Genomic DNA, 54,742 nt, shown 5'->3' with positions numbered 1-54,742 from the left:
GACCAGCGCAGCGTGGAGCGCGACGCGCTCATGCAGCGTGCGATGCGCGCCGCCCGCGGCCTCCATGAGATGGGCGTGCGCGAAGGCGACGCCGTGGCACTGCTGCTGCGCAACGACTTCGCCTTCTTCGAGGCGCAGCAGGCCGCCGCCGCGCTCGGCGCGTATGCCGTGCCGATCAACTGGCACGGCAAGCCCGAGGAAGTGCTCTACATCGTGAACGACGTGCAGCCGAAGGTGATGGTCGCGCATGCGGATCTGATGGCACCGGTTCTGGCGCAGGTTCCGCCGGCGACGCAGGTCGTCGCCGTACCCACGCCGCCGGAGGCGATGCGCAGTTTCGGGCTGAGCGACGAGGCGGCTGCCCCGCCGCCCGGCGCCACGGAATGGAACGCGTGGCTCGAGGCCTTCGCCCCATGGGACGGCCCGCCGCTGCGCAGCCGCGCAACCATGATCTACACCTCCGGCACGACCGGCCGGGCCAAGGGCGTGAAGCGCGATGCCGCCACGCCCGAGCAGGCCGCGGCCTATGTCGAACTGCTGCGCAGCGTGTACGGCCTGCACCCCGGCGTGCGCGCGCTGATCGGCGGGCCGCTGTACCACTCGTCGCCCAATGCCTTCGCGCGTCAGGCGCTCCAGGTGGCCGAACTGCTGGTGATGCAGACCCGCTTCGACGCCGAGGCTGCGCTCGCGGCCATCGAGCGCCACCGCATCACCCACATGGTGGCGGTGCCCACGATGTTCGTGCGCATGCTCAAGCTGCCCGAGGCGGTGCGCCGCCGCTACGACCTGCGCTCGCTGCAATGGGTGACGCACACCGGCGCGCCCTGCTCGCCCGAGACCAAGCGCGCCCTCATGGACTGGTGGGGCCCGGTGGTCTACGAGACCTATGGCGGCACCGAGGTCGGCACCGCCACGCTCAGCACGCCCGAGGACTGGCTTGCGTTCCCCGGCAGCGTGGGCCGCCTCACGCCCGGCGCACGCATGGCGCTGTACGGCGAGGACGGCCAACCCGTGGCACCGGGTGCGGTCGGCGAGATCTTCGTGCGCGTGCCCGCCTATGCCGACTTCACGTACCACAACCATCCCGCCAGGCGCGCGGAGGTGGAACGCGACGGCCTCATCAGCTGCGGCGACGTCGGCTACGTGAAGGACGATCACCTCTACCTGTGCGACCGCCGCGCCGACATGGTGATCTCCGCCGGCGTGAACATCTACCCGGCCGAGATCGAGGCCGTGCTGCTGCAGTGCCCCGACGTGCGCGACTGCGCGGTGTTCGGCATTCCCGACGACGAGATGGGCGAATCGCTGGCCGCGGCCGTCGAGCCGATGCCGGGCACCGCGCCCGATGCGACGCAGCTGCGCGCCTTCCTCGAAGCACGCATCGCCCGCTACAAGGTCCCGCGCCGCATCGACTTCCATGAAGCGCTGCCGCGCGAGGACAGCGGCAAGATCTTCAAGCGCCGGCTGCGCGATCCGTTCTGGCAGGCCGCGGGACGGAAGATCTGACGTGACGGCTGCACACGACATCGGCCTGCGTCTTGCCGGCGCGCTGCAGCGGCATGCGGGACTGCATGGCCGGGTGGAAGACCTGCGGCGGCTCACCGGCGGTGCGACCAAGACGACATGGTCGTTCGACCTGCGGACAGCCGAGCGCGTGCACCCGCTGATCCTGCAGCAGGCACCCGCGAGGACCGACGCCGGGGGGCCGGCGGTGCCGAGGCTCGACGCCGCCGAGGACGCACGCACGATGATCGCGGCCCGCGCGCACGGCGTGCCCGCGCCCAGGGTGCTCGCCATCCTCGACGGTCACGACGGCCTCGGCAGCGGCTACATCACCGAGCTCGTCGAGGGCGAGACGCTGGGACGCAAGCTGGTGACCGACCCGGCGCTCGCGGCCGCACGCAGCGCCATGGCCGCGCAGGCCGGCGCCATCCTCGCGGCGATCCACGACACGCCTACGCACGGGCTTTCGTTTCTGCAGCGGCTGTCGCCCGGGCAGGAACTCGCGGCGTATGGCGAGCTGCTCGAACGCACCGGCTTTCGTCACGCCGCGCTCGAATTCGCGCTGCAATGGACGCGCCAGCACCTGCCCGCCGCGTGGCGCGACACCCTCGTGCACTCGGACTTCCGCACCGGCAACCTGATCGTCGATGCCGAGGGCATCCGCTGCGTGCTCGACTGGGAGATCGCGCGCATCGGCGATCCGATGCAGGACCTCGGCGTGCTGTGCATGAAGACCTGGCGCTTCGGCGCGGCGCCGGAGGTGGGCGGCTTCGGCGAGCGCGACGCGCTGTACGAGGCCTACGAGCGCGCGAGTGGAACGCCGGTCGACCGGGAGCGCGTGCGCTTCTGGGAGGCGTTCTCCAATCTCAAGTGGGCCATCGGCTGCGTGCGACGCGGACTGTCGGTGCGTGCCGACGGCAGCCCCGCCAGCGTGGAACTGTGCGCTGTCGGGCGGCGGATGGAAGAGCCGCTGTGGGACTTCTTCCAGCTGATCGAAGGCTGATGCCCATGTCCCATTCCATACCGCCATCGCAAACGCTGCTGCAGGCCGCGGCCCGCTACCTCGAAGACGAACTGCTGCCCACGCTCGAGGGCTACCACCGCTTCCAGGTGCGCGTGACGCTGAACGTGCTGCGCATCGTCGAACGCGAGCAGCGGTCGGCGCCATCCGGTTCCGATGCCACCGCATCGAACCTCGCCCTGGCCGAGGCCATCCGGTCCGGCCAGTTGCCCATCGACAGCCCCGGCCTCGCCGCGCAACTGCGCGCGGACCTGGGCGAAGCGCTGGCCATCAACAACCCCAAGTGGACGAAGCCTTCCCCATGAACTTCACCGAAGAACAGATTGCCTTTCGCGACAGCGTGCGCCGCATGGTCGAGCGCCACGTGGCGCCCATTGCCGCCGAGATCGACGAGAACGACCGCTTTCCGGAAGAACTCATTCCCGTCTACGGCGACATGGGCCTGCTGCAGCTGTGGGTGCCCGAGGCGTACGGCGGCCCGGGCGCGAACCTGACGATGGTGTGCATCGCGCGCGAAGAGATTTCGCGCGTGTCGGAATCGTGCGCGCTGATGGCCGGCATGAACACCATGTTCGCGCTGCCGATCATGCATTTCGGCACCGACGACCAGAAGCAGCGCTTCCTGCCGCTGCTGGCCGAAGGCCGCACCGTGACCGCCATCGCGTTGTCGGAACCCGACTGCGGCAGCGACGTGGGCGGCATGCGCACGCGCGCCGTGCGCGACGGCGACAGCTACCTGCTCAGCGGACAGAAGCAGTGGTGCACCTTCGGCAGCCGCGCCGACTACATCCTGGTGTTCGCCAAGACCGGCGAGCGCGGCGGCGCCGACGACATCAGCCCCTTCATCGTCGACGTGAAGGCCTCAAGTGGCCTCACCTTCGGGCGCAATGAACGCAAGATGGGCATGAAGGGCACCATCAACGTGCCGATCTACCTCGACAACGTGCGCGTGCCCGCCGAGAACCGCCTCGGCGAGGAAGGCAAGGGCTTCCGGTCGGCGATGCGCGCGCTCGACCTGAACCGTCCTGCCATCGCGGCAGCGTCGGTGGGCCTGGCGCAGGGCGCGCTCGATGCGGCGCTGGCCTATGCGAAGCAGCGCAGGCAGTTCAAGCGCGCGATCATCGAGTTCCAGGGCATCCAGTTCATGCTGGCCGACATGGCCATGCAGATCGAGGCCGCGCGCTGCCTCGTGTACGAAACGGCGCGCCTGGCCGACACCGGCGACTGGCACCAGTTGCCCAGGTTCGCGAGCATGGCCAAGTGCTTCGCCAGCGACGTGGCCATGAAGGTGACGACCGATGCGGTGCAGGTGTTCGGCGGCTACGGTTACGTGCGCGACTACCCGGTGGAGAAGATGATGCGCGACGCCAAGCTCAACCAGATCTTCGAGGGCACCAACCAGATCCAGCGCGTGGTGATCGCGCGCGAACTCATGCGCTGAGCCCGCGCCGCAGCGCGGCCCGCTTCAGCCGAAGAAGGCCGCCAGCCGCGCATTCACCTCGTCGGCGCGCTCGTATTGCGCCCAATGGCCGGCACCGTCGACCACCACGCCTTCGCGCATCGGCCCGGCACCCGCCAGCCTTGCCACCAGCGGGCGCGGGTCGGCGGTCACGTCGTACTCGCCCCACAACAGGAGCGTGGGCACGCCGAGCGCGTCGATCGCCTGCTCGAGGCCACCCGCCTGCGACACCTCCTTGCTGCGAAAGCGCGTCCCGTGGCAGGAGATGTCGTGGATCTCGAACGCCAGCGCGTCGATGGCCGCCGGGTCGTGGAGCATCAACGCGGCCAGGTTGTTCAGCAGCGCGGCGCGTTCGGCCTCGCGGTCGGGCGCGGCGCGCCAGTTGATCATCTGCGCCGTCATGCGCCGCAGCGTGCCGTGGCCGCCGCTGCCCACCAGTGCCAGCCGGCGAATGGCGCGTCGCCGTGCCGCGAAGCGCGCTGCCGTCAGCCCTCCGAAGGAGAAGCCGCCCAGGTCGATCGGCGTGCCCGCGCCGATGAGCTGGTCGAGCGTGCCGCCCAGCGCATCGAGCAGCGGCGGCAGCGTGTCTTGGCCCGGTGCGACGCGCGGCGGCGCGTCGGATTCGTTGAAGCCTGGCATGTCGGGCAGCCAGAGCGTGCGGCCGGCCGACAGCGCCTCGGCATTGCGCAGCCAGTGCATCCAGCTGCCGTGCCCGCCGTGCAGCAACACCAGCGGGGGCTTCGCGGTGTCGGTGCCGAAGCGGCGCCAGCGCACGCGCACGCCCTCATGCACCGGGTCGTGGTGGGTCGACAGCGCGTCGATGCGGGCAATGGTCTCGCGGGCCGCGGTTTCGGTGCCGGTCATGGCCACATCCGTTGCAGCTCGCGCTCACCGTCGAGGAACTGGTGCTTCAGCGCGCCGAGCACGTGAAGCGCGAAGATCACGTAGAGCACATAGCCGGCCCAGGTGTGCACACCGCCCAGCACGGTGTGCCAGGTTTCCTTGACCGTGGGCTCGATGGCCATGATCCAGCCGATGCGTGGCCATTCGAACAGGCCGAACAGGAACATCGGATGGGTGCCGGCGTCCTTCCAGGCCGAGTCGTGCATCCAGCCCGACAGCGGCAGCAGGATCATGAGGATGTAGAGCGCGCCATGGGCCGCATGGGCGCCGAAGCGTTCCAGCGCGCCGAAGGTGCCCGGCATGGCCGGCGGCTTGTGGGTGAGGCGCCAGAGGATCCGCAGGATCACCAGCCCGAGCACCGTGATGCCGATCGACTTGTGGGTATCGACGGCCGGGCGCACCCACTCGTCGGGATAGCGCTCGACCAGCAGGATCAGCGCGATGTTGACGGCCATGAGGACCGCGATCAGCCAGTGCAGCGCGATCGCGGTTCGGGTGTAACGGGTTTGTGCGAGCATGCGGGGAATTTTCGGGCGTGGAGCGACTCAGTCTGTGGCGCGAGCGATTGTCCAGGGTTTGCCCCGGGATTTTCGAAACCGCAGGCCGAGTTTTTGCGTATCAACGACCAGTTCGCCCGGGCACCTTCTCTTGAACGATCCTCTTCATCGCGCCTTCGCGGCCGCCTCGCCGCGCCTGTCTCCCCCCAGCACGCCGCTGCGCAGCTGGCTGATCCACGGCAGCGTGCTCGTGCTGTGGGCCCTGCTCTTCGCCATGGCCTTCAAGATCGGCAACGTGCGCGCCTGGTCGGTAGGCGTGGCCTACGTGCTCTACGACACCGTGCTGCTGCTGTTCGTCGCCTGGATGACGCTGCCGATCCTGCGGCCCCGACCCGCGCCGTCGCCCGCGGCCGTGGTGCGACGCAACACGCTGGGCGTGATCGTCGCCTCGCACAACGAGGCCGCCGTGCTGCCCGTCACGCTGGCAGCCCTGCTCGGCCAGGGCGACGCACCCGACCGCATCGTGATCGCGGACGACGGCTCCACCGACGGCACGGCCGAACTGCTGGCCACGCGCTACGGCCTGGTCGCACCGCCGTTGGGCGAACTCAGCGCCGCCAGCGCCACCCATCCGTCGCTCTACTGGCTGCGCCTCCCGCACGGCGGCAAGGCCGGGGCGCTCAACGCGGCCATCCTGTGCATCGACACGGACACCGTGCTCACCGTCGACGGCGACACCCTGCTCGACAGCCAGGCCATCGGCGCCGTGCGCCGCGCCTTCACCGAAGAGCCGAACCTCGTGGCCGCCACCGGTGTCATCACCCCGGTGTGCAGCCGCACGCTGGCGGGGCGCTGCTTCCAGTGGTTCCAGACCTACGAGTACATCCGCAACTTCCTCTCGCGCTATGCATGGATGCGGGTCAACGGCCTGTTGCTCATCTCGGGCGCCTTCGCCGGCTTCCGTACCGAAGCGGTGCGCGCCGTGGGCGGATTCGACACCGACTGCCTGGTGGAAGACTACGAACTCATCCACCGCCTGCACCGCCATGCCCAGGCCCACGGCCTGCCGTGGACCGTGCGCGTGCTCGGCGATGCCCAGGCTCACACCGACGCGCCCAGCAGCACCGGCGCCTTCCTGCGCCAGCGCCGCCGCTGGTTCGGCGGCTTCCTGCAGACCCAGTACTGGTACCGCGCCATGGTCGGCGACCGGCGCTACGGCTGGCTCGGCATCGCGATGCTGCCTGTAAAGGCCATCGACACGCTGCAGCCGCTGTACGGCCTGGCCGCCTTCGCCTTGCTGCTGGTCTACCTGGTGCGCGGCGACCTCGGCGTGCTGGCGCCGGTCGCCGGCGTGATCGGCGCGAAGATCGTGCTCGACCTGGCTTTCCACCTGTGGTCGGTGTACCTCTACCGCCGCTGGATCGGCCACAGCAGCGAGGCCAACTTCCTCCAGGCCTTCGCCGCCGCGCTGGTCGAGCCCTTCACCTTCCAGATCTTGCGCCACACCGGCGCCGCCTGGGGCTGGTGGACCTTCCTGACGGGGCGCGGCACGTGGGGAAGGCAGACGCGCGTCGGGCTGGTCGACGCCGACGGGGTTCAGCGCAACCAGCGCTGACGGCCCCGGTCGAAGCCCCGGGGCCGGCGTCGACGTGCGCGCCGGGCACATTGCGCGGCCCGTCCGCGCATCGGCATGAGCCCCGGCGCCGGACGCCGAGGCACGCTCAGATACCGAACCCGCTGCGCCGGCGCAGCGCCGCCGTCCCTTCGCCGGCCAGCAATTCGACGAACTTCATGGCCAGCGCGGGCGCCTGGGCGCGGGTGCACACGGCCGCGGTGTAGACCGTGTTCAGCGCGTGCGCCGCTGGCAGTTCGCCCACGAGCCGCACGCCGGGCGTGTACATGATCTCGGTCACCTGCGTGCAGCCCAGCATGCCTTCGCCCTCGCTGCGCGCGAGCTCGCGCATGGCCGTCGCGCCGTTGGGAAACTCGTGGATGCGCCCGGCCAGCGCTTCGGCCAGCCCGAGCGCCTTCAGCATGCCGGCGATGTGGATGCCGGCGCTCGACTTGGTCATGTCGGGCACGTAGAGGCCGCGCGCCGCGGCGAGCGTGGCCTTCAGCGCCTCGGGCGTGCCCACCGCGGCCTCGGGGGTGCCTTCGCGCACCGCGATGCCGGTGGCCACGGGGCCGAGCGCCCGCGCGCTGCCGGGCACGACATGGCCCTGCGCGGCGAGCTGGTCGATCAGCGCGGCGGACAGCACGAGCAGGTCGCAGGGCTCGCCGGCCAGCAGCTTGTCGCGCATGGTGCCGACGGCGCCGAAGGTCGGCGCGAGGGTGCAGCCGTTGGCGCTCTCGAAGTCCTGTTGCAGGCCGGTCACCACCGCCTGTGCGGCGCCGCCGCTGAAAAGGGTCAGATTCATGGTTGTTCCATCGATGTCGAGAAAATCGGAAGGCCGTGCGTCAACGGCGCGCGGCTCATGCGTGCGCGCCTTCCATGGCCTCCATGGCCTGCACGATGCGCTCGGGCTGCATCGGCAGGTCGCGCACGCGCACGCCGAGCGCGTCGAACACCGCGTTCGCGATGGCCGCGGCCGTGGGGCCCAGCGAGGCCTCGCCCGCGCCGAGCGAGGCGAAGCCGTCGGCCGGCAGCACCTGCACGTCGATCTGCGGCACGTCGGGGAAACGCAGGATCGGGTAGTCCTCCCAGCCCAGGTCGCACATGCGCATGCGGTCGAAGTGCGCGGCTTCCATCAGCGCCCAGCTGGTGGCCTGCAACGCGCCGCCTTCGATCTGCTGGCGCACGCCGTCCGGATTGACGGCGAGGCCGACGTCCACCGAGATGTGAAGCCGCCGCACGCGCACGCGCTCCTCGACTTCCACCTCGGCGACCACCGCGCAGTAGGCGCCGGTGTTCTTGTAGCGCGCGAAGCCGATGCCCCGGCCGCGGCCTTCGCCGGCCGGCGTCTCGCGAGGCTGCCAGCCGGCCTGCGCGGCCACGGCCTGCAGCACCGCGACGGCCCGCGCATCGCCGAGCTGGGCGACGCGGTAGGCGAGCGGATCGGTGCCGCCGCACAGCGCGAGCTCGTCCATGAAGGACTCGATGGCGAACACGTTCGCGAAGGCGCCGAGCGCTCGCAGCGCCGAGGTGCGCATCGGCACATCGAGCACGCGCCGGCAGACGACGTCGAACGAGGGAAAGGCATAGAGCGGATCGGCGTTGCGGTCGCCTCCGCCGCCGGCCGCGCGCGGCGCATCGGTCGAGGCCACGCGTTCGAAAGGCCGCGCCAGGTACCAGCTGCCGAGCAGCGTGGGCGTGGCCCCTCGGCCGGGCCGAAGGCCATGGCCCGGGCTCCACGACCGGTGCCGCCAGGCGACCACGCGGCCCGACGCGTCGAGGTCGGCCTCGAGGTCGATCGCCATCGCCGGGCCGACCGGCGACCAGCACAGCTCGTCCGCGCGCGACCACTGCACGCGCACCGGCCGGCCGGCACAGCCGCGCGCGAGCCAGGCGGCGTCGAAGGCGACGTCGTCCGCACCGTTGTGGCCGTAGCAGCCGGCGCCCTGCACGTACTGCACGCGGACGCACTCGGGCGGCAGGCCGAAGGCCACGCAGAGATCCTTGTGCAGGTTGTAGATGCCCTGGCTGTGGCTCCAGACCTGCATCGCACCAGGGTCGCCGGGGTCGTGCAGCGCGAGCGCGCACGAAGGCCCGATGGACGCGTGCCGGATGAACGGCCTCGAATACGAAGCACGCACCGTCTTCGCAGCCGGCGCCGCCTCCACCCCGGAATGCGCGCCGAGTTCCACGGCCGTGAACGGCAGCGACTGCAGCCAGGGCCGCAGCGCCGACGCGTCGGGCAGGCGCTCGGCCTCGCGCCATGCCGCGAGGCTGGCGAGGCGCGCCGCGGCCCGCTCGGCCAGGGATTCGGTCTCGGCCACCACGCCGAGCTGCGAGCCATCGCGCAGCACGGCAAGCACGCCCGGCCAGGCGCTCACCTGTTCGCTGCGGCACTCCACGAGTTGCGCGTGCGGCGATGGCGGCCGCACCATGCGCCCGTGTGCCATGCGCGACAGCACCATGTCGTGGATGAACATGAACTCGCCGAAGACCTTCTCGGCGATGTCGTCGCGCGGCTGCGAACGGCCGACGATCCGGTAGTCGGCCGCCCGCTTGGGCGTGGCGCCGGGCGCGGCGTCCACGTCGAACAGGGCCCGGCCGTCCGCCGCCTCGATGTCCCAGTAGCTGGAGATGCGCTCGCTGCCGTGGAGGATCTCGCCGCCGGCCACGCGCAATGCCGAGGGCCGCAAGCCGTGCAGCGCCGCCGCACGCTCCAGCAGGATGGCACGGGCCTGCGCACACGCATGGCGCAGCGCGGCGCCCGAATGCTGCACCGACAGGCTGCCCGAGGTCATCGCCTCGTCGGGGCTGGTGCCGGTGACGGCGGGCACCATGCGCACCTGTGCAATGTCGAGGTCGAGCTCTTCCGCCACGACCTGCGCCAGCGCGCCGAGGATGCCCTGGCCCAGCTCGACCTTGCCCGAATGCACGGCCACATGCCCGGCAGGATCGATGCGCAGCCAGGTCGACAGCCGCGGGTTGGCCTGCAGGCTCGCCGGCAATGCGGGTGCTGCGGGCATTGCCGGCGCGCTGCCGCTCATGCAGCAGCTCCGGTCGTTGCCGCGCGGGCGATCGCGCGCATCACGCGCGGATGCGTGCCGCAGCGGCACAGGTTGCGCGCCATGCCTTCGCGGATCTGCGCTTCGTCCGGACGCGGATGGCGCTGCAGCAGCGCCACCGCCGACACCAGCATGCCCGAGGTGCAGTAGCCGCACTGCGCGGCCTGCTCGGCGATGAAGGCGCTCTGCACCGGATGCGGCGCCGCGCGGGTGCCCAGGCCTTCCACGGTCTGCACGCGCTTGTGCTCCAGCGACCACATCGGCATATCACAGCTCGGCACAGCCCGGTCGTCGACCAGCACCATGCAGGCGCCGCACTCGCCGGCGCCGCAGCCGAAATGGCTGGCGCGCAGGCCGAGGTCGTTGCGCAGGACGTCGAGCAGCGTGCGCTGCGGGTCCACCTGCAGCGTGCGCGGCACGCCATTCACGGTGAGCGCGATCGCAACCGCGCCGGGCTCGGCCACGTCGCCCGCCATCAATCCACCGTGATGTGGGCCGACTCGACGATCTTGCGCCACTTCGCGATGTCCTGGTTCAGGTACTGCGTGAAGGCGGCGGGCGACATCGTCATGCCGTCGATGCCGCTCCTGGCCCACAGCGCGCGCGTGGCCGGGTCCTGCACGACCTTGGCGATCTTCTGGTTGAGCGAATCGACGATCGGCTGCGGCGTGCCCTTGGGCGCGAGGATGCCGAGCCACAGCGTGGCGGTGTAGTCGGGCAGGCCCAGCTCGGCCATGGTCGGCACGTCGGGCATCACGCCCGAGCGCGCCTTGCCGGTGGTGGCCAGCGCGCGCACCTTCCCGGTGGCGATCAGGTCGGTCATGGTGCTGACCGCGTCGAACATCATGTCGACCTGGCCGCCGAGCACGTCGGTGCGCGCGCCGCCGCTGCTCTTGTAGGGAATGTGCACGACGTCGATGCCCGCCATGCTCTTGAAGAGCTCGCCGGCCATGTGGTACGGCGTGCCCGTGCCCGAGGACGCGTAGTTGAGCTTGCCGGGCGCGGCCTTGGCCTGCCGCACGAGTTCGGGCAGCGTCTTCGGCGCCAGGCCCGAGCGCACCACCAGCACCAGCGGCGCCTCGTTCACCGGCGCCACGGCAACGAAGTCGCGCATGAGCTCGTAGGGCTTCTGGCGCAGCAGCGATTCGTTCACGGTCTGCGTGTTCGACATCATCAGGAGCGTGTAGCCGTCGGGCGGTGCCTTGGCCACGAACTGCGTGCCGATCACCGCGCCCGCGCCGGGCCGGTTCTCAACAATGAACGACTTGCCGGTCTCGCGGCCCAGCTTCTCGGCCAGCACGCGCGCGTACACGTCGGCCGAGCCGCCCGGCCCGAAGGGCACGACGATGGTCACCGGACGCGAAGGGTACCCCGACGCGTCCTCCGCGCGGGCGGCTGCGCCCTGCCCCAGCGACAAGGCGGCGAGCGCCACCGCGGCGAACCCGCGCACCGATTCTTTTTTCCACATGGCTTGTCTCCTTTTTTTTCCTGGCGTCGCTGTCAGCCGACCGTGTTTTCCAGCACGCCGAGGTGCTCGATCTCGATGCGCACCGTGTCGCCCGAGCGCAGAAACTTCGGCGGCGTGAAGCCGATGCCCACGCCGGCCGGCGTGCCGGTCGCGATCAGGTCGCCCGGCATGAGCGTGATGCCGGCGGAGATGGTCTCGATCAATGTCGGGATGTCGAAGATCAGCTGCGCGGTGTTGGCGTTCTGGCGCAGTTCGCCGTTGACCCAGCACTTCACGTCGAGGTCGGCGGCGTCGAACTCGTCGGCCGTCACCAGGTACGGGCCCATGGGGCAGAAGCCGTCGAGCGCCTTGCCGAGGAACCATTGGCGGTGCAGCTTCTGCAGGTCGCGCGCGGTCACGTCGTTGACGATGGTGTAGCCGAACACATGGTCGAGCGCGTCGGCCTTCCTGATGCCGCGGCCGCCCTTGCCGATGACGATGGTGAGCTCGGCCTCGTAGTCGAGCTGTTTCACCACGTCCGCATGCGGCGGGATGACGTCGCCGGGACCGATCACCGATGTGAAGGGCTTGGTGAACACCACGGGCGCCTCGGGGGCGTGCTCCCCGTCCTTGGCGCTGCTGTCGAAGCCCGACTTGCTGAACTCGGCGGCGTGTTCGGCGTAGTTCTTGCCCACGCAGAAGATGTTGCGCCGGGGATGCGCGACGGGCGCCAGCACCTTGGCGCCGGCCAGTGGCTGGCCTTCGCCCTTGGCGACCAATTGGTTCTTCAGGTCGGCAAAGCCGGAGATCAGGTCGACAAGGTCGCCGCCGAAGCCGGGCACCAGCTCGGCGATCGGCCAGAAGCGCTCGGCCTGCGTATCGACCAGCACGGGAACGGCGCGATCGGCAATGGAAACGGATGCGAATTTCATGGGAATGGAAGGCGTCGTCGCGACGGCAGAATAGGACGGTTGCGGGAAACGCAATGTAGAACCAAAATGAACCATCATCAATACCAATTGCGCAAATATCCAGACCAATTGGTACTGCTAACAACATCCCACGGGGGCGGTGAATGAGCGAAGCATCAGCGGACGCGACCGCATCGACAGCCCTGCAGCCGAAGGCCGAGGGCGCGAAGGCGCTGTCGCGCTACCTGCGCGAGGGCATCGCCAGCGGTGCGCTGCAGGCGGGCGTGAAGCTGCCCGCCGAACGCGAGCTGAGCGAGCGCTTCGGTGCGTCGCGCGGCGCGGTGCGGCGCGTGCTGTCAGGGTTTCGCGAGCGTGGGCTGATCACGCAGACGGTGGGCAGCGGCACCTTCGTGGCCGCAGGCGCGGCTGCACCGGCGCCAGCCGAAGCCGTGCCGGCGCTGCCCTCGCTTCACGTCAACGTGAGTCCGGCCGAACTGATGGTCGCGCGCCGGCTGATCGAGCCGCTGATGCCGTCGCTGATCGTTCGCAACGCCACGGGCGCCGACTTTGCGGTGATGCAGAACTGCATCGAGCAGTCGGAGGCGGCCGAGACCATCGAGGGCTTCGAACACTGGGACGGCGAGCTGCACAAGGCGCTGGCGGTCGCCACGCACAATGGCTTCTTCGTGCACATCCTGGAGCTGACGCAGCGTGTGCGCGACCAGGGGGAATGGGGGCGGCTCAAGGCCAAGTCGCTCACCGGCGAGCGGCGCGCGCAGTACGAGCGGCAGCACCGCGCGCTGGTCGATGCGCTGCGCGACCGCGACGAAGCCGGTGCGCAGCGCATGCTGGTCCAGCACCTGGACCAGATCCAGCGCAACCTGTTCGAAGACTGAACCGGTCGCGCCTTTTCGTTTTTTTGGCGTCCGTTGCGCCCGATCAGGCGGCCGCTTCGCCGAAGCGGAAGCTCGACACCACGAGCCCGCCCATGAAGGCTTCCTCGTGATAGACGCGCTCGCCGGCGTCGGCCTCCGCGGCGCCGACGGCCACCATCAGAGGAATCAGATGCTCTTCGCGCGGGTGCGCCATGCGGGCCGAGGGTGCCGACGCCCAGTCGAGCAACTGCGCGCTGCGCTCGCTCGACGAGCCCCGGGTCACGGTCGCGTCGAGCCATTCGTCGAATGCCTTCGACACGCCGTGCGCCTGCGGTCCGAAGTTGCGCAGGTTGTGATAGCTCAGGCCGCTGCCGACGATCAGCACGTTCTCGTCGCGCAACGGCGCAATGGCACGGCCCAGCGCGAGATGCTCGGCAGGGTCGAGCCCGCGGCGCAGCGACAGCTGTACCACCGGCACGTCGGCCTTCGGATAGATGGCGGCCATCGGCGAGAACATGCCGTGGTCGTAGCCGCGCTCGGGATCGACCTGCACCGGCAGGCCCGCCGCGGCGATCAGCGACTGCACGCGCTGCGCCAGCTCAGGTGAGCCAGGCGCGTCGTAGTGCACCTCATAGGTGTGGGCCGGGAAGCCGCCGTAGTCGTAGATCATGGGCGGCCTGGGGTTGCCCTGCACGGCGAAGACCGGCGCCTCCCAGTGGGCCGACACCATGAGGATGGCGCTGGGCGTGCGGCCGATCTGGCGCGGCATGTCGGCCAGCGAGGCGGCGAGCTGGTCGTAGGTCGGGCCCATTTCCTTCTTCATCCAGGGCCAGGGGCCGCCGCCGTGCGAAATGAAGTAGGTGGGCAGGCGCGATTGCGCTGTGCGGGTGTCGTCGTGGGTCAAGTCGATGCTCCTTGAAGGCTTTGCATCGACTGTAGACATTTCCTATAAAGAAATCGACAGGCTACGATGCATCGAATCAGTTCCTCACAGGAAATCTTGAAAGGTGTTTGCATGGACCGGATGACCAGCCTGCGGGTGTTTCGCGAAGTGGTGGAGGCCGGCAGCTTCGTGGCTGCGGCAGAGCGGCTGGGCCTGTCGGCGCCGATGGCCAGCAAACACGTGGCGCAGCTGGAGAAATCGCTCGGCGCGCGGCTGCTGCACCGCTCGAGCCGGCATCTGAGCCTGACCGAGGCCGGCACCGCCTGGTACGAGCAGAGCCGCCGCGCGCTCGACCTGCTCGATGCGGCCGAGGCCGCCATCGGGCAGACGCGAGACACGCCGCGCGGCCAGCTCAAGGTAAGCGCGCCCGTGTGGTGCGCGACGCCGCGCTTCGCGCGCGTGCTGGCCGACTACCGCGAGAAGTATCCCGAGGTGCTCGTCGACATGCACCTGGAAAACCGCAAGGTCGACCTCGCCGCCGACGGCTACGACCTGGCACTGCGCGCCACGCAGGAGCCTTCGCCCGCGCTCATCGCCCGGCCGCTGTGCCGCGTGCCCTTCTTCCTTGCGGGCACGCCCGCCTACCTGGCGCGCCGGGGCGGCCCGCCCGCCCTGCCTGCCGACCTGGCCCGGCTGGGCGCCATCGTGCCGAGCTACGTCAACCTGGAGAACCTCGCGCTGAAGGGGCCGGGCGGGCGCATGTTCGCGCTGCGGCTCGCGCCGTCCATGCGCTCCGACGACACCACGCTCACGCTGCACGCGGTGCATGCGGACATGGGCATCGCCTTCATGCCGCTGTGGCTGATCGACGACGATTTGGCGCAGGGCCGGCTGGTGCGGGTGCTGCCGGAGTTCGAGGCGACACCGGTCACGCTGTTCGCGGTGTACACGAGCCGTCAATACATGTCGCCCAAGCTGCGCACGTTCATCGACTTCCTGAGCGAGCGGCTGGGCACCGGGGAGCCGGCCAAGGCTTTCGCGAAAGCGCCGCGGAACGCACCTTTTCGGGGCAAGGTCATGCCGGCACGGCTAAAGTCCTGAGCTCTCTGGGAGACCGTGTCCTTGTTCCGTTTCTTCGAAAAACTGCTCCAGCCCTACCCCGCCGCCGAGCCGGCGCTGCCGCCTCAGGGCTTCCTCGCCTTCCTCTGGGCCTGCACGCATGGCGTGCGCGGCAAGATCGCGGTGATGGCGCTGCTGACCGCGCTGATGTCGACCTTCGAGGCGGCGCTGTTCGCGATCCTCGGGCGGGTCGTCGACTGGCTCGGCGGGCAGGTGCCGTCGCGGCTGTGGGCCGAGCGCGGCGACACGCTGCTGTGGCTGGCCGCATTCCTCGTGATCAGCATCGGCGTGGTGGCGCTGCAGACGATCGTCAAGCACCAGACGCTGGCGGTGAACCTGCCGATGCGCCTGCGCTGGAACTTCCACCGGCTGATGCTGGGCCAGAGCATGGCCTTCTACCAGGACGAATTCGCCGGCCGCATCACGGCCAAGGTGATGCAGACCGCGCTGGCGGTGCGCGACACCGTGTTCGTGCTGGCCGACGTGCTGGTCGCGATGGGCGTGTACGTGGCCACGATGATCATCCTGGTGGGCGTGCTCGACGCGCAGCTGGTGTGGCCTTTCGTGATCTGGCTGGTGCTGTACATCGCGTCGCTCGCGTACTTCGTGCCGCGCCTGGGCAAGGTCGGCAAGGCGCAGGCCGACGCCCGCGCGCTCATGACCGGCCGCGTGACCGACGCCTACACCAACATCGCGACGGTCAAGCTGTTCTCGCACACGCAGCGCGAGGCCGGCTTCGCACGCGACGCGATGCGCGACTTCATGAAGACCGGCTACGGGCAGATGCGCCTGGTGAGCGCCTTCGAGATCGTCAACCACACGCTGAGCATGGGCCTCACGGCCGGGATGGCGGGCATGGCGCTCTGGCTGTGGTCGCACGGCGCGGTCGGCGTGGGCACCGTGGCCGCAGCCACGGCGATGGCGCTGCGGCTGCAGGGCATGTCGCACTGGATCATGTGGGAAATGACCAGCCTGTTCGAGAACATCGGCACGGTGCAGGACGGCATGAAGACGCTGTCGCGTCCGCGCACCGTGCTCGACGCGGCCGACGCCACGGTGCTGGCGGTGCCGCGCGGCGAAGTCCGCTTCGAGCACGCGAGCTTCCGCTACGGCCTGGGCGATGACGAAGGGGGCCGGCGCGTGATCGACGACCTGAACCTCACGGTGAAGCCCGGCGAGAAGATCGGCCTGGTCGGCCGCTCGGGCGCGGGAAAGTCGACGCTGGTGAACCTGCTGCTGCGCTTCCACGACCTGGAAAGCGGGCGGATCGTGATCGACGGGCAAGACATCGCGCACGTCACGCAGGATTCGCTGCGCAGCCACATCGGCATGGTCACGCAGGACACCTCGCTGATGCACCGCTCGGTGGCCGACAACATCGCCTATGGCCGGCCCGACGCGACGCATCCGCAGATCGAGGCCGCCGCCAGGCGCGCCGAGGCCCACGACTTCATCCAGACGCTGGGCGACGCGAGCGGCCGGCGCGGCTACGAGGCGCACGTGGGTGAGCGCGGCGTGAAGCTGTCGGGCGGACAGCGCCAGCGCGTGGCCATTGCGCGCGTGATGCTGAAGGACGCGCCGATCCTGTTGCTCGACGAGGCCACCAGCGCGCTCGACTCCGAGGTCGAGGCGGCCATCCAGCAGAGCCTGTACACGCTGATGGAAGGCAAGACGGTGATCGCCATTGCGCACCGGCTGTCGACCATCGCGGCGATGGACCGGCTCATCGTGCTCGACGAAGGCCGCGTGGTCGAAGAAGGCGACCACCGCACGCTGATGGCCAAGGGCGGTCTCTACGCCCGGCTGTGGGCGCACCAGAGCGGCGGCTTCCTGGGCGACAGCCTGGACGAGGACGAGGCCCTGCGCGCCTGAGCGGCCTCAGGCCGGCAGCGCGCCGGGTTCGTACTGCTGCGCGAACTCGGCCGACGGCGGGATCGGCTTGATGATGTCGATCAGCACCCCGTTCGGATCGCGGGTGATGAAATGCCGCTGTCCGAAGGCCTCGTCGCGCAGCGGCAGCAGGATCGGCAGGCCCGCCGCCTGCAGCCGCTCGTGCACGGCGTCCGGGTCGTCCACCTCGAAATTCAGCAGCAGCCCGCCCGCCACCTGACCGCGGGCCGCCTCCGGAATGGTCTCGTGGCTGCCGTCGAGCACGGCGAGGTTCACCGAGGGGTTGTCTTCCAGCTGCAGGTGCACATACCAGTCGCTGGTGAAGAGCGGCACGAAGCCGAAGTGCGACTGGTAAAAGGCGGCGGTGCCGGCGACGTTGCCGGTCATGACGATGGGGTAGTAGCTCGTGACTTTCATGGTCTCGTCCTTTCGAAAAACATACAGACTGCCTGCATGTTGAATGCTAACTGCAGACAGCCTGCATGTAAATTACCCGTCATGGCCACGAACCGAGAACGAACCGAAACCACCCGGCTTGCGCTGCTGGAGGCCGCGCGCGGCCTGTTCGTCGACAAGGGCTACAGCGCCACGTCCACGCCAGAGATCGTGCTTGCCGCAGGGATCACGCGGGGCGCGCTCTACCACCACTTCGCCGACAAGCGCGACCTGTTCCGCCAGGTGCTGGCGCGCGAAGCGATGGCGGTGGCCGCGGACATCGAGGCCGCCACGCCCGAACGGCTGGGCCCGCGCGAGGCCCTGCTCGAAGGCAGCGAGGCTTATCTGAAGGCGATGACCGTGCCGGGCCGCACGCGGCTGCTGCTGATCGACGGCCCCGCCGTGCTGGGCATGGCCGAGGCCATGGCGATCGACGACGCCAATGCGGCGCACTCGCTGCGCGAAGGCCTGAAGCGCGCCGGCATGGGACGCGGCGAAGTCTCGGTCGATGCACTGTCGCAACTGCTGTCTGCCGCCTTCGACCGGGCCGCGCTGGAAATCGAAGGGGGCGCCGATGCGAAGGAGGTCCGCGCGGCGATGCGATGGCTGGTCGAGCAGGCGCTGGGGCCTGTCAGGAAGGCACCGAAGCGCTGAAGCACGCCGTCAGACGATGCCGCGCCCGCCCATCCGCACGGGCCACCTGGCCACGGTGCCGCGCTGCATCGACTCCAGCACCGTCTGAGTGAACACGTTGATGCTCACGTGCCGCGCGAGATAGTGCTCCAGCACCAGGCCCAGCAGGTAGGGGCTGGTGCCCGAGAAGCCCTCCTCGTCGACGCTCAAGGTGCATTGCACGCCGCGCCCGTAGATCAGCGGCCCTGCGCCCGGCAGGCGACGCGTCACCGGTTCGATGCGCGAGCCCACGATGCTGTCGATCTGCCGGCCGAGCACGCCGTTGTCCGAAGTGACGAACAACCGCAGCATGTCGCGCAGCGCCTGCGCGCCCTCCCGGTGCGGCAGGCCGGCCAGCGGCAGGTGGTTGAAGCCCAGCTGGCGGATCAGCCGCCACGCGATCTCGCGCTGCGCGAAGGGCGCCTTCGGCGTGCTCGGCGGCCGAATGAGCCCCACCGCCGACACCGGCACCGAATCGGACACCGCCAGGTCGGCATGCCCGTTGCGCGGCACCAGGCACGGCAGGTCGCGGTTGGTGAGCAACGCCTTCACCGAGAGATAGCGCAGGCTCTCCGGATACGGCGCTTCGTGCTGGTCGACCAGCGAAAGGAACACCTCGGTGCCGATGTAGGGCGTGCGCGTGCCGTATTTGCGCGCAGTGTTCGACACCAGCCGCTGCTCGCGGCGTACCGAGAAATAGCGGCCATGGTTGCCCTCGTCCTCGTTGAGCGTCTGGTAGAGCGGGCGGAATTCGAGCGCCGCGGTGGTCTGCATCTGGTGGCCCGAGATGCGCTGCACCGTGTAGACCTCGAAGTCGAGCGGCCGCGAGCGGTCGGGCACCAGGTGGAACTCGGGCTGCGCCTCGTCGAGCTCGATGCGGTCGGTGCGGCGCTCGAAGAGGTTGACCACCGGCGTGCTGAACAGGGCGAACTGCCCTGCGTCGACCAGCGGACCCAGCGCGCCCGGCGGCTTGCCCAGCAGGACGACGATCTCGGCCTCCTTGCCGCGCACGCGCGCGAGCCCTGGCGCCAGTTGGGTGAGCGTGAAGAAATAGAAGCGCTCCGGGCATGCGAAGTATTCGTGCAGCAGGTTGTGGCCGTGGAAGGTGTTCCACTCCAGCGGCAGCAGGCCTTCGCCCGGCCCGAGGCCCTCGTGCACCAGTGCGCCTTCGGTCACCACATGCGGCCGGTCCACCAGCTTGCCGGGCTCGCCGGTGAAGGTGGCCACGGCGGAGGTGTGCAGCAGCTCGAACAGGTGCGATGCGACCTGCTCGTTGCCGCGCAGGTAGACGGGCAGGCGGTCGAGACCGGCCAGCGTGGCGAAGTTCATCTCGCCCACGATGCGCAGCCTCAGGCGCAAGGCGCCCGCCACCTGCACATGTGGCGGCAGGTAGCGCTCCAGCGCAGGGATGTCGGGCGGCGCGCCCGTGAGCCTGGCTTCGGAAATTTCGATGGGCCACAGCGTCACGTCCTGGCTCGAGCGGAACTCGCACGGCGTTTCCTCGCCCGCAGGCACGCGCGCATGGAAGGCCGTGCCGCGCGGCACCACGAAGCCGCGCGTGAAGTCGCCCTCCTTCACGCTCGGATGCAGCTGCGCCACCGCCATCGACGGCGTGGGGCTCAGGTAGTTGGGATACAGCACTTCGAGCAGCCGCTGCGTGAAGCGCGGGAACTCCGCGTCGAGCTTGATCTGCATGCGCGCCGACAGGAAGCTGAACGACTCGATCAACCGTTCCACGTAGGGGTCGGCCACTTCGGTGCCGTGCATGCCCAGCCGCCGTGCGATCTTCGAATGCGACGCGGCGAACTCGCCCGCCGCCTCGCGCATGTAGACCAGCTCCTTGTTGTAGTAGTCGAGAAGTCGGGGGTCCATGTTGCTAGCGTTCCCTGGAAGATCGAGGAAGAAGAAAAAGAAGTGTGTGGGCCGGACCCGGCATCTCAGCGCGCCGCCGGCAGCACGCTCATGCGATTGGTTTCGAGATCGACGGCGCTCTGCACCGTGAACGCCAGCGGATAGGGCTGCACATCGATCAGCGCACGGATCTCGAACAGCAGCACGTTGCAGGCCCCGGCGCCGCCCTCTTCCTTCATGAGCGGCACCACCGACACGGACGCCGGAATGAGCCGGGGTTCGTAGCGCAGCACCGCGAGCCGGATGATGCGTTCGATGTCCGTCCACCTGCGTTCCGACAGGTAGCTGCCCGCCAGCGGCGGCACGCCGAAGTTCACGGTGGACGATGCGGCCTCTGCGTGGCGCTTGCGATCGATCAGGTCTTCCGCGTTGGTGGTGTTGAGGAGAAACCCGATATCGCGCTGAACGATGTCGCGCATCTGGCTCGCGCTCACCGTGTAGGCCGAGGGCAACTCCGAGGCCTGGCTCGGCGCTTCGTCGCGCAGCCGGTCGAACAGCGTGGGCAGCAGATGTGCGTTGGGACGCGCCGCAGCGCCCTCCTGTGCGCGGGATGCGCGGGCGCCGGGGTGGACCGGATCGGCGCCGGCAAAGGGAAAGCGATCGATGGATTGCATGGACTCGGCCTCGAAGAAGAGGCGCGGAGTCTTGCGCGGACGCGCGTCGGCCACTGCAAACAATGGTCACATCTCTCAGACTGCCGAAAGAAATGGCTTCAGCGCGGGGAAAAGTCATGGGTCTTGCGCTTTGCGAGTCCTACAGCACACGCCGCCCCTTGCCGACAGTCCGCCACCCGCCATGCGACGAAGCTGAACACATATTCAACACAAAGGAGTCCTCGCGTGAATTCCATCATCTACATCGTCGGTCTGGTCGTGGTCGTGGTCGCAGTGCTCTCGTTCTTCGGCCTGCGCTGAAGCCGGGCGCGCGCTGCCTGCGCCGTTCCTTCCCCACCCACTGCACGGGGCCGCTTGCGGCCCCGTTTCTCGTGGTCGCCGGGCATAATTTGTGCGCCCCGGCACCGTGCGGGGCCTCGTCATTTGCGAAGGGACCCTGTTGACCAACACCGCGTTGCGCGATCTTGCTTTTTCGGATGCGGTGACGACCGAGGCGGTGCGATGGGCCGAGCAGAACGGCCCGCTCGACGACACGTCGGCGATGCGCGCTGCCGCATCATGGCATGCCGACGGCCCCGCACAGATCGCCGAACGCGCACGTCAGTTGGGCGAGCGCATCGGCCTCTTGCAGGAACTCGACCGCGCCCGCCAGTGGGCGCCGTGGGTGCTGCTGGCGATGATCGCGCTGATCGTGACCGCAGGCCTCGGCCTCGCCAGCAGCGTGACGGGCGCAGGCGACCGGCACATCAATGTGATCGTTGCGCTCGTGAGCCTGCTCGGCGTGCATGCGCTCACGCTGCTGCTGTGGCTTGCGGGCCTCTGGATGCCGCTCCGGTTCACGGGCAACGCCTCGTTCGGACGGATCTGGCTTTCGCTGACCGCGCGCGTGGCCGGCGGCAAGCGCGGGCAGGCGCCGCTGCTGGTGCGCGCGGCCACCGGGCTCGTGGCGCGCGCCAGGCTGCTGCCGTGGGCCTTCGGCATGGTCAGCCACGGCATCTGGTCGCTCTCGTTCGCGGTGGTGCTGGCTGCCATGCTGTTCGCGCTGGCGTTCCGAAGCTACACGCTGAGCTGGGAAACGACCATTCTCGAGCCCGCTTTCTTCGTGCGTGCCGTGCACGCGCTGGGCTGGCTGCCGGCGAAGCTCGGTTTTCCGGTGCCCGACGCAGCCACGGTCATGGCGGCTCCTGGTGCCATGGGCGCCATCGACCACGGCGGCCAGCGCACCTGGGCGCTGTGGCTCACCGGGTGCATCGTGGTTTACGGCCTGTTGCCGCGCGCGGTGCTCACCCTGTGGAGCGCAGCCATGTGGCGCGCACGCCGCAAGGCGCTGCAGCCCGACTGGCGCGAGCCTTATTACCGCAAGCTGCTCGGCCGTTTCGCCGCGCTGGCCCCGGCGGCCATCGTCGATGCCGATCCAGGCCGCACGCGCCCCGACACGCCCGAAGGCCTTGCCGAGGCGCAACTGCACGACGTGCTCTTCGTGATCGGCTTTGAACTCCCGCCCGACACGCCCTGGCCGCCGCCCGCCTTGTCTGGCCTTCCTGCAACCGGCCCCGACGTGCTGCAGGTGCAGCGCATCGACGGCAGCGCACCCGCCCGCCGCGCATTGCTCGACCAGCTGGCGCGCGTGCAGCCGCGCACCGTGCTGCTGGTGTGCCATGCCGCCTCGAGCCCCGACCGGGGCACCGAACGCTTCCTGCGCGAGGTGCTGGCCCATTGCGGCGAATGCCGCCTGTGGCTCGCCGAAGCGCCGAACGAAGGCGCCGTGCGGCGCTGGCTCGACTGGCTGAGCGACACCGGCCTGCAACGCGTCGCGGCCAGCGACCGCCTCGACACCGCGCTGCAAGACGCAGTCGCCACGCCATGACGCAACGACCGCAGGCACAGGCTCCCATCCGCATTGCCGTCGTCGGCCACACCAACGCCGGCAAGACCTCGCTGCTGCGCACGCTCACCCGTCGCGTGAACTTCGGCGAGGTGTCGGACCGTCCCGGCACCACGCGCCATGTCGAATCGGCCGACCTCGAGGTGAATGGTGCGGCCGCGGTGCGCTTCTTCGACACGCCCGGCCTCGAGGACGCTGTGGCGTTGCGCGAACACTTTGCTGGCGCCGACTCGCAGGCCACGCCGCCTGAACGCATCCGCCGTTTCCTTCAGGGGCCGGAGGCCCACGGCGTCTTCGAGCAGGAAGCCAAGGTGCTGCGCACCATGCTCGAGATCGATGCCGCGTTCCTCGTCATCGACGTGCGCGAGCCGGTGCTGCCCAAGTTCCGCGACGAGATCGAGCTGCTCAACTCCTGCGCGCGGCCGGTGCTCCCGGTGCTGAATTTCGTGCGAGACGCCGCAAGCCGCGAGCCGGCCTGGAAGGAGCTGCTGTCTGCCTACGGCCTGCACGTGCAGGTGCGCTTCGACGCGGCGGCGCCCTTCGTCGGCGCCGAACGCGACCTGTACAACGACCTTGCCACCCTGTTGCGCGAGCGCCGCGAACTGCTGCGCCACGTGGTCGACGCGCTCGACACCGAGGCCGCGCAGCGGCGCCGCTCGGCCTGCGCGCGCATCGCCGAGCTGCTGGTCGATGCAGCGGCGGTGCGCCGCACGGTGCCCGCCACCGAATTCGCCGACGCAGCGCGCCGGCAGGCGCTCGTCACCGCCTTGCAGAAAACGGTGTTCGACAAGGCCCAGCGTTGCACGGACGACCTGCTCGCGCTCTACGGCTTTCGCCAGGGTGACGCCGACGAGGCGCCGCTGCCCATGATCGAAGGCCGCTGGGCGCTCGATTTCTTCAACCCCGAGGCCATGAAGGACGCCGGCCTGCGGCTGGGCAAGGGCGCGGTCATCGGCGCGGCGGTGGGCGTGGTGGCCGACCTGGCAATGGCGGGCATCTCGCTGGGCACCGGCGCGGCGCTGGGCGGTGCCATCGGCGGTGCGGTCTCGCAGGGGTGGGGGCCGCTCGGACGCAAGCTGGCGAACAAGCTGCGCGACATGCACGAGCTCACCGTCGAAGACGGCGTGCTGTTCGCCCTGGTGGCGTGGCAACTGAAGCTCACGCAGGCGCTGGAGCTGCGTGGCCATGCGGCCACGCAGCGCATCAGCGCCGGCGCTGCGGCTGAAGGTGCGTCCGAAGACGTCGTGAACGACACACTTTCGCAGGCCATCGCAGCCGCGGTACGCGCCGCGCAACCGGCGCGCAACCACCCGGACTGGGAAGCCGGCGGCAATGCAGCCGCACGCATCTTCTGGCGAGCATCACCGCAACGCGAAGCGCTCGCCGCCGACCTGTCGCAGGCGCTGCTGCGCGCCTTCGAGCCCGCCTGACCATTGCCAGGCCGCGCAATCCGACAGCTTCAGCCGGGACGCGACGAACAGGCCTGTGCCGCCAACGCCTTGCGGGCCCGTGCGCGGCGGACTCCGAGTGCCAGCAGCACGATGCCCATCAGCAGGAATCCAACCGCGGGCATTACCCACACCATGCCGGCCGTGGTGTACACGCACTGGCATTCGGCGTCATAGAAGCGGCCGAGCTCGTTGAAGTCTCGGCTCAGGTAGCGGCCGTACCAGACCCAGAAGAAGAAAGCCGAGGCGGCGAGGGAAACGAGGGCCAGTCCGAGACCGACGAGAGCAGTTGCTGGAGATCGGGGCATGTTGCGTAAGCGGTTGCACGGATTGTCCGGCCGACGCGGCATGATCGCGCGTCGACCTCCCGCGACAGGCCACGCCATGACACCCACCCTTCGCGCCTTGCGCGCCGACATCACCACGCTGCAGGTCGACGCCATCGTCAACGCCGCCAACTCGTCGCTGCTCGGCGGTGGCGGAGTCGACGGTGCGATCCACCGCGCAGCGGGCCCGGAACTCGTGCACGAATGCCGGCTGCTGGGCGGCTGCAGGACGGGAGACGCCAAGCTCACCAAAGGCCATCGGCTGCCCGCCCGCTTCATCGTGCACACCGTCGGCCCGGTGTGGCGCAACGGCACGTCGGGCGAGCCCGCGCTGCTTGCGTCGTGCTACCGGCAGTCGATGGCGATCGCCGCCGCGCAAGGCGTGCGCAGCATCGCGTTCCCGAGCATCAGCACCGGCATCTACAGCTATCCGATCGAGCTGGCCGCCGCGGTCGCAGTGCGCACGGTGCGCGAAGTGCTCCAGGCCGAGACACCCATCGAGGACGTGGTGTTCTGCTGCTTCTCGGCGGCCGACCTGGCGGTGTACGAAGCGGCCCTTGGCGGCGGTTCCGCACAATGAGGGCATGACAGACGATTTCTACGACGAGCTCGCCCCGCTCTACCACCTCATCTATCCCGACTGGAACGAGAGCATCGGCCTGCAGGGTGGCAAGCTCTCGCGGTTGATCGAGGCCGAATGGCCCGGACAGGGCGCCCGCCGCAAGGTGCTCGACGTGTCGTGCGGCATCGGCACGCAGGCGCTCGGACTGGCGGCGCAGGGCCACGACGTGACCGCCTCGGACCTCTCCCCTCGCGAGATCGAACGCGCGCGCAGCGAGGCCGGCGCTCGTGGGCTCGACATCGCCTTCGCCGTGTGCGACATGCGCGAAGCGCACACGCACCACGGCGGCGGCTTCGACATCGTGATGTCCTGCGACAACTCGATGCCGCACCTGCAGACCGACGACGACCTGCTGACCGCCTTCCGCCAGATGACGGCCTGCCTGCGTCCCGGCGGCGGCTGCGTGGTCAGCGTGCGCGACTACGCCAGCGAGGCGCGCGGCACCAACATCGTGAAGCACTACGGCGCGCGCGTCGAGAACGGCCTGCGGCACGTGCTGTTCCAGGTGTGGGACTTCGACGACGACGGCCGGGGCGCGCACTACGACCTCGGGTTCTTCTTCGTCACGGAAGACCTCGCCACCCAGGCGGTGCACACGCGCGTCATGCGATCGCGCTATTACGCGATATCCACCGCGCGGCTGTGCGAGTTCATGCGCGAGGCAGGGCTGCAGGACGTGCGGCGCATCGACGACGCGTTCTTCCAGCCGGTGCTCGTGGGTACGCGCGCCGCAAGCTGAAGGGTAGACAGGCAGGCGGGCGTGCGCATCTCGCGCGGCGGACCGGGTTGTCAGGACCTGCCTGCAGACCACCGCCAGTGGCATGCGAGTCGTTCGAAGCGATTGCAAAAGCAACGGAAGAAAACGAAGAAGACCGGTCACCGTGCCGTCATGGGCCAAACCTAGCATCCGGCGGCTCCGATCTCTTTCCTGCAACCACTCGAATACACAACATGACAAAGACGAGCGTTCCAGCATCCGCCCCCCGCCCGGTTCGGGCTGCCATTGCCGCGATCGCCGCAGTCGGCGGCTGCCTGGTGATCGCCGCCTGCGGCGGTGGCAACGGTGGCGGTGGCATCGCGTTCCCGGTGCTTCCGCCGGCACCGGCGCCCGCACCGGCACCTGCGCCTGCACCGCCGGCCCCTGCGCCGCTGGGCACGCTCGACGGCGCCGTGCCGCTCGTCATCGGCCACCGCGGCCTGCCGGGCCTGTATCCGGAAGAGACGAAGACCGCCTACGAAGCCGCGGCCGACGCCGGCGCCGACTCGCTCGAGACCGACCTGCACCTCACCAAGGACTGCGTGCTCGTCGCGCGCCACAACCCCTGGCTCAGCGACAACACCAATGTGGCCGATGTCGCCTTGACCAACCCCGACGTGGCCAGCCGCAAGCGCACCGTGCCGCCGGTGCTGGTCAACGTGACCTATCCCGCGATTCCGGAGAACGGCCCGGCCCAGTACAAGAGCGACCTCACCGACCCGGCCGATCCGAAGTCGGTGCTCAAGTCGCTCGTGGTCGACGGCGAGGACCACACCAACGACTGGTCGATCACCGACTTCACCATGGACGAGCTGCGCCAGTGGATCCGCGGCACGACCTACGACGCGAAGGACCAGCGCCCGACCGACCTCAACGGCAAGCTGCCGATCCTGAGCTTCCAGGAGGTCATCGACATCGCCAAGGCCAAGAGCGCTGCCACCGGCCGCAAGCTCATCGTCTATCCCGAGACCAAGAATCCGATCTGGAACAACGCGCAGGCCATCGCCAACGGCTGCGGCCCGAAGGGCAGCCGTCCGCTGGAAGACGCGCTGCTCAAGATCATGAACTTCAACGAGCTCAACGACAAGGACGCGCCGATCATCGTGCAGAGCTTCGAGCCCGAGAGCCTGAAGTACCTGCGCTCGGCCGGCCTGAAGGCGCGTGCGGTGCAGCTGGTGGACGGCAACGACGTCAACTACGAGACCGGCGAGATGATCTACGTGACGAAGGACGACTACACCTTCGTCGACGGCCGCCCCTACAGCTGGACGCTGGCCGGCAACCCGAAGTGGTTCGGCGAGATGCTCACGCCCGCCGGCCTGGCCGAGGTCAAGACCTATGCCGACGGCATCGGCCCGTGGAAGCCGCAGGTCATGGCGCACACCGTCGTGCCGTTCGTCGCCGGCAAGGGCCTGGCCGACGTGAACACGATCAAGCCCACGGCGCTGATCGCCGATGCGCACAAGGCCGGCCTCTTCGTGCACAGCTACACCTTCCGCAACGAAGCCAAGTACCTCGCGGGCGTGTACAAGGGCGACCCGGCGGCCGAGTACCTCGCGTACTTCCGCGCGGGCATCGACGGCGTGTTCTCCGACTTCGCCAACACCGCCTTTGCGGCGCGCGCGACGTACCTGAAGGAAACCGGCCGCTGAGCCCGCGGGGCAGCAGCGGGCCGCGCAGCCGATGTACCCGGGCGAAAGACTCAACGGATACAGCCACCTGCTCGGCCTGCTGCTCGCGCTGCCCGCCGCGGCACTGCTGCTTGCCAAGACCGTGCCCACCGGCGACCCCGCGCGCATCGCGGGCGCGCTGGTGTTCTCGCTCTCGGCGGTGGTGCTGTACGCGGCCTCCACGCTCTTCCACAGCACGCGCGGACGGTTCAAGCGCATGTGGGAGCGCGCGGACCACTGCGCCATCTACCTGCTGATCGCCGGCACCTACACGCCGTTCGCACTCGTCACACTGCAGGGCGTGTGGGGCGGCCTGCTGCTCGCGGCGATCTGGAGCGCGGCGCTGTTCGGCATCTGGCGCGAACTGGCGCCGGCCACGGGCGGTGCCGCCCGGCCGCCGCCGCTGTGGCTGTACATCGGCATGGGCTGGGTCGGCGTGCTGGCCGCCGTGCCGCTGGCCGCGCGGCTCGACGCGGCCGGTCTCGCGTGGCTGCTCGCGGGCGGCGTGCTGTACACGGCAGGCACGGTGTTCTACCGGAACCGGCAGGGCTTCCGGCATGCGCACGGGGCATGGCACCTGTTCGTGCTCGCGGGCACGGCGAGCCACTACGTGGCGGTGGGCTGGTTCGTCCTGTAGGCGTCGCTTCAGGCGCCCTCCGAGGCCCCCTCCTGGTACCGGACGAGGCACCGCGGGGATAATCCCCGACCGATGATCGTCCGACCCCGCCCCCACTGGCTGCGCATGCTCTTCGTATGGCGCGGTTCGGTCCTGCAGACCATCCTTGCGCAGCTGCTGTGGACCACCGCTTTCGCGGTGCTCGTGACCTTGTCGCATGGCCGGCTGTTCCAGTGGAAGGTGCCGCTGAACTTCGTGCCGTTCTCGCTCATCGGCCTGACGCTGGCCATCTTCCTTGGTTTTCGCAACGGCACCAGCTACTCGCGCTTCTGGGAGGCGCGCACGCTGTGGGGTTCGCTGCTGAACGAAACGCGCACGCTGGTGAGGCAGGTGCTCACGCTGGCCGACGCGCCCGTCGAGGCGAACGTGCCGACGATGCGGCTCATCGCCTTCGTGCATGCGCTGCGCCACCAGCTGCGCGGGACCGACGCGGCGGCCGACCTTGCGCGGCTGCTGCCGCCCGGGGACTGCGCGCGTTTGCAGGCCGCGCGCTTCAAGCCCGCCATGCTGCTGCTGATGGTGGGCGAATGGATGCGCGGCCAGCGCCAGGAAGGCCGGCTCGACCCGATGCTGGCGCAGTCGATGGAGGTGCCGCTGGGCCGCCTCACCGAGGCGCTGGGCGGGTGCGAGCGCATCGCGAACACGCCGATCCCGTTCACCTACTCGGTCATCATCCACCGAACCATCTACCTGTACTGCGTGCTGCTTCCCTTCGGCCTGGTCGACGCCATCGGTCCGATGACGCCGGTGGTCGTCGCCTTCATCGCGTACACCTTCTTCGCGCTCGAAGCGCTCGGCGCGGAGATCGAGGAGCCCTTCGGCACCGACGCGAACGACCTTGCCTTGGACGCCATGAGCCGCACGATCGAGTCGACCCTGCGCGAGATGCTGGGAGAACCGCAACCGGTGCCGCCGCTGCCCGCCGCGGAAGCGTCGTCCGCCGGCTACGTCCAGACCTGATCCGCCGCTCAGCCCTCGCCCGGTGGGTAGTCCGCGCCCAGCGTGGTCGATTCCCATGCGTCGAAGTCACCGCGCATGAACTCGAGCTTCTTGCGCGCCAGGTCGAGGGCCGCCTTGCCCAGCACCAGCCGCAGCGGCGGGTTGTCGGACAGCGCGGCATCGATGATGGCCTGCGCCGCGCGCACCGGGTCGCCGGCCTGGTTGCCGCTGCGCGCGGCGGTCTGCCTGCGGCGCTCGCCGGCCGTGGCCTCGTAGGCCTCGATGCGCGTGGCCGACTGCTTGATCGACGGACCGGCCCAGTTGGTGCGGAACGGCCCCGGCTCGACCACCAGCACGCCGATGCCCAACGGCTTGACCTCGATGGCGAGCGATTCCGAGATGCCTTCCACCGCGTACTTGGTGGCGTGGTAGTAGCCGGTGGCCGCGAAGCTCGTGAGCCCCCCGATGGACGACACGTTGACCACCAGCCCGTTGCCCTGCGCGCGCATCACCGGCAGCACCGCCTTGGTCATGTCGACGAGCCCGAACACATTGGTCTCGAACATGTCGCGCACTTCCTTGTCGTCGCCCTCCTCGATGGCGGCGAGATAGCCGTAGCCCGCGTTGTTGACGAGCGCGTCGATGCGCCCGAAATGCTGGCGCGCCTGCGCCACCACCTGGTCGATCTGCTCGCGTCGCGTGACGTCCAGAGGCAGTACCAGCGCACGCTCGCCGTGGCCTTCGGCGATGTCGGCGACCTGCGCCGGGTTGCGCGCGGTCACCACGGCGCGCCATCCGCGTGCGAGCACCAGCCGGGCGAGCTCGCGGCCGAAGCCGGTGGAACATCCCGTGATCAGCCAGACGGGGTCGGTTCGATTCATCATCTTTGAAACTCCATGAAACGTCGAGGGTCGGGACAACGGAAGCCGCAACGGCTTCGCGGCCGCACAGACTACGCCCGATCCATGACCTTGTCCCGGGCACGACAACCACACCCTGGCCCGCGTGCGCGCGGGGCCTCGGTACTTCCGGGCCCAGGCCTCGACAGGGCAGCGCGCGCAGGCAGTTGAAGCAGGAACAGGTCCAGAAGTCGATCAGCACCACCTTGCCGCGCAATCCTTCCATGGTCGGCGGCGGCAAGTCGAGCCACTGCACCGCGCCATCGAGCAACGGTACCGGCCCTTCGACAGGCAGCGCGCCGGCAAGACCGGTGGGTGGAAGCCCCCGGGGCACGGGGCGCGGATCGACGGGCGCGCGCCGCGCACGCCGCGCACGCCGCGCACACCAATCAGGCCGCGTCGGGACGCATCCGCTGTGCCAGCCCGGTACTGCCCCTCGCCTGCAGGCTGTCGGCCGCGCCGGTGCGGTCCCGCACATCCTTGTTCTGGCTGAGCTTGAACTTGCCCTCCAGCGACGTGACCGCGATCTCGATGCCGACGATGTTGCGCAGCAGGCCGTCGATGAACTCCGGCGCCGAATCGCCCATCTTCCATGGTGTCGGCTCGCCGGCTTCGTGGCGCCGCGTCAGGCGCGCGACGATCCGCCGCACGAACCGCTCGTCGTCCTGGACGGCCAGGATGCCGTGCGCATGCACCACTTCGTAGTTCCAGGTCGGCACCTGCCGGTGCGCCTCGTGCTTGGAGGGATACCAGCTCGGCGAGATGTAGTCCTGCGCACCGCGAAAGATCACCATCACCGGGCTGCCCGACGGGCAACGCTGCCACAGCGTGTTGGAGCGCGCGACATGCGCGAGCAGCGTGCCGCGCTCGCCGGTGTCGGGATCGAACTCGAAAGGCAGGTGGTCCGCGTCGAAGCCGTCGGGCCCCTGGGTGACCAGCGCTCCGAGCGGATGTTCACGGATGACGCGGTGCAGTTGCGCGGGGTCGGTGACGGCGAAGTGCGGAGGGATGTACATCGTGGCGGCCAAAGGCATTGAAACGGGGAAAGCCGACACTTTCGCCGCTGACCGGCACAATGGGAAGAACCAGTTCTGTGCAATTTCGATGGACCAGTTTCGCTCCTCACCTCATGCACCGGCCGAAGGCGCAGGCGCCGGCCGTCGCGTCTACGACCTGCTGCGCGCGCAGATGGCCGACGGCACGCTGCCCGCGGGCGCCAAGGCGCCATCGACCCGCGCACTGGCCGCCGACCTCGGCGTGTCCCGCACGACCGTCACGGCCGCCTATGAGCAACTGGCGGCCGAAGGCTTCCTGGTCACCGCCGTGGGCCGCGCCGCACGGGTCGCCGGCGCGCCGCCTGCAGCGCCGGTCTCGCGTGCAACGCCGCGCCGTCGGAAGCAACCGGCGCCCGCGCTGTCGGACTTCGGGCGCCGCGTGGCGGGTATCGCGATGCCTGCGCTCGCCCGTGCGAAGCCGGCTGCCATCGACTTCGCCTACGGCGCAGTGGCCTCGCGCGACTTCCCCTCGCAGATATGGCGGCGCGCGTACCAGGCCGAGCTGCTTCGACATCAGCACAGCCTCTATTACGCCGCACCAGAGGGCGACGCGTCGCTTCGGCGCTCGCTGCAGGGCTATCTGCGGCGTGCGCGCGGACTGGCCTGCGACGCCGAGCAGATCCTGGTGGTGCATGGCTCGCAGCAAGGCATCGACCTCTGCGCGCGGCTGCTGCTCGACCCGGGCGATGCCTTCGTCTTCGAGGACCCAGGCTACCTGATGGCACGCCGCAGCTTCGAGGCCGCAGGCGGCCAGCTGTCGGCCGTGCCCGTCGACACGCAGGGGCTGGACACCGCCGGCCTGCCGTCAGGCATGCCGGCTCGGCTGGCCTACGTGACGCCGTCCCATCAGTTTCCGCTCGGCGGCGTGCTGCCCGTCGGCCGGCGCATGGCGCTGCTGCAGTGGGCGCAGCGGCAGCGCGCCTGGATCGTCGAGGACGACTACGACGGCGAGTTCCGCTACGGACAGCGCCCCATCGACGCGCTGCAGTCGATGGATGGCGATGGCCGTGTGATCTACATCGGCACCTTTTCGAAGGCCCTGTCGCCGCAGCTTCGCATCGGCTACCTGGTGCTGCCCGCCGAACTCGTGCCCGTGTTCCGGCAGGCCAAGCGCCTTGTGGACCGCCACGCGCCGCTGCTGGAGCAGCGTGTGCTCGCGTCGCTGATCGACAGCGGTGCCTACGAACGCCATGTGCGGCGGGTGCGCCGCGAGAACGAACGCCGGCGCGCGGCCTTGCTCGGCGCCGTCGAGCGCCACCTGCCGGGCGACGCGACGGTCGCGGGCACGGCGGCAGGACTGCATGTGGTGCTGTGGCTGCCCTTTCTTCGGGCCCGCGACGAAACGGCGCTGGTGGAAGCCGCGCTTGGCCGCGGCGTGGGCGTCTACCCGGTGTCGCCGCTGTTCGCCACCGCGGCGCACCGCGCCAGGCACAAGGCTGCGGGGCTGATCCTCGGCTACGCGAGTCTCACGCCCGAAGAGATCGATCGTGGAATGCGTGCGCTGGCGGCCGTCATCGGATCATTGGCCGCGAAGGCCCGATAGCGCTTGCGACGGCGACCGGGCCTGCGCGGCGGGTCAGCGGAAAGCCGTGCTGCGATACGGACTGCGCGCGTCGCTCAGCAGCAGCCGGTTGGTGCGCAGCAGGTTCTCCTCTCGCTCGTTCGAATAGCGCCAGATCAGGCCGCCGGCGATGTAGGCCGCGCTCACCTGCGGCCAGTCGGCATAGGCGTGCTGCACCTTCTGCTTCAACCCGCCGGCGAAGCGAGCGAATTCCGCGCGATCGATGTAGCCCAGCTGCACCGCCCAGCGCGTCAGGCTCGCCAGCCGCACCGCATCCCAGGCCACGAGGTTGCCGATCTGCGCGGGCTGCACCTTGAAGTGCCGGCGCAACTCGTCGACCCACGAGCGGCTGCCCGTCACCAGCTGGGACAGGTCGGCGGCCGAATGGCCGCTCTGCGCGCCGAGGGACTTGTAGTCGAGGCTCTTGCGCGCCTTGATCTGGAAGAAGGCGGGGAACATGCCATCGGCCAGCATGCGCAGCAGCGGGTGCGTGGTCTGCACCGCATCGTCGACGGCCGCGATCGATTGCCACAGCGGAGCGTAGGTCGAGCGCTGGCCTTCCTGCACGAGCCAGTCGGCCTTCTCCTCGAAGCTCGCGCGGTCGTCCACGCCCCACACCTGCGCGATGCCTTCGCGCAGGTCCTCGTCGTGCTTGCCCGTGGCCACTGCGTTCACGTGGTCGCCATTGAAGGCGGAGAGCGGCGCGCTCAGCGTGACCAGCCAGGCTTCGTCCGGCGTGGTGTCGGGCGTGGCGTGGAAGTGAAGTTTCTCGTTGTCCATCAGCGCGTGGCCGACGATGTCCATGATCCCCATCGATATCCTCCGAAAGTTTTAATGCACCGGAAGCTGCCCGCGCGGCCGAGGCTTCGCAGCGATTTTCATTTTCCACATCGCTGCCTGCCCGTCGCCGGGCGGTGCAGACAGCGCGCCCCGGCATGCCCGCGGAACCGGATGGATCGAGGGGCAACCGTCGAAGGAGCCGACGCCGCGAAGTCAGCCCGCGAGTGCGGTCACCGCGATGCGCGTGGCCGCCGCCACCACGTCGTTGCGCGTCTTCGCATCCTTCTGCGAGAAAGTCAGGTAGACCGACAGCACCAGCGGCGCACCGGCCGGCGGCCACAGCACGCCGACGTCGTTGTTGCTGCCGTAGGAGCCTGCGCCGGTCTTGTCGCCGACCTTCCAGCCGGCGGGCACGCCTGCCATGAAGCGCTCCTTGCTGGTCGTGTTGCCGAGCAGCCAGGTCTTGAGCAGGTCGCGCTGCGGCGCACCGAGCGCGTCGCCGAGCACCAGCCGCTGCACGCTGTCGGACATGGCCGAAGGCGTGGTGGTGTCGCGCATGTCGCCGGGAATGCTGGTGTTCAGCTCCGGCTCCGTGCGGTCGAGCCTGAAGACCTGGTCGCCGATGCGCCGCGAGAAGGCCGTCACCTCGCCGGGCCCGCCCAGCAGCCGCAGCAGCACGTTCGCGGCGGCGTTGTCGCTGTACTGGATGGTCGCCGCGCACAGCTCGGCCACGCGCATGCCGGTGGTCACGTGCTTCTCTGTGATGGGCGAGTTGGCGATGAGGTCGCTCCTGCCGTAGCTCAACTGACGGGCCAGCAGGTCCGGCTCCTTCGCGCTGCGTTCCAGCACGGCGGCGGCCAGCATCAGCTTGAAGGTGCTGCACATCGGAAAGCGCTCGTGCGCGCGGTGCTGGATGCGGGCGCCGGTGCCGGTGTCGAAGCCGGTCACGCCGAGGCGTCCGCCCGAGGCACGCTCGAGCTCGGCCAGTTGCGATTCGGCGGACGACGACGACGACGACGACGACGTCTTCGCAAAGCCTGCGGTGCAGGCGCTGGCGAGGGGCAGCACGGAAGCAGCGAGCAGCAGGGTGCGGCGCTGGAAGGATGGGTTCATTTCGTTTCTTCTTTCTTTCGGCGGGTGGATGGAACCGGGTGAATCGTAGGAGCCGCTCCGCGTGCGGGCCAGCCAGCCGCACGTGTTCTGCGTCCCGGGTGTATCCGCTGTAACGCGCACCGGCCCGCGTACAGGCCGATATGTGGATGCAGCGAAGCCCTTGGCGCTCCTGGATGAGCCCTGAGCCGATGGCGCGGCGATGCAGGCAGCGTCGGTTCACGCAGCACTTCATTTCTGCCGGCCACGCGTACGCGCGGCCGTGTCAAACCTCTGTCACCTTCGGCCCGCAAGATCTGCGGCATTAAGAGCGTTTGTGCTTTTTATTGCAATTCATCTTGCATCCACGAACGCAACGGATCCCACGTTCTCCGGCGCCGCCGCGGCGTGGGCATCCCAACTCATCGAGGGAACATCATGGCCAGAGTTTCGAAGGCGCGCCAAGGTTTGGCGGGAGGAGGTTTGTGTGCCGCGCTGCTGCTCGCGGCGTGCGGGGGCGGCGGTGGCGGGGGCAGCGCTTTCGTGCCAGTTGCCGACGCACCTTCGACCGGCAGCGGCAGCACCGGCACGCCCGCACCCGGCACGAACAAGGGCAACAGCGGCCCCAAGGCGCTGGTCGTCGAGATCGACGGGCTCACGCATGCGGCACTGGTCGACGCCATCGCGCAGAAGCGCGCACCGGCGCTGCAGTCCTTTCATGTCGCACCCGCTTGGACCGGCGGCACCAACGGTACGCCCACCGAGCAACGGCTCACCGACGGCCCCTCGTGGGCGACGCTGCTGACAGGCACCTGGGTGCAGCGCCACGGCGTGCGGTGGGACACCGCCGACCAGCGCATCGACGCCAAGCTCGCGCCATCGATCTTCGCCCTCGCCAGGCAGAATGCCGGCGCCGGCTACAAGACCGCCGCCGTCACGGCGAATCCGCTCTACCCGGTCCTGCTCACGAACGAAACCGGCACGGTCGACGCCGCATTCGATTGCGCGGGCTCCGACGCCTGCGTGACCGATCACACCTCGCAGCTCATCGAGGCGGGCAACGACCTGCTGGTGGCGCAATACGGTGCACCTGCCAATGCGGCCGCCAGCAGCGGGCTCGGCAGCGACGCCTACCGCCGCGCCGTGAGCGACACCGCCGCGGCCGTGGGGCGCCTGCTGGAAGGCATCGCGCGCCGCACGGCGAACGACGCGAAGGAAGACTGGCTCGTCATCCTCACCACCGGCCACGGCCGCGACGCCTTCGGTGCCGCAACGGGCCTGCAGACGCGCGACAACAAGACCATCTTCATCGCCAGCAACAAGGAACTCGCGGGCCTGCCCGGCACCGGCACGGCCGTACCTGCGGACGACACGCTGCTGCAGCTCGCCGCGGCCACCGACATCGCGCCGACCGTGCTGCGCCACCTGGGCTCCACGCCCGCCGCGGCCAGCTACGGCCTGAACGGCATCGCGCTGCAAGGCACCACCACCCTGCGCGAGCCCACCGCGAAGACCGGTGCCGACCGGGACAACATCGAACTCTCGTGGAAGCTCGCCGGCAACACCGACGTGCCCGTGAAGGTGCTGCGCGACGGCAAGCTCGTGGCCACGCTGGCGGCCGGCAGCACTTCGTACGCCGACTACGTCGATGCCGCGGGCGACGGCAACTACAGCTACGTGTACACGCTGGTCGCCGGCGACACGATGGTGTCGCTGAACGCGAGGATCGCCTACCTGGCGCCGGTGCCGCTGATGCCGACGCTGGCCACCGGCCTGGTCACCTACCACACCTTCGACACCCTGCCCGGCGTCGACGGCAAGGCCGGCGCCTCGACGCTCGCGCCATGGGCGGCCGATGCGGACGGCGGCTCGCTGCTGGCCGACGACAGCATGCGCACCCGCTACCGCGCCAAGGCTCTGCGCATCGACAGCAGGGTGGCCAATGCGAGCGGCATGTCCGGCTATCGCATCAGGCAGGCAACCGACGTGACCAGCGACGCGGGCACGACCGCCTTCACCATCGGTTTCTGGGTGCGCACCGACGCCACCTGCAGCCAGGGCGTGAGCAACGGCGGCACCGTCATCGCCAACAAGAACTACGACACCGGCAACAACGCGGGCCTCGCCATCGGCCTGTTCGGCAGCTGCGAGCTGCGCTTCAACACCGGCACCGGCAGCGTGCGCGGCGAGATCAAGGGCGCGCACTACCTGAGCGCAGGCCAGTGGGCCTACGTGGCGATGGTCATCGACAAGGCCGGCCTGGCCATGGATGCGTACGCGATCGACCCGGCGCGCGGCGTGCAGACGGGCCACGTGGCGCTCACCCCGGCGCTCGTCGCAGCGCTCGGCGGCCTGAAGAACGGCATCGGCCTCAATGAGGACGCGACCGGCCTCTACTACAAGCGCCAGTCGAGCTCGCCGCGCGGCGCCATGGACTTCAACGACCTCGCGATCTGGAACCGCGCGCTCAGCGCTGCCGAGGTCGCCAATCTCTACAAGGCAGCCGCCCCGTTGTCGACGTTGCTGCCCTGACCTTTCCTGTTTCCTACCAAGCACAGCACCAAGAAGGATCCCCATGAAACTTGCTCACCTGCACGCGCGGCTCCTGCCCGCGCTGATCGTGGCCTGCGCGCTCTCCGCCTGCGGCGGTGGCAGCGGAGGCGGCGGCGTGATCGGACTGCCCACGACGCCGACCACGCCCACCAGCCCCACCGCACCGACGCAGCCCGACACCGGCGTTGCACCCGTGAAGAGCTGCGCGCCCTGAGGCGCCACGCCTTCATGAACAACATGAACAACAGCACCAAGACCATGAACTCGCGCCGCAAATTCCTCACCGGCACCGCCACCACCGGTGCCGCCGCCCTCGCGCTGTCGGCCTTTCCGCCCAGCATCCGCCGCGCACTGGCCATTCCCGCCAACAACAAGACCGGCACGATCATGGACGTCGAGCACGTCGTGATCCTGATGCAGGAAAACCGCTCGTTCGACCACTACTTCGGCACCCTGATGGGCGTGCGCGGGTTCGGCGACCGCTTCACCATTCCGCTGGCCGGCGGCCTCAATGTCTGGCAGCAGAGCGATGCGGCCGGCAAGCCGCTGCTGCCGTACTACCTCGACCAGAGCAAGGGCAACGCGCAGCGCGTGAGCGGCACGCCCCACAGCTGGGGCGACGCGCAGAACGCCTGGGACGGCGGGCGCATGAACCAGTGGCCGCGCTACAAGAACACGGCGTCGATGGGTTACTTCAAGGAAGCCGAGCTTCCCTTCCAGTTCGCGCTGGCCAATGCATTCACGCTGTGCGACAGCTACCACTGCGGCATGCACACCGGCACCAACTCGAACCGACTGTTCCACTGGACCGGCACCAACGGCCCGTCCGGCGAAACCAGCAGCGGCCCGGCCCGCGTCGCGTCGATCGACAACACCTGGGAGAACCTGCGGTACCCGTGGAACCCGACCTCGAACCCGGGCGTCGACTCGACCCAGTTCGGCTGCAACTGGAAGACCTACCCCGAGCGGCTCCAGGATGCCAAGGTCAGCTGGATCGTCTACCAGTACCTGCCCGACAACTACACCGACAACCCGCTGCACGGCTTCCAGCAGTTCCGCGCGGCCAACAAGCTGTCCGGCAAGAACGACATGCGCTACGACGGCGACGCCAGCCCGCCTGCGGGCGAGACGGTGCCGGCCTACGACGCAGCCACCGACGACCCCGGCAACCCGCTGTACAAGGGCGTTGCCAACACCATGCCCGACGGCGGCTTCCTGGGCACGTTCAAGCAGGACGTTGCCAACGGCAAGCTGCCGCAGGTGTCTTGGATCGTGGCACCGTCTACCTACTCCGAACACCCCGGACCTTCGAGCCCGGTGCAGGGCGGCTGGTACATCCAGCAGGTGCTGGACGCGCTCACGGCCTACCCCGACGTGTGGAGCAAGACCGTGTTCATCGTCAACTTCGACGAGAACGACGGCTACTTCGACCACATGCCCTCGCCCTCGGCGCCTTCGCTGCTCAACCCTGCCGATCCCACGAGCGCCGCGGCCGGCAAGACCACGCTGGCCGATGCAGACGTGGCCTACGAACGCCATACATATCCGCTGGTGGGCAGCACCGCCGTGCCTTCCGACGGCCGCGTGTACGGCCCCGGCCCGCGCGTGCCGATGTACGTCATCTCGCCGTGGAGCCGCGGCGGCTGGGTGAATTCGCAGGTGTTCGACCACACCTCGGTGCTGCGCTTCCTCGAAGCCCGCTTCGGCGTGAAGGAAACCAACATCACGCCGTTCCGGCGCGCGGTGGCCGGCGACCTGACGAGCTGCTTCAACTTCGCAACCCCCAACAACGAGGTGCTGCCCACGCTCGCCGGCAGCCGCACCAAGGCCGATGCGGACAAGCTGCGCGCCGATCAGCAACTGCTCGCCCAGATCGTGCCGCCCACCAACGCACGACTGCCGCAACAGGCCATCGGCACGCGCCCCTCGCGCGCGCTGCCGTACGAACTTCACGTGAGCGGCCGCGCCGATGCAACCAGCGGTTCGATGCGCCTGATCTTCTCGAACACCGGCAAGGTCGGCGCCGTGTTCCACGTGTACGACAAGTTGCACCTCGACCAGCTGCCGCGCCGCTACATGGTCGAGCCCGGCAAGATGCTCGACGACGTGTGGGCCGGCACGGCCGACAGCGCGGGAAATTCGTACGACCTGTGGGTGCTCGGCCCGAACGGCTTCCACCGGCATTTCAAGGGCAACCTCGACACGCTGCGCGCCGGCGGTGCGGCCAACCCCGAAGTGCGCGTGTGCTACGACATCGCGAACGGCAACGTCTACCTCGAGATGCTCAATGGCGGTACCAACGCCTGCGGCTTTACCGTGCGCGCCAAGGCCTACCGCAGCGACGGCCCCTGGGGAGCCACGGTCAAAGGCGGCGCGCAGGCCGAGCAGCTGTGGACGCTCGCGGACAGCGGCCAGTGGTACGACTTCGCAGTGACCTGCGACGCGGACCCGACCTACTATCGCCGCTTCGCAGGCCGCGTGGAGACCGGCAGGCACTCGGTCAGCGATCCGGCCATGGGCCGCGCCGACCTCTGAGCGGTTCCTGCGCGGCAACGCCGGACGGAGCGGCAATGGGCACAATGGCGCGCCAACCGCGCCGTGCCGACTGCGCCTCCTGACCTGCAGACCGGGGCGGCCGTCACATCGACGCCGCCCTTTTTCCTTCTCACAGCCAGCATCCTTCATGCTCCAAGAAGAACGATTCCTGCGCATCCGCAGCCTGCTCGCCACCTTCTCCCGCCTGAGCGTCGACCGCATCGTGCAGGACCTCGCGGTGTCCCGCGAAACGGTGCGCCGCGACCTGCTCGAGCTCGAGGGCCTCGGGGAGCTGCGGCGCGTGCACGGCGGCGCGATCGCCACCAGCGCCGAGCCCGAGCCGCCGCTCGCGGTGCGGCTGGTGGCACGCCAGCGCGAGAAGCGCGCCATCGCCAAGGCCGCCATCGCGCTGCTGCAGCCGGGGCAGACGGTCTTCATGGACGCGGGCAGCACCATGTCGATCTGCGCGGAAGAACTCGCCACGCTCAGCGGCATGACGGTCATCACGAACTCGCTGAACATCGCGCTCAAGCTCGCAGGCGCGGGCGAAGGCCGGCTTACCGGCAACCGGACCATCCTGCTCGGCGGCGAGATCGATGTGAAGGCACAGGCCACCTGCGGCGACGCCACGGTGGAGGCCATCCGCCGCTACCGCGCCGACGTGGCGCTGCTGTCGCCCGTGGGGCTGCATGCCAGGCATGGCGCCATGAGCTTCGAGCACCACGAGGCCACCATCGCGCGCGCCATGGCCGAGCAGGCGCAGCAACTGGTGCTGCTGGCCGATCACGCCAAGATCGGGCAGGCCAGCCGCGTGACCTATGCACGCCCGGCCGACATCCATGTGGTGATCACCGATGCCAAGTCCCGTGAACTGCCGGGCCTCCCCGCCCTGCGCAAGGCATGCGAGCGGCTGATCCTGGCCTGAACCGCGAGGCGGCGGCGTGCAGCAGGCGCTTTCACGCGGCGTGGCCGATCGCCGCGCCAGCCAGCCGGCACCGGTGAATCTTCCGGCGTTTCGATACGCCGGGCCGATGCACGCTGGAGCGCGGCTCAGGTGTGCGCCGAGGCCGTGTGGCTCGCGCGCTGCCCGGCCCATGCGATGACCTTGGCCAGCGGCGCCGGCCGCATGAAGTAGAAGCCCTGCAGCAGGGGCGAGCCCAGCGCATTCAGCGCATCGAGCTCTTCCTGGCTTTCCACGCCCTCGGCCACCACCTCGATGAAGAGCGACTGGCCGAGCCGGATCACCGCCTCCACCATCAGCCGGCTGCCGGGCGACGACGCCAGGTTGAGGATGAAGCTGCGATCGATCTTCACCTGCCGCACGTGTTCCCCGCGCAGCGACGCGAGCGACGAGTAGCCGACGCCGAAATCGTCGATCACGATGGAGATGCCGGCTTCCGCCAGCGCCCGCAGCCGGGTCTTGGCGGCAGAGGCGTCGAGCGCCACCTCCTCGGTGATCTCGATCTGCAGCCGATGCGCCGGCAGGCCGTGTCTCTCCAGCGTCTCGAGCACGATGGCGTCCACCGGCAGTTGCGACATCTCGCGTGGCGACACGTTCATGGCCACGGGCACGTCCTCGAAGTGCGCGCCTGCAGCGGCGAGTTGCTGGAGGCCCACGCAGACCTCGCTGAGGATGTGCCGCAGCAGCCGCTCGGCCAGCCCGGTGTTGGCGGCCGCGAAGATCACATCGGAAGGCGCCACCCAGCCATGCCGCGGATGCTGCCAGCGCAGCAGGGCCTCGAGACTGTGCAGGCGACGCCCGCCCTCGCCCAGGATGGGCTGGTACCACACGCAGATGGCGCGCGAGGCGATGGCGTCGGACAGGTCGCGCTCGATGTCGCGGCGGCTCAGCAGGCGGCCGTGCAATGCGTCGTCGAAGCGGTGGCAGCGGTTGCGTCCGAGGCGCTTGGCCTCGTACAGCGCCTCGTCGGAAAAGCTCAGCATCTCGGCCACCGAGCAGTCGTGGCCGGTGCAGATCCCGACGCTCACGCCCAGTTGGCCGCCGTAGTGCGAGGTGGCATGGCCGATCGAGTCGATGAGTGCCTGCGCGACGGCCTCGGGCGCGTCCTGCGGGCCGCGGGGCTTGTAGAACACCGCGAACTCGTCCCCGCCCCAGCGCCCCACCACCGCGTGGTGCTTCACCAGCTGCAGCTGCAGCCAGTGCCCGACGTCCTGCAGCACCTGGTCGCCGGTCTTGTGGCCGAACGCATCGTTCACCGCCTTGAATCCGTCGAGATCGAGCATGAGCGCCGCGTGGTCGCGGTGCGAGCCCGTCTCGCCGCCCAGGCGCGATGCGGCCTCGAAGAAACCTTCCCGGTTGAACAGGCCGGTCAGCGAATCGTGGTTGGCGCGAAAGTCGAGCTCGCGCGCCGCGCGCGTCGAGCGTGCATGCGTGTGGCGCAGCTCCGAGGCCATGAACAGCGCCTCGTTCTTCAGCCTGCTGCTGGCCCGGAACGCGCGATCGCCACGCACCGATGCGTGGATGAGCGTCACGAGGTACACGAACACCATGAGCGCCAGCGCGTTGTGGTGGAACCCTCCGGCCCCGACGAGCCACACCGTGACCGCCCCGAGCGCGGGCGTGAAGAACACAACCGGCACCGGTGCATATGCCGCGCTGTAGATGACGGAGCCCGCGCACACGCCGCACACCACCGTCATGAAGAACAGCGTTTCGGACGGCGCTTCGCTGCGGCAGAACAGGGGCAGCAGCGCCCACACGCAGCCCGAGAGAAACGAGGAGAGCGTGACGAGCCGCAACCGCCCGGCAATGCCCGGCTCGTCGAGGCCGCCCAGGCTCCCCTCCGAAGAACGCACCGAACGGCACACGAAGGCCCTGAAGGCGTTGGAAACCACGACGAGCACGAGCCACGCCACGGGAAACATCCAGTCGGCCGACGAATAGAGCGCCACCGCCGTCGTGGCCAGGCCCACCGCCATGCTCGACGGCACCACGGCACGCACGCTGCGACGCACCGACAGCAACTGGTCCGCCCGCACCCACCGCGCGAGCACATCGTCGGCCGCCGGAAGGATTGACGCGTCGCTGCCTGAAGTGAGTTCGACCATGTGTTGGATGGAAGAGCGCGCCGCCTCGAACCGATCGAAAAAATGGATGACGCCTCGCCTCCCGATGCCATTCGGAACCAGAAGTCGCGCGATGCCACTCGGTGTTTTCCACCGGGTGCCGTGGTCGTTGTCCGACATGCGTTCGGGCGTTAATGCATTCGGCCGACGCGATGCCTTCCGCGTTCGAACTTATGCCCTCTTCTCGTTGGCGCGATTGCAGTGGGTGGCACCGCCGGTGTCGCGAGAACGACGTGTCCCCGTCGTGGTCGCAGGGACGATCTCCACCTTGCCTTCGTGCGTTGCCACGGTGCGATCGGGTGTCGAGGCGAGGCGTCGTGGCGCCGGGCTATGCTCGCCGCCACATGCCGCGACGCAACGCTTTCCTTTTCTTCCCGCACCGTGCCGACTTCGCCAGGGCTTTCATCGGCACGCTGTGTCTTGCAGGCGCACCCGCGCTGGCGCTGGCGCTGGCCGCGCCGAGCTGTCTCGACACCGCCATGCAGGCGCCCGCCCCCTCACGCGCGCTCGCCATGGCCACCTTCGCAGTGCAGGAGCACGAGGCCTTCGGCGGCCAGTCGATGGATGCCGAAGGCCGCATGACCGAAGCCGGCGATTCCGAGGCCGAGGACACGCGCCGCACCGTGCCAAGCCTGGCGCCGTGGCAGCGAGTGCTGCGCTACTGGGAGGCGGTCGATCCGCGCCTGCCCACGCAGGTGCGCTTCGGCGGGCTGCGCCCTGCCAACCGGCACTTGCTGATGCAGGCGCTGAACGAGGCGACAGCCGGAAGGCTGCAGGGAATGGGCGTTGGCCCCGACGAAGGACTGGAGTCGAACGAACTGCGCGCCGTGCAGGTGGCGCTGGCGCGGACCTCGGTGATCGACACGCCGTGGTCCGCCGCCTTCATCAGCTGGCTGGCCCGCCAGGCGGGGTTGGCGGACGATGAATTCGTCTTCTCGGAGGCGCATGTCGACTACGCAGGCGCCGCATGGCAGGCCGGCGCCGAGGAAGCGGCAGGCCGCCCCACGCGCTATGCCATGCGCGCCTGCGACCTGAGGCGCACGCCGCCGCGTGCCGGCGACCTGGTGTGCCAGGCGCGCGGCGCGGGCGCCGAGCTGGACACCTTCGACAAGATCGGCGAGGTACTGGCCACGCGCGATACCGGCGGAGAGGCCCTGCCGATGCATTGCGACGTGGTGGTGGCGGTGGACGCCACGGGCTTCGATGCGGTGGGCGGCAACGTGCTGCAGTCGGTCACGCGGCGCCGGCTCGATTTTGCGCCGGGCACGCGCTGGCTGGACCCGAGCTACCTGCCCGAGGGATGCACACCGGGCGTGGCCGGGTGCATCGACCGCCACATGAGCCGCCAGCCGTGGTCGCTGTTGCTGCAGTGGCGTTGAGAAACTGGCGCGGGCTTACTTGTAGTAGGCCTCGACGGTCCCCTTGAGCTTGATCAGCAGCGGCTTGCCCTTGCGGTCGAGCGTCTTGCCGGCGGGCACCTTGACCCAGCCTTCGCTGATGCAGTATTCCTCGACGTCGAGGCGGTCCTTGCCGTTGAGGCGGATGCCGATGTCGTGCTCGAAGGCGGCGGCCACGTGGTGCGGGCTGCGCGGGTCGATGGAGAGATGGTCGGGAAGAGGTGGGCGGGAGGTGGCTTCTGTCATGGCGCGTGATGATAGGGGTTCCCGCACCCGTCGCCGGCGCCGGGGCCTATCGCCGCCGTTTCCGGAAACGTGCCGGCGGCCTGGGCGCAAAGCCCAGTGCGGCGCGGGCCAGCGCATCGGCCTCGCTGTTGCGATGGCGGGGAATCCACTGCACCTGCGCATGCGCGAAGCTGCCGAGCAACGCACGGGCTTCGTCGAAGAGGCCCGCCATGCGCGCGACCGGCCTGGCCCCGGCAGCGCCCAGTTGCTCGACCAGGATGCTGTTGTCGCTGTAGGCCCGCACGGTGGTGGCGCCGCGTGCGCGCAGATCCTGCAGCGCGAGGGTGAGCGCAAGGAGTTCGGCTTCGTTGTTGCAGCCGATGGCGTGCGTGGCCTGCGAGAGGGTGTGCTTCGTGCCGTCCGGCGCGGTGATGACGGCACCGACGCCCATGCGCCCGGGATTGGGCATGGCGCTGCCGTCGCAATGCACGGTCCAGGCAAGCCCTGCCGGCCCGCCGCTGTCGCTCGCGCTCATCCGGGCTTCAGCAGTTGCTGCGCTTGATGCCCGCCAGGTTCTGGCAAGGCCGCTGGCCGGGCGGCGGACCGGGGTCGCGGGCATGCGGCGGCGGCCTGCGAATAGGGCGCACGCCGTCGTAGTACGGATCGGGGCTCAGGATGACGACAGGCGGATCGGCCGCCGGCTGCTGCTGCTCCGGCTCCTGCATGCCGGGGGGATAGCGCGGAATGATGGCAGGACCCGACGGCGGATTGGCCGCCACCTGCGCGGGCGGTGGCGCCACGGGCGCAGCCCCTTGCGGCAGCACGTATTCGGGCCGGCGGTTCGGGTCGGGTGCCGGCGCTTGCAGGATCTGCACCTGGCGCGACTGTTTGCTGCCCGCCGGGCACTCGACGTTCGTGTACGAGATGGCCCCCTTGGCGTCGGTGCAGCGAACCACGTCCGCGTGCGCGCCCAACGCGGCGGCGGAGATCGACAGGAGCAGTGCCAGGGAACGCATCGGTGATGGGCCAGGTGAGATCGGTCGGGTCGGGTTGCAGCCGGGCTGCAAGGGATGCGCCAACTGTAGCCTCACCCCGCCCGGCGTGCGAGCCCCCGGCCCCACTCACCGCATCGTCATTCCGGCTGGATGCCGGCCGCGCGGATCACCTGCCCCCACTTCTGCGACTCTGCCGCCTGCTGCTGCAGGCGCGACGATCCGCTCGCCTCGCGAACCTCGGCGGCATGGTCGTTGTTCGCGACGCGGCCCTTCATTGCCAGCGGCTTTCGCAGCAGCATCCGCCCGATCACCGATGCGGGCTGCAGGTGGTGCCGGCGCTGGAATACCCGAGCGTGGCCGCGGCGGGCGCGCTGGTGGCCGCGGGCCTGGGCATCACGGCGCTGCCGCGGCTGGCGCTCCAGCTCACGCGCAACGACGACCTCGTGACGGTGCCGCTGCAGCGTCCGGCCATGTCGCGGCCCATCGGGCTGATCACGCGCGCGGGGCGGTCGCCCTCGCCGGTGGGCCGGGCCTTCATGGACCTGCTGCACAGCCGGGAGGCCTCGCGCTGAAACCGCGCGCCGAAACCGAGCTTTCGCTCTGCGGCATCATCGCGGCCATGGAAAAAACGCCCCCGAATCCGCATCCGCTCGTCATCGTCAAGGTCGGAAGCACCTTCGAAGCCCTTCGCGCAGAGCGCGGCGACTTCGAGCACTGGATCGCCGACGGAATGGACACGCAGGCGCTGCCGATCGTGGTGATCGACCCGCGCCGCGGCGACACGCTGCCCGACCCGGCCGAGGTCTCGGGCGCGGTGGTGACGGGTTCGCATGCAATGGTGTCGCACCGCGAGCCCTGGAGCGAAACCACGGCCGCCTGGCTCGCGCAGCTCGTGTCGCGCGACACGCCGGTGCTCGGCATCTGCTACGGCCACCAGCTGCTGGCGCACGCGCTCGGCGGCGAGGCGGGCAACCACCCGCAGGGCGTGGAAGTGGGCACCGTCACGGTCACGCTCGAAGAGGCCGCGGCCGGCGACGCGCTGCTGCGCGGCCTGCCGGCGCAGTTTCCGGCGAACGTGGTGCACTGGCAGAGCGCGCTGCGCCTGCCCGAGGGCGCGGTGCGGCTGGCCGGCAACGCGCACGAGCCGGTGCAGGCCTTCCGCGTGGGCGGCAACGCCTGGGGCGTGCAGTTCCACCCCGAGTTCGATGCCGGCGTGATGCGCGGCTACATCGACATGCTGGCCGGCGACCTGAGCGCCGAGGGGGCAGACCCGGCCGCGCTGCGCGAGAACGTGGCCGCGACCGACGCGGCGGCGGGGTTGCTCGGGCGCTTCGCCCGCATCGTCGAGGCGCACCAGGGCGTCGCCTGAGCGCCCGGACTGCGCGGCGGGGTCTCCAGGCCCCGCCTTTTCGTCGGACCGCGACTACAAGAAGCCTTGCCTGCTTCGGTTAAGGTGCGCTCCATCGACCTTCAGTGGCCGCCGGCCTTTCCTGCTTGCTTCCCGAAACACCTGAACCGAGCCTCATGACCACCCCTTCCCCCTCTCCCGGCCGCAGGCACTTCTCGATGATCAGGGAGTTCCACCTGGCCGACGTCTTCACGCTCGGCAACGCGGCGTGCGGGGTAGGCGGCGTGTTCCTGGCGATGGCGTTCATGGCGAGCCAGTCGCTGGCGCAGTTCTTCTGGGCTGCGGCGCTCGCACCGGCGGCCTTCATCTTCGACGTGTTCGACGGGCGCATCGCGCGCTGGCGGCAGACCCAGTCGGCGCTCGGCCGCGAACTCGACTCGCTGGCCGACGTGATCTCCTTCGGGGTGGCGCCTGCCGCGCTGGGCTTCGCCGCCGGACTGAGCGGCGGCTGGGACTGCGTGCTGCTGGTCTACTTCGTGTGCTGCGGCGTGAGCCGTCTCGCGCGCTACAACGTGACGGCCGAGGCATTGTCCGAAGGCGCCAACAAGGTGAAGTACTTCGAGGGCACACCCATTCCCACCAGCGTGGTGCTGGTCGGCGTGCTCGCGTATGCGGCCTCGCAGGGCCGCATCGGCGACGCGCTGTGGGGCGGCGCGTGGCTCATCGGCCCGTGGCAGCTGCATCCGCTCACGCTGCTGTTCGGCCTGTCGGGCACGCTCATGATCAGCAAGACGCTGCGCATTCCCAAGTTCTGAATTCGATTCGCGAGAAAGGAGACACACGATGACCATGAAGCTGTACTTCGACCCGCAGAGCCGTTCGCAGGTGGCCAAGTGGATGCTCGACGAAGCCGGCGTCGACTACGAGATCGTCACCACGCTCCTGAAGGAAGGCGCGCACAAGAAGCCCGAATTCCTGAAGATCAACCCCGCGGGCAAGCTGCCCGCGCTGGTCGACGGCCGAACGCGCGTGTTCGAGAACGCGGCCATCTGCATGTACGTGGCCGAGAAGTTTCCGGGCAAGCGGCTGGCCCCGCCGGTGGGCTCGCCGGAGCGCGGACGCTACCTGTCGCTCATGGTCTATTCGACCTCGCAGCTGGAGCCGTCGATGGGCGACAGCCTGATGAAGATCAAGAGCAACAACCGGGCGCGCGGCTGGACCGACTTCGAGGACGCCAAGGACGCGGTCGAGCGCGAGCTGGGCGACGGCCCCTACCTGTTCGGCGCGCAGTTCACCGCGGCCGACGTGATGATCGGCTCGATGTTCATCTGGCACCGTGCCTTCGGCGGCCGCTCGAACCGGCCGAAGATCGATGCCTACATCCACCGGCTGCAGGCCCGCCCCAAGGGCATGAAGTTCGGCTGAACATGGCGCGGCGTGCCGCGCTGTTGACAACGCGCGGCGGCGGGCACGCCCTCTAATCGGATTCCTTTCCCATTCGATAACAACACGCCCGCACCATGACACCCAGGAAGACAACCGCTTCGTCTCGCCGCTTTTCGCTGACGGCACTCGCCCTCGGCGCCGCCGCCCTGCTGGCCGCTTGCGCCAGCGCACCGCCGCCCGGCGGACGCACCGTGACCATCGAGCGCACCACCTTCGGCATCGCGCACATCACCGCGCCCGACTACGAAGGCCTGGCCTACGGCAGCGCCTATGCGCACGCGCAGGACAACGTCTGCCAGACCGCCGAGCACCTGCTCACGCTGCGCGGCGAGCGCTCGCAGTTCCTGGGCGCGCAGAACACCGGCGAACTGGGCCTGGGCCGCATGCCCAACGCGCAGATCGACCTGTTCATCCGCTATCACATGGACGACGCGGCGCTCGCCCGCGCGGGGGCCACCACGAGCCCGCAGGTGCAGGCCGCGCTGCGCGGCTACGTGGCGGGCTACAACCGCTACCTGCAGGACGCCGGCCCCAACGGACTGCCCGCCGCGTGCCGCGGCAAGCCCTGGGTGCGGCCCATGACGGCCAACGACCTGGCGCGCGCCACCGAGCAATCGATGATCCAGGGCGGCCTGGGTGCGCTGGCGGGCGCCGTGCTGGCCGCCGTGCCGCCGGCCGCCGGCGCGAAGACGGGCGCCGCCCCGGTCGAATTGAAGGAAGCCGTCGCCGAGATCGGGCGCCACAGCTTCAACGACAACCCTGAAGGCGGCGAGCTCGGCTCCAACGGCTGGGCTTTCGGGCGCAACGCCACGCCCGACGGCCGTGGCCTGCTGCTGGGCAACCCGCACTTTCCCTGGAACGGCACGAACCGCTTCTGGGAAATGCACCTGACCATTCCCGGCCAGCTCGACGTGATGGGCGCGACCGGCGGACTGAGCCCGGTCGTGTCGATCGGCTTCAACAAGGACGTGGCCTGGACCCATACGGTGTCGACCGGCAAGCGCTTCACGCTGTACGAACTCAAGCTCGACCCGAACGATCCGACCGTGTACTGGGTCGACGGCCAGCCTAGGAAGATGGTCGCGCGCACCGTGGCGCTGCCGGCCGCGGCCACCGGTGGCAACGGACCCGCCGTGCAGCACACCTTCTACGCGACCGAGTGGGGGCCGGTGATCTCGCTGCCGCGCGCCGGACTGGGCTGGACCGCGCAGAAGGCCTACGCCATCCGCGATGCCAACACGCTCAACGTGCGCTCCGCCGAGAGCTGGATGAAGATGGCCCAGGCCCGCAACGTGGCCGAGCTGCGCGCCGCCATGGGCAACCAGGGCATGCCGTGGATCAACACCATCGCAGCCGATCGCGACGGCAACGCGATGTACGCCGACCTGTCGGTGGTGCCCGACGTGTCGGCCGAGATGCTGCGCGCCTGCGCGCCCTCGCCCGCTGCGGCGGCGCTGCTCAACGCGGCCGGCCTGCCGGTGCTCGACGGTTCGCGCAGCGCCTGCGCCTGGAACCGCGACGCCACGGCCGCCGCGCCGGGCATCGTCGCGCCGGCACGGATGCCGGTGCTGGTGACGCCAGACTACGTGCAGAACAGCAACGACAGCTTCTGGCTGAGCAATCCGCGCGTCGCGCCGATGGCGGGCGTGTCTCCGCTGGTCGGCCCCATCGGCGTGCCCCAGCGGCTGCGCACGCGCAGCGGCATCATGGAAATCGAAGGCCGCCTGGCCGGCAACGACGGCCTGCCGGGCAACCGCATGGGCGCGGCCGAGCTGCGCAGCGTGATCTTCCGCGACAGGAACCTGGCCGGCATGCTGGTGATGGACGACCTGCAGGCGGCGTGCGCCGCCGCGGGCTCCTCGCTCACGGTCGACCAGGCGCACGGCTGCCGCGTGCTCGCGGCCTGGGACCGCACCAGCAACGCCGACGCCAAGGGCGCGGCGCTGTTCCGCGAGTTCTGGCGCAAGGCCAAGGACATCCCGAAGGTGTGGCGCCAGCCCTTCGACCCGGCACAGCCCGTGACCACGCCCGCAGGGCTGGACATGGCGACGCCCGCCACGCGCGAGGCGGTGTTCAAGGCCGTGGGCGACGCCGTGACCACGCTGCGCACCGCCGGCTTCGCGGCCGACGTGCCGCTGGGCGTGCCGCAGTCGCGCGAGGTGCGCGGCCGCAGGATCGCACTGCACGGCGGCGACGAGTTCGAGGGCGTGCTCAACAAGCTCGAGTCGCAGGGCCAGTCGCTCATCGACCCGAAGGGCTACAACGTGAACTACGGCAGCAGCTACATGCAGGTCGTGACCTTCGACGAGCGCGGCCCGGTCGCTCAGGGCCTGCTCACCTACGGCCAGAGCAGCGACCTGGCCTCGCCGCGCGCCTACGACCAGCTGCCGCTGTTCGCGGCCAAGCAGTGGCATCCGCTGCCTTTCCACCGTGCCGACGTGGAGGCGCAGCGCGAAGGCCGGCCTCTGCAGCTGGCGTACTGAACGATCGATCGATCGACCGATGAACATGTCCTCGCAGAACCCACCCCTCCACACCGCCGCCGGCGGGCTCGACCAGCTGGTCCGGATCGCCGGCGCGCAGCCGCTCGACCCGGCCTGCGATCACTTCTACTTCCTGCGCCACGGCCAGACGGGCCGCAACGCGCTGCGGGTGTTCCAGGCGCCCGACGAGCCGCTGAGCGAACTGGGTCTGCAACAGGCCGCGCGCGCCGCCGGGCTGCTGGCCGGCGAGCCGATACGCACCGTCGTCTGCAGCGACGCACGCCGCGCCTTCGACACCGCCCATGCGGTGGCCGCTGCGCTGCGCCTCACGCCCACGGCCCACGAGGCACTGCGCGAACGCAACTTCGGCGCGCTCATCGGCACCTCTTCGGCCAACATCGACTGGGCCTGCGAGCCCGAGGGCGGCGAGACGCTCGCGCAGTTCGTGTCGCGCAAGCGCGCCGCGCTCGACGCCGCACTCCGGCAGCCCGCACCGGTGCTGGTGGTGGCGCACGGTGGCACGCTCTACGTGCTGGCCGCGCTGCTGGGCGTGACGGTCGACGCGGGCATCATGGGCAACGCCCAGCCATTGCGTTTTGCACGCACCGGCCCCACTTGGGCTGTAACGCCGCTGCTGCGGCATGCAGACGGCGAGGCAGCGCTGGCCTAGCGCCAGCCCGGCGCCCCGAGCCCAGGCCTGCCAAGCCGTCCACCCAACGAACCGCCACACACCATGGATTTCAAGGACTACTACAGTGCCCTGGGCATCGAGCGCACCGCGTCCGACGACGAAGTGCGCAAGGCCTACCGCAAGCTCGCCCGCAAGTACCACCCCGACGTCAGCAAGGAGCCCGACGCCGAGCAGCGCATGCGCGACATCAATGAGGCCAAGGACGTACTGGGCGACAAGGAAAAGCGCGCCGCCTACGACGCGCTTGCCGACCGCGTCGCGCGCGGTGGCCACCCCGAGGGCGGCTTCCAGCCTCCGCCGGGCTGGGACGAAGGCTTCGAGTTCCATCGCGGCCCGCGCCAGGGGCCGGCGGACCACGCCGACTTCAGCGAGTTCTTCTCGTCGCTGTTCGGCGAGGCCGAGCGGCGCGGCGCCGCACGGCAGAACTTTCGCGCGCGCGGCGAAGACCACCATGCGGCCATCGAGATCACGCTGGAAGACGCCCTCAACGGCGCCGAGCGCGAGATCACGCTGCGCGCGCAGACGGTCGACGCACAGGGCCAGCCGCATTGGGAGAACCGCACGCTCAGCGTGAAGATCCCGCCGGGCGTGCACCCGGGCCAGTTCATCCGCCTCGCCGGTCAAGGCATGCCCGGCCACGGCGGGGAAGCGCCGGGCGACCTCTACCTCGAGGTGCGCATCGCGCCGCACAAGCTGTACCGCGTGGAAGAGCGCGACCTGTACATGACGCTGCCCGTCACGCCCGCCGAAGCGGCACTGGGTGCGCAGGTGCAGGTGCCCACGCCGACCGGCGGCGTGGTCGAGGTCACCGTGCCGCGCAACGCACGCAACGGCCTGAAGCTGCGGCTCAAGGGCCGCGGATTCGCGGGCAAGACGCCGGGCGACCTGTACCTGATGGTCGACATCGCGCTGCCGCCCGCCGAGAGCGACGAGACCCGAAAGGCTTACGAGCAACTGGCGCAAGCCACGGCATCGTTCAACCCACGCCAGCATCTGGGAGTCTGAGCATGGTGAATTTCACCCTTACAACGGCCACCGCCATCAGCGCCTCGCAACCGCTGGCCGCCACCGAACTGGCGCACGCCGTCGGCGCAGACACCGCTTGGGTCGTGCAACTGGTCGAGGTCGGCATCCTGCGCATCGAACCCGCCGAGACCCAGCCCGAGCGCTGGCAGTTCTCCAGTACCGACCTGCAGTGCGCGCTCGAGGCCCGCCGGCTGGAACGCGATTTCGGCGTGGGGCTTGATGCGGCTGCACTGATCCTCGACCTGCAGCATGAAGTGCGGCGGCTCAAGGCCGTGCTGCACGCGCACAGGTTGGGATAGCACCGGCGTCACCGCGCTGGCCCGTGCCGGTCACCGGCTCGAAGAGCCGATGGAATTCGACCGCTTCGCAGCGGTCGGCTTGCAGGGCGCAGCATGAAATACCTCGGCTGAACCTCATCGTCGGCACGGCAGGCGATGAAAATCGAAAATACGGGGCGCCCTGCCCCGCTCGAAAAAACTCCCGCCGCCAGCCGAGCGAACACCCGACCAATGAGCAACACCACCGACAAGATCCGCTGCGCCTGGGCCCGGACCGACCCGCTGCTGGCGGCCTACCACGACGCCGAATGGGGCGTTCCCGAGCACGACAGCCGCGCGCTGTGGGAGAAGCTCATGCTCGACGGCTTCCAGGCGGGGTTGTCGTGGCTCACCATCCTGCGCAAGCGCGACGCCTTCCGCAAGGCGTTCAAGGGCTTCGTCCCCGAGAAGATCGTCAAGTTCACCGAGGCCGACATCGAGCGGCTCATGCAGGACGCAGGCATCGTGCGCTCGCGCTCGAAGATCGAGGCCACCATCGGCAACGCGCGCGCCTATCTCGCGATGCAGGCGGCCGGCGAGGACTTCTCGGAGTTCATCTGGGGCATGGCCGGCGGCAAGCCCATCGTGAACCGCACAGGCAACGTGCCGGTGAAGACGCCGCTGTCGGAAGACATCTCGGCCGCGCTGAAGAAGCGGGGCTTCAAGTTCGTCGGGCCGGTGATCGTCTACGCGTGGATGCAGGCCACGGGCATCGTGGACGACCACGCGCACGATTGCCACCGGCACGGCGAGAAGCACAAGGCCAAGGCCGGCGCCTGAACCGCGCGCCCATGAAAAAACCGGACGCTGCTTTCGCAGGGTCCGGTTTTTTTCTTGGCGATGCGATCGAAGCGGCTTTCGCCGCCTTCGATTTACAGGCCGGCCTGGCGCGTGAAGCTGCGGGCCTTGGCTTGCGCGGGCACCACGCTGTCGGGGAACGATTCGCGGCGCAGGTTCTGGCCGGGAGCGTGAGCGGCAGCCACGGCTTCGCTGCGGATGGTGGCGCGGTCGGCCGATGCGGTCAGGGCGGGAGCAACCGTCGACGACACGCCGTCGCCGTACACGTTGCCGGCGCGGGCTGCTGCCACGGCCTGGGGCGCCACGTCGGCGCGGCTGTAGCCGGAGGTCACGGCTTGCACGCCTTCGTAGGTTTCTGCATGGGCGCCAGCGGCGGCGAGCAGGGACAGGGCGGCAGCGGCGAGGATGTTCGAGGTCTTCATTTCAATTCCTTCTTTATTGGGCTTTTGGGTGCCGCAAGTGTGCACCGCAATGCCTAGGGAAAACCCTATTCGAATTGAATCGCGGTGTTCACGAAATTGAAACAATGAAGAGGAACTTTCCGACAAGGCCGGTCTATCTGCGCTTTGGCGTGAGAAAACGCACTGACCACCGTCGAAGTTCGCTGCTGCGCTTTTTTAGTTTGCGTACTTTTGCGCTCGTTCGTCAAGGCCTCACGACTTCGGCCAGCGGCGCACCAGCGTGCGCAGCGCGACCCCGCCGCTGCCCTTGACCTCGGCGCGGTAGGTGCCGACCAGCGCCTCGCGCTCGGCCGCGGCCTGCGGGTCGTTGCGCCAGGCCAGCAGCGCCGCGACGTCGGCATCGGGCAAGGCGGCGATCAGCGCCTGCGTGACCTGCTTCTCGAACTCGCGCGCCACGATCATCAGGTTGCGCGGCCGCGTGGAAGTCACGCCGCGCGACCACAAGGTGTCGAGCGCCATGTCCAGCGTGCTGTCGGGCAGGCCGCTGAGCTGGCCGCCGTTGCCGCGCGCAAGCTGCTTCACGACGGCGCTCATCAGCAGCTGGCTCGAGAAGTCGATCTCGCGCACCTCGGCCACGCTCATGCGTTCGAGCAGCTCGGTGCGCGCCGGGTCCGCGGGGCGTGCACGTTCGCGGTTGAAGAACTCGGCCTTGCCGGCTTCGCTCATGGCGTTGTAGTCGCTGCGCAGCTTTGCGAAGCGCGACACCGCAGCCAGCACCTGCGGGCTCGGGGCTGCGCCGCCGGTGCCCGCGGAGGCCACCTCCTGGCGGATGGCGGCCATCGAAGCCTTGACATTGAACGCACGGCCGGATGCGGCGTCGAGCGCCTTCAGTGCCTTGCCCGCAATGGCCAGGTCGTCG

The 54,742-nt window shown here is 69.5% G+C and carries 54 protein-coding genes and 1 pseudogene (2 of these 55 only partly in view); 31 read left to right on the top strand and 24 right to left on the bottom strand.

All coding sequences use genetic code 11. From position 1 onward, the window contains the following. The 4 genes in view from AACL56_RS33110 to AACL56_RS33095 are tightly spaced (at most 5 nt apart) and all read left to right on the top strand, a layout consistent with a single transcriptional unit that may run on beyond the window. Positions 1–1,506, top strand: the 3' portion of a protein-coding gene (locus AACL56_RS33110) for an acyl-CoA synthetase (RefSeq protein WP_339094786.1). 18 nt of this gene lie to the left of the window's left edge; only the last 1,506 of its 1,524 coding nucleotides appear in the window; its start codon lies beyond the left edge, outside the window; it ends in the stop codon at positions 1,504–1,506. A 1-nt stretch (position 1,507) separates the two neighbouring features. After that, positions 1,508–2,506 (top strand): phosphotransferase family protein, encoded by a 999-nt coding sequence (locus AACL56_RS33105; RefSeq protein ID WP_339094784.1) that lies wholly within the window; start codon positions 1,508–1,510, stop codon positions 2,504–2,506. 5 nt (positions 2,507–2,511) lie between these two features. Then, the gene (locus tag AACL56_RS33100) at positions 2,512–2,829 is read left to right on the top strand and encodes a DUF6285 domain-containing protein (RefSeq protein ID WP_339094783.1); all 318 of its coding nucleotides are present in this window, start codon (positions 2,512–2,514) and stop codon (positions 2,827–2,829) included. Further along, positions 2,826–3,965, top strand: a complete 1,140-nt coding sequence (locus AACL56_RS33095; protein ID WP_339094781.1) for an acyl-CoA dehydrogenase family protein — start codon at positions 2,826–2,828, stop codon at positions 3,963–3,965. Before AACL56_RS33100 ends, AACL56_RS33095 begins: the two co-directional genes overlap by 4 nt. A gap of 24 nt (positions 3,966–3,989) precedes the next feature. Here AACL56_RS33095 and AACL56_RS33090 read toward each other — a convergent pair whose 3' ends face one another. Both AACL56_RS33090 and AACL56_RS33085 read right to left on the bottom strand, forming a co-directional pair. Beyond that, positions 3,990–4,847, bottom strand: a complete 858-nt coding sequence (locus AACL56_RS33090) for an alpha/beta fold hydrolase (protein ID WP_339094779.1) — start codon at positions 4,845–4,847, stop codon at positions 3,990–3,992. Further along, positions 4,844–5,404: a cytochrome b gene (locus AACL56_RS33085; protein ID WP_339094777.1), complete on the bottom strand. Its 561-nt coding sequence runs from the start codon at positions 5,402–5,404 to the stop codon at positions 4,844–4,846. Before AACL56_RS33085 ends, AACL56_RS33090 begins: the two co-directional genes overlap by 4 nt. A 130-nt stretch (positions 5,405–5,534) precedes the next feature. Here AACL56_RS33085 and AACL56_RS33080 point away from each other — a divergent pair, with 130 nt between their 5' ends. Continuing rightward, on the top strand, positions 5,535–6,998 hold the full coding sequence (locus AACL56_RS33080) for a glycosyltransferase family 2 protein (protein WP_339094775.1): 1,464 nt from the start codon (positions 5,535–5,537) through the stop codon (positions 6,996–6,998). Positions 6,999–7,104: 106 nt separating this feature from the next. On the opposite strand, the gene AACL56_RS33075 is transcribed toward AACL56_RS33080, so the two are convergent. From AACL56_RS33075 to AACL56_RS33055, 5 genes are read right to left on the bottom strand one after another with little or no spacing between them, the layout of a single operon-like run. Beyond that, positions 7,105–7,800 carry a molybdate ABC transporter substrate-binding protein gene (locus AACL56_RS33075; RefSeq protein WP_339094773.1) on the bottom strand — a complete coding sequence of 232 codons (696 nt, stop codon included), beginning with the start codon at positions 7,798–7,800 and terminating at the stop codon, positions 7,105–7,107. Between the two features lie 55 nt (positions 7,801–7,855). Further along, a complete protein-coding gene (locus AACL56_RS33070; protein WP_339094771.1) occupies positions 7,856–10,039 on the bottom strand; it encodes a xanthine dehydrogenase family protein molybdopterin-binding subunit in 2,184 nt (727 codons plus the stop codon). Further along, positions 10,036–10,533, bottom strand: a complete 498-nt coding sequence (locus AACL56_RS33065; RefSeq protein ID WP_339094769.1) for a (2Fe-2S)-binding protein — start codon at positions 10,531–10,533, stop codon at positions 10,036–10,038. The genes AACL56_RS33070 and AACL56_RS33065 overlap by 4 nt, the downstream gene beginning before the upstream one ends. Next, positions 10,533–11,525 (bottom strand): tripartite tricarboxylate transporter substrate binding protein, encoded by a 993-nt coding sequence (locus AACL56_RS33060; RefSeq protein WP_339094767.1) that lies wholly within the window; start codon positions 11,523–11,525, stop codon positions 10,533–10,535. Before AACL56_RS33060 ends, AACL56_RS33065 begins: the two co-directional genes overlap by 1 nt. 32 nt (positions 11,526–11,557) lie before the next feature. Then, positions 11,558–12,436, bottom strand: a complete 879-nt coding sequence (locus tag AACL56_RS33055) for a fumarylacetoacetate hydrolase family protein (RefSeq protein WP_339094765.1) — start codon at positions 12,434–12,436, stop codon at positions 11,558–11,560. 143 nt (positions 12,437–12,579) lie between these two features. Between AACL56_RS33055 and AACL56_RS33050 the strand changes: the two genes are divergently transcribed. Then, the gene (locus AACL56_RS33050) at positions 12,580–13,311 is read left to right on the top strand and encodes a FadR/GntR family transcriptional regulator (RefSeq protein WP_339094763.1); all 732 of its coding nucleotides are present in this window, start codon (positions 12,580–12,582) and stop codon (positions 13,309–13,311) included. 43 nt (positions 13,312–13,354) lie between these two features. Here the strand turns inward: AACL56_RS33050 and AACL56_RS33045 are convergent, their stop codons facing one another. Continuing rightward, positions 13,355–14,194 carry a DODA-type extradiol aromatic ring-opening family dioxygenase gene (locus AACL56_RS33045; RefSeq protein ID WP_339094761.1) on the bottom strand — a complete coding sequence of 280 codons (840 nt, stop codon included), beginning with the start codon at positions 14,192–14,194 and terminating at the stop codon, positions 13,355–13,357. A 111-nt stretch (positions 14,195–14,305) separates the two neighbouring features. Here AACL56_RS33045 and AACL56_RS33040 point away from each other — a divergent pair, with 111 nt between their 5' ends. Both AACL56_RS33040 and AACL56_RS33035 read left to right on the top strand, forming a co-directional pair. Next, positions 14,306–15,274, top strand: a complete 969-nt coding sequence (locus tag AACL56_RS33040; protein ID WP_339094760.1) for a LysR family transcriptional regulator — start codon at positions 14,306–14,308, stop codon at positions 15,272–15,274. Positions 15,275–15,295: 21 nt separating this feature from the next. Next, on the top strand, positions 15,296–17,164 hold the full coding sequence (locus tag AACL56_RS33035; protein ID WP_339095317.1) for an ABC transporter ATP-binding protein: 1,869 nt from the start codon (positions 15,296–15,298) through the stop codon (positions 17,162–17,164). A gap of 6 nt (positions 17,165–17,170) precedes the next feature. Here AACL56_RS33035 and AACL56_RS33030 read toward each other — a convergent pair whose 3' ends face one another. Continuing rightward, positions 17,171–17,599 carry a VOC family protein gene (locus AACL56_RS33030; protein ID WP_339094758.1) on the bottom strand — a complete coding sequence of 143 codons (429 nt, stop codon included), beginning with the start codon at positions 17,597–17,599 and terminating at the stop codon, positions 17,171–17,173. An 81-nt stretch (positions 17,600–17,680) separates the two neighbouring features. Between AACL56_RS33030 and AACL56_RS33025 the strand changes: the two genes are divergently transcribed. Further along, complete coding sequence (locus tag AACL56_RS33025; protein WP_339094756.1) at positions 17,681–18,271, top strand: TetR/AcrR family transcriptional regulator; 591 nt, start codon at positions 17,681–17,683, stop codon at positions 18,269–18,271. Between the two features lie 9 nt (positions 18,272–18,280). Here AACL56_RS33025 and tssF read toward each other — a convergent pair whose 3' ends face one another. Both tssF and tssE read right to left on the bottom strand, forming a co-directional pair. Continuing rightward, positions 18,281–20,161 (bottom strand): type VI secretion system baseplate subunit TssF, encoded by a 1,881-nt coding sequence (tssF, locus tag AACL56_RS33020; RefSeq protein WP_339094754.1) that lies wholly within the window; start codon positions 20,159–20,161, stop codon positions 18,281–18,283. A gap of 65 nt (positions 20,162–20,226) precedes the next feature. Continuing rightward, the gene (tssE, locus tag AACL56_RS33015) at positions 20,227–20,814 is read right to left on the bottom strand and encodes a type VI secretion system baseplate subunit TssE (protein ID WP_339094752.1); all 588 of its coding nucleotides are present in this window, start codon (positions 20,812–20,814) and stop codon (positions 20,227–20,229) included. A gap of 439 nt (positions 20,815–21,253) precedes the next feature. Between tssE and AACL56_RS33010 the strand changes: the two genes are divergently transcribed. Both AACL56_RS33010 and AACL56_RS33005 read left to right on the top strand, forming a co-directional pair. Beyond that, positions 21,254–22,681, top strand: a complete 1,428-nt coding sequence (locus AACL56_RS33010; RefSeq protein ID WP_339094750.1) for a DUF2868 domain-containing protein — start codon at positions 21,254–21,256, stop codon at positions 22,679–22,681. Further along, positions 22,678–24,129 carry a GTPase/DUF3482 domain-containing protein gene (locus AACL56_RS33005; protein WP_339094748.1) on the top strand — a complete coding sequence of 484 codons (1,452 nt, stop codon included), beginning with the start codon at positions 22,678–22,680 and terminating at the stop codon, positions 24,127–24,129. The genes AACL56_RS33010 and AACL56_RS33005 overlap by 4 nt, the downstream gene beginning before the upstream one ends. Before the next feature lie 29 nt (positions 24,130–24,158). On the opposite strand, the gene AACL56_RS33000 is transcribed toward AACL56_RS33005, so the two are convergent. After that, the gene (locus AACL56_RS33000; protein WP_339094746.1) at positions 24,159–24,455 is read right to left on the bottom strand and encodes a hypothetical protein; all 297 of its coding nucleotides are present in this window, start codon (positions 24,453–24,455) and stop codon (positions 24,159–24,161) included. A 76-nt stretch (positions 24,456–24,531) separates the two neighbouring features. On the opposite strand from AACL56_RS33000, the gene AACL56_RS32995 reads away from it, so the two are divergent. From AACL56_RS32995 to AACL56_RS32975, 5 genes are all read left to right on the top strand, one after another. Then, positions 24,532–25,053: an O-acetyl-ADP-ribose deacetylase gene (locus AACL56_RS32995; protein WP_339094744.1), complete on the top strand. Its 522-nt coding sequence runs from the start codon at positions 24,532–24,534 to the stop codon at positions 25,051–25,053. A gap of 4 nt (positions 25,054–25,057) precedes the next feature. Further along, positions 25,058–25,834 carry a class I SAM-dependent methyltransferase gene (locus AACL56_RS32990; RefSeq protein ID WP_339094743.1) on the top strand — a complete coding sequence of 259 codons (777 nt, stop codon included), beginning with the start codon at positions 25,058–25,060 and terminating at the stop codon, positions 25,832–25,834. Positions 25,835–26,046: 212 nt separating this feature from the next. Beyond that, complete coding sequence (locus AACL56_RS32985) at positions 26,047–27,504, top strand: glycerophosphodiester phosphodiesterase family protein (protein WP_339094741.1); 1,458 nt, start codon at positions 26,047–26,049, stop codon at positions 27,502–27,504. Positions 27,505–27,535: 31 nt separating this feature from the next. Continuing rightward, a complete protein-coding gene (gene trhA / locus AACL56_RS32980) occupies positions 27,536–28,159 on the top strand; it encodes a PAQR family membrane homeostasis protein TrhA (protein ID WP_339094739.1) in 624 nt (207 codons plus the stop codon). A 72-nt stretch (positions 28,160–28,231) separates the two neighbouring features. Beyond that, positions 28,232–29,158 carry a bestrophin family protein gene (locus AACL56_RS32975; protein WP_339094737.1) on the top strand — a complete coding sequence of 309 codons (927 nt, stop codon included), beginning with the start codon at positions 28,232–28,234 and terminating at the stop codon, positions 29,156–29,158. Between the two features lie 8 nt (positions 29,159–29,166). Here the strand turns inward: AACL56_RS32975 and AACL56_RS32970 are convergent, their stop codons facing one another. From AACL56_RS32970 to AACL56_RS32965, 3 genes and pseudogenes are all read right to left on the bottom strand, one after another. Then, positions 29,167–30,021: an oxidoreductase gene (locus AACL56_RS32970; RefSeq protein WP_339094735.1), complete on the bottom strand. Its 855-nt coding sequence runs from the start codon at positions 30,019–30,021 to the stop codon at positions 29,167–29,169. Positions 30,022–30,159: 138 nt separating this feature from the next. Next, positions 30,160–30,340 (bottom strand): annotated as a pseudogene (locus AACL56_RS34390) (cytochrome c biogenesis protein DipZ); the annotation flags it as partial. A gap of 85 nt (positions 30,341–30,425) precedes the next feature. Next, positions 30,426–31,052: an FMN-binding negative transcriptional regulator gene (locus tag AACL56_RS32965; protein ID WP_339094733.1), complete on the bottom strand. Its 627-nt coding sequence runs from the start codon at positions 31,050–31,052 to the stop codon at positions 30,426–30,428. A gap of 88 nt (positions 31,053–31,140) precedes the next feature. Between AACL56_RS32965 and AACL56_RS32960 the strand changes: the two genes are divergently transcribed. Continuing rightward, on the top strand, positions 31,141–32,634 hold the full coding sequence (locus AACL56_RS32960; RefSeq protein ID WP_339094731.1) for a PLP-dependent aminotransferase family protein: 1,494 nt from the start codon (positions 31,141–31,143) through the stop codon (positions 32,632–32,634). Positions 32,635–32,667: 33 nt separating this feature from the next. Here AACL56_RS32960 and AACL56_RS32955 read toward each other — a convergent pair whose 3' ends face one another. Both AACL56_RS32955 and bla read right to left on the bottom strand, forming a co-directional pair. Then, complete coding sequence (locus tag AACL56_RS32955; RefSeq protein WP_339094729.1) at positions 32,668–33,456, bottom strand: DUF1266 domain-containing protein; 789 nt, start codon at positions 33,454–33,456, stop codon at positions 32,668–32,670. Positions 33,457–33,645: 189 nt separating this feature from the next. After that, positions 33,646–34,545, bottom strand: coding sequence for a class A beta-lactamase (gene bla, locus AACL56_RS32950; protein ID WP_339094727.1), 900 nt, complete (start codon positions 34,543–34,545; stop codon positions 33,646–33,648). Between the two features lie 519 nt (positions 34,546–35,064). Here bla and AACL56_RS32945 point away from each other — a divergent pair. From AACL56_RS32945 to AACL56_RS32930, 4 genes are all read left to right on the top strand, one after another. Next, the gene (locus AACL56_RS32945) at positions 35,065–37,053 is read left to right on the top strand and encodes a LamG-like jellyroll fold domain-containing protein (protein WP_339094726.1); all 1,989 of its coding nucleotides are present in this window, start codon (positions 35,065–35,067) and stop codon (positions 37,051–37,053) included. Between the two features lie 43 nt (positions 37,054–37,096). Next, positions 37,097–37,288 carry a hypothetical protein gene (locus AACL56_RS32940; RefSeq protein WP_339094724.1) on the top strand — a complete coding sequence of 64 codons (192 nt, stop codon included), beginning with the start codon at positions 37,097–37,099 and terminating at the stop codon, positions 37,286–37,288. A gap of 44 nt (positions 37,289–37,332) precedes the next feature. Further along, positions 37,333–39,609, top strand: coding sequence for a phosphocholine-specific phospholipase C (locus AACL56_RS32935; RefSeq protein WP_339095315.1), 2,277 nt, complete (start codon positions 37,333–37,335; stop codon positions 39,607–39,609). Between the two features lie 148 nt (positions 39,610–39,757). Next, positions 39,758–40,534 (top strand): DeoR/GlpR family DNA-binding transcription regulator, encoded by a 777-nt coding sequence (locus AACL56_RS32930; RefSeq protein WP_339094722.1) that lies wholly within the window; start codon positions 39,758–39,760, stop codon positions 40,532–40,534. Positions 40,535–40,659: 125 nt separating this feature from the next. Here the strand turns inward: AACL56_RS32930 and AACL56_RS32925 are convergent, their stop codons facing one another. Next, the gene (locus AACL56_RS32925) at positions 40,660–42,678 is read right to left on the bottom strand and encodes a putative bifunctional diguanylate cyclase/phosphodiesterase (protein ID WP_339094720.1); all 2,019 of its coding nucleotides are present in this window, start codon (positions 42,676–42,678) and stop codon (positions 40,660–40,662) included. A 362-nt stretch (positions 42,679–43,040) separates the two neighbouring features. Here AACL56_RS32925 and AACL56_RS32920 point away from each other — a divergent pair, with 362 nt between their 5' ends. Beyond that, a complete protein-coding gene (locus tag AACL56_RS32920) occupies positions 43,041–44,075 on the top strand; it encodes a DUF2272 domain-containing protein (protein WP_339094718.1) in 1,035 nt (344 codons plus the stop codon). Positions 44,076–44,090: 15 nt separating this feature from the next. Here the strand turns inward: AACL56_RS32920 and AACL56_RS32915 are convergent, their stop codons facing one another. From AACL56_RS32915 to AACL56_RS32900, 4 genes are all read right to left on the bottom strand, one after another. Then, on the bottom strand, positions 44,091–44,339 hold the full coding sequence (locus AACL56_RS32915; protein WP_339094716.1) for a DUF3297 family protein: 249 nt from the start codon (positions 44,337–44,339) through the stop codon (positions 44,091–44,093). Positions 44,340–44,385: 46 nt separating this feature from the next. Then, positions 44,386–44,853 (bottom strand): ribonuclease HI family protein, encoded by a 468-nt coding sequence (locus tag AACL56_RS32910; protein ID WP_339094715.1) that lies wholly within the window; start codon positions 44,851–44,853, stop codon positions 44,386–44,388. A 7-nt stretch (positions 44,854–44,860) separates the two neighbouring features. Next, positions 44,861–45,334 carry a DUF4124 domain-containing protein gene (locus AACL56_RS32905; RefSeq protein ID WP_339094712.1) on the bottom strand — a complete coding sequence of 158 codons (474 nt, stop codon included), beginning with the start codon at positions 45,332–45,334 and terminating at the stop codon, positions 44,861–44,863. A 116-nt stretch (positions 45,335–45,450) separates the two neighbouring features. Beyond that, positions 45,451–45,588, bottom strand: a complete 138-nt coding sequence (locus AACL56_RS32900; protein WP_339094710.1) for a hypothetical protein — start codon at positions 45,586–45,588, stop codon at positions 45,451–45,453. Here AACL56_RS32900 and AACL56_RS32895 point away from each other — a divergent pair. The 9 genes from AACL56_RS32895 to AACL56_RS32855 all read left to right on the top strand — a co-directional run bounded on the left by AACL56_RS32895 (position 45,559) and on the right by AACL56_RS32855 (position 53,404). Then, a complete protein-coding gene (locus tag AACL56_RS32895) occupies positions 45,559–45,885 on the top strand; it encodes a LysR substrate-binding domain-containing protein (RefSeq protein ID WP_339094708.1) in 327 nt (108 codons plus the stop codon). The two genes, AACL56_RS32900 and AACL56_RS32895, sit on opposite strands and share 30 nt — an antisense overlap. A 47-nt stretch (positions 45,886–45,932) precedes the next feature. Further along, entirely contained in the window at positions 45,933–46,682 is a 750-nt protein-coding gene (locus tag AACL56_RS32890; protein ID WP_339094706.1) for a glutamine amidotransferase, read from the top strand. 155 nt (positions 46,683–46,837) lie between these two features. Further along, complete coding sequence (locus AACL56_RS32885) at positions 46,838–47,476, top strand: CDP-alcohol phosphatidyltransferase family protein (protein WP_339094704.1); 639 nt, start codon at positions 46,838–46,840, stop codon at positions 47,474–47,476. Positions 47,477–47,504: 28 nt separating this feature from the next. Beyond that, complete coding sequence (locus tag AACL56_RS32880; protein ID WP_339094702.1) at positions 47,505–48,086, top strand: glutathione S-transferase family protein; 582 nt, start codon at positions 47,505–47,507, stop codon at positions 48,084–48,086. Between the two features lie 95 nt (positions 48,087–48,181). Then, a complete protein-coding gene (locus AACL56_RS32875; RefSeq protein WP_339094700.1) occupies positions 48,182–50,590 on the top strand; it encodes a penicillin acylase family protein in 2,409 nt (802 codons plus the stop codon). Between the two features lie 19 nt (positions 50,591–50,609). Then, on the top strand, positions 50,610–51,260 hold the full coding sequence (locus AACL56_RS32870; protein ID WP_339094698.1) for a histidine phosphatase family protein: 651 nt from the start codon (positions 50,610–50,612) through the stop codon (positions 51,258–51,260). 63 nt (positions 51,261–51,323) lie between these two features. Continuing rightward, entirely contained in the window at positions 51,324–52,286 is a 963-nt protein-coding gene (locus AACL56_RS32865) for a DnaJ C-terminal domain-containing protein (RefSeq protein ID WP_339094696.1), read from the top strand. Positions 52,287–52,288: 2 nt separating this feature from the next. Continuing rightward, positions 52,289–52,606, top strand: a complete 318-nt coding sequence (locus tag AACL56_RS32860; RefSeq protein ID WP_339094694.1) for a chaperone modulator CbpM — start codon at positions 52,289–52,291, stop codon at positions 52,604–52,606. A gap of 210 nt (positions 52,607–52,816) precedes the next feature. Next, positions 52,817–53,404 (top strand): DNA-3-methyladenine glycosylase I, encoded by a 588-nt coding sequence (locus AACL56_RS32855; protein WP_339094692.1) that lies wholly within the window; start codon positions 52,817–52,819, stop codon positions 53,402–53,404. A gap of 92 nt (positions 53,405–53,496) precedes the next feature. Here the strand turns inward: AACL56_RS32855 and AACL56_RS32850 are convergent, their stop codons facing one another. Together AACL56_RS32850 and AACL56_RS32845 are read right to left on the bottom strand one after the other, a co-directional pair. Next, entirely contained in the window at positions 53,497–53,844 is a 348-nt protein-coding gene (locus AACL56_RS32850) for an alpha/beta hydrolase (RefSeq protein ID WP_339094690.1), read from the bottom strand. Positions 53,845–54,075: 231 nt separating this feature from the next. After that, positions 54,076–54,742 carry the 3' portion of a hypothetical protein gene (locus tag AACL56_RS32845; protein WP_339094688.1) on the bottom strand. Its footprint extends 206 nt past the window's final position, so only the last 667 of its 873 coding nucleotides appear in the window; its start codon lies off the right edge, out of view — the gene reads right to left on this strand; it ends in the stop codon at positions 54,076–54,078.

The sequence above is a fragment of the Variovorax paradoxus genome, assembly GCF_902712855.1.
Lineage (GTDB): Bacteria > Pseudomonadota > Gammaproteobacteria > Burkholderiales > Burkholderiaceae_C > Variovorax > Variovorax paradoxus_Q.
This window is presented reverse-complemented; position numbering and strand designations above follow the sequence as displayed.

What these genes read in the sequence shown, in the direction of transcription:
- AACL56_RS33100 (WP_339094783.1), top strand. Translation starts at nt 2,512, where the DNA reads ATGTCCCATTCCATACCGCCATCGCAAACGCTGCTGCAGGCCGCGGCC.
- AACL56_RS33095 (WP_339094781.1), top strand. Translation starts at nt 2,826, where the DNA reads ATGAACTTCACCGAAGAACAGATTGCCTTTCGCGACAGCGTGCGCCGC.
- AACL56_RS33090 (WP_339094779.1), bottom strand. Translation starts at nt 4,847, where the DNA reads ATGACCGGCACCGAAACCGCGGCCCGCGAGACCATTGCCCGCATCGAC.
- AACL56_RS33085 (WP_339094777.1), bottom strand. Translation starts at nt 5,404, where the DNA reads ATGCTCGCACAAACCCGTTACACCCGAACCGCGATCGCGCTGCACTGG.
- AACL56_RS33075 (WP_339094773.1), bottom strand. Translation starts at nt 7,800, where the DNA reads ATGAATCTGACCCTTTTCAGCGGCGGCGCCGCACAGGCGGTGGTGACC.
- AACL56_RS33070 (WP_339094771.1), bottom strand. Translation starts at nt 10,039, where the DNA reads ATGAGCGGCAGCGCGCCGGCAATGCCCGCAGCACCCGCATTGCCGGCG.
- AACL56_RS33065 (WP_339094769.1), bottom strand. Translation starts at nt 10,533, where the DNA reads ATGGCGGGCGACGTGGCCGAGCCCGGCGCGGTTGCGATCGCGCTCACC.
- AACL56_RS33060 (WP_339094767.1), bottom strand. Translation starts at nt 11,525, where the DNA reads ATGTGGAAAAAAGAATCGGTGCGCGGGTTCGCCGCGGTGGCGCTCGCC.
- AACL56_RS33055 (WP_339094765.1), bottom strand. Translation starts at nt 12,436, where the DNA reads ATGAAATTCGCATCCGTTTCCATTGCCGATCGCGCCGTTCCCGTGCTG.
- AACL56_RS33050 (WP_339094763.1), top strand. Translation starts at nt 12,580, where the DNA reads ATGAGCGAAGCATCAGCGGACGCGACCGCATCGACAGCCCTGCAGCCG.
- AACL56_RS33040 (WP_339094760.1), top strand. Translation starts at nt 14,306, where the DNA reads ATGGACCGGATGACCAGCCTGCGGGTGTTTCGCGAAGTGGTGGAGGCC.
- AACL56_RS33030 (WP_339094758.1), bottom strand. Translation starts at nt 17,599, where the DNA reads ATGAAAGTCACGAGCTACTACCCCATCGTCATGACCGGCAACGTCGCC.
- AACL56_RS33025 (WP_339094756.1), top strand. Translation starts at nt 17,681, where the DNA reads ATGGCCACGAACCGAGAACGAACCGAAACCACCCGGCTTGCGCTGCTG.
- tssF (WP_339094754.1), bottom strand. Translation starts at nt 20,161, where the DNA reads ATGGACCCCCGACTTCTCGACTACTACAACAAGGAGCTGGTCTACATG.
- tssE (WP_339094752.1), bottom strand. Translation starts at nt 20,814, where the DNA reads ATGCAATCCATCGATCGCTTTCCCTTTGCCGGCGCCGATCCGGTCCAC.
- AACL56_RS33005 (WP_339094748.1), top strand. Translation starts at nt 22,678, where the DNA reads ATGACGCAACGACCGCAGGCACAGGCTCCCATCCGCATTGCCGTCGTC.
- AACL56_RS33000 (WP_339094746.1), bottom strand. Translation starts at nt 24,455, where the DNA reads ATGCCCCGATCTCCAGCAACTGCTCTCGTCGGTCTCGGACTGGCCCTC.
- AACL56_RS32995 (WP_339094744.1), top strand. Translation starts at nt 24,532, where the DNA reads ATGACACCCACCCTTCGCGCCTTGCGCGCCGACATCACCACGCTGCAG.
- AACL56_RS32990 (WP_339094743.1), top strand. Translation starts at nt 25,058, where the DNA reads ATGACAGACGATTTCTACGACGAGCTCGCCCCGCTCTACCACCTCATC.
- AACL56_RS32985 (WP_339094741.1), top strand. Translation starts at nt 26,047, where the DNA reads ATGACAAAGACGAGCGTTCCAGCATCCGCCCCCCGCCCGGTTCGGGCT.
- trhA (WP_339094739.1), top strand. Translation starts at nt 27,536, where the DNA reads ATGTACCCGGGCGAAAGACTCAACGGATACAGCCACCTGCTCGGCCTG.
- AACL56_RS32975 (WP_339094737.1), top strand. Translation starts at nt 28,232, where the DNA reads ATGATCGTCCGACCCCGCCCCCACTGGCTGCGCATGCTCTTCGTATGG.
- AACL56_RS32970 (WP_339094735.1), bottom strand. Translation starts at nt 30,021, where the DNA reads ATGATGAATCGAACCGACCCCGTCTGGCTGATCACGGGATGTTCCACC.
- AACL56_RS32965 (WP_339094733.1), bottom strand. Translation starts at nt 31,052, where the DNA reads ATGTACATCCCTCCGCACTTCGCCGTCACCGACCCCGCGCAACTGCAC.
- AACL56_RS32960 (WP_339094731.1), top strand. Translation starts at nt 31,141, where the DNA reads ATGGACCAGTTTCGCTCCTCACCTCATGCACCGGCCGAAGGCGCAGGC.
- AACL56_RS32955 (WP_339094729.1), bottom strand. Translation starts at nt 33,456, where the DNA reads ATGGACATCGTCGGCCACGCGCTGATGGACAACGAGAAACTTCACTTC.
- bla (WP_339094727.1), bottom strand. Translation starts at nt 34,545, where the DNA reads ATGAACCCATCCTTCCAGCGCCGCACCCTGCTGCTCGCTGCTTCCGTG.
- AACL56_RS32940 (WP_339094724.1), top strand. Translation starts at nt 37,097, where the DNA reads ATGAAACTTGCTCACCTGCACGCGCGGCTCCTGCCCGCGCTGATCGTG.
- AACL56_RS32935 (WP_339095315.1), top strand. Translation starts at nt 37,333, where the DNA reads ATGAACTCGCGCCGCAAATTCCTCACCGGCACCGCCACCACCGGTGCC.
- AACL56_RS32930 (WP_339094722.1), top strand. Translation starts at nt 39,758, where the DNA reads ATGCTCCAAGAAGAACGATTCCTGCGCATCCGCAGCCTGCTCGCCACC.
- AACL56_RS32925 (WP_339094720.1), bottom strand. Translation starts at nt 42,678, where the DNA reads ATGGTCGAACTCACTTCAGGCAGCGACGCGTCAATCCTTCCGGCGGCC.
- AACL56_RS32920 (WP_339094718.1), top strand. Translation starts at nt 43,041, where the DNA reads ATGCCGCGACGCAACGCTTTCCTTTTCTTCCCGCACCGTGCCGACTTC.
- AACL56_RS32915 (WP_339094716.1), bottom strand. Translation starts at nt 44,339, where the DNA reads ATGACAGAAGCCACCTCCCGCCCACCTCTTCCCGACCATCTCTCCATC.
- AACL56_RS32910 (WP_339094715.1), bottom strand. Translation starts at nt 44,853, where the DNA reads ATGAGCGCGAGCGACAGCGGCGGGCCGGCAGGGCTTGCCTGGACCGTG.
- AACL56_RS32905 (WP_339094712.1), bottom strand. Translation starts at nt 45,334, where the DNA reads ATGCGTTCCCTGGCACTGCTCCTGTCGATCTCCGCCGCCGCGTTGGGC.
- AACL56_RS32895 (WP_339094708.1), top strand. Translation starts at nt 45,559, where the DNA reads ATGGTCGTTGTTCGCGACGCGGCCCTTCATTGCCAGCGGCTTTCGCAG.
- AACL56_RS32900 (WP_339094710.1), bottom strand. Translation starts at nt 45,588, where the DNA reads ATGAAGGGCCGCGTCGCGAACAACGACCATGCCGCCGAGGTTCGCGAG.
- AACL56_RS32890 (WP_339094706.1), top strand. Translation starts at nt 45,933, where the DNA reads ATGGAAAAAACGCCCCCGAATCCGCATCCGCTCGTCATCGTCAAGGTC.
- AACL56_RS32885 (WP_339094704.1), top strand. Translation starts at nt 46,838, where the DNA reads ATGACCACCCCTTCCCCCTCTCCCGGCCGCAGGCACTTCTCGATGATC.
- AACL56_RS32880 (WP_339094702.1), top strand. Translation starts at nt 47,505, where the DNA reads ATGACCATGAAGCTGTACTTCGACCCGCAGAGCCGTTCGCAGGTGGCC.
- AACL56_RS32875 (WP_339094700.1), top strand. Translation starts at nt 48,182, where the DNA reads ATGACACCCAGGAAGACAACCGCTTCGTCTCGCCGCTTTTCGCTGACG.
- AACL56_RS32870 (WP_339094698.1), top strand. Translation starts at nt 50,610, where the DNA reads ATGAACATGTCCTCGCAGAACCCACCCCTCCACACCGCCGCCGGCGGG.
- AACL56_RS32865 (WP_339094696.1), top strand. Translation starts at nt 51,324, where the DNA reads ATGGATTTCAAGGACTACTACAGTGCCCTGGGCATCGAGCGCACCGCG.
- AACL56_RS32860 (WP_339094694.1), top strand. Translation starts at nt 52,289, where the DNA reads ATGGTGAATTTCACCCTTACAACGGCCACCGCCATCAGCGCCTCGCAA.
- AACL56_RS32855 (WP_339094692.1), top strand. Translation starts at nt 52,817, where the DNA reads ATGAGCAACACCACCGACAAGATCCGCTGCGCCTGGGCCCGGACCGAC.
- AACL56_RS32850 (WP_339094690.1), bottom strand. Translation starts at nt 53,844, where the DNA reads ATGAAGACCTCGAACATCCTCGCCGCTGCCGCCCTGTCCCTGCTCGCC.